This is a genomic window from Sphingobacterium sp. UBA1897 (genome assembly GCF_002337775.1).
Taxonomy (GTDB): domain Bacteria; phylum Bacteroidota; class Bacteroidia; order Sphingobacteriales; family Sphingobacteriaceae; genus Sphingobacterium; species Sphingobacterium siyangense.
The window spans coordinates 1-57,671 of record NZ_DDGR01000014.1 but is presented as its reverse complement, the minus strand read 5'-3'; the positions used below and the strand labels follow the sequence as shown (position 1 = coordinate 57,671).

Genomic DNA, 57,671 nt, shown 5'->3' with positions numbered 1-57,671 from the left:
ATATTTTGGGTCATATAATACATTTTAGGTTAAAAATTCATAGATAATTACTAAGTATAAATGTGATTGATTACTCTCCTTGTATAATGACCTCCTTCCCATTTAGTTGATAGTTTATGTCGTTAGTTTTCTTCAGTAATTCTAAGAGCTCCATCAATTTTTTATTTCTGGAAATCTGTCCCCAAAGTCTATTTTTTGAGATTGTACCGGTATAAACGACGTCCACATCATACCACCGCGAGATCTTCTTCATGACCGATTCGATGGGTTCGTTCTCGAAATAAAACAGATTATTTTTCCATGCAAGCGTAGACTCTAGATTGAACGATGTTTTAGAAAAACCTAAATTGTTAACTATCAATTGCTCATTAGGCTTTAAAAACATTTCCGACTCTGTGTTCACTTCCTTCACCTTTACACTTCCTTCGACGAGCGCTGTCCTCACTTCATTCTCGTCCGGATAGGCACAAACATTGAATTTAGTACCGTAGACTCTTACTTCTTGTTGATGTATTCCCTTTCCTACTGTTAATACAAATTGTTTAACCGGATCTTTTGCGACCTCAAAATAGCCTTCTCCTTCGAAAGAGACTTTTCGTTCATTGCCTGAAAATGAATTTGGAAAACTTAATTTGGATGCCGAGTTCATGTGGACGACAGTTCCGTCGGGAAGTCGGACGCTAAAGGTACCACCACGGGGTGTTTTTATGGCGTGCATCAGATTTGCGCTTTTTTGGTTAAGATTTTCTACATCCGCAAAATCCAGATGTAAAGTGCCCTCAGCCGAAGTATGTATCAAAATACGCCCTGCAGCTAGCTGTTTTTTGGAACTTAGATTAGCTAAATTAATGATCGATCCATCGGCCATCTCTAACACGGCGGTTTTAACCGCTGGATTCCGATCATACATTTTACGCTTTTCTTCATTTTTGGAATGCAGCTGATGGTCTGTGTTAAGCTTATTGGATTTTGACGTAATTGGGCGCTTATTTATTTCAACGTGAAAAAGAAATGGTGTCAAAACCATCAAAAACAAGGCTGCGATACTTATCCACCTACGATAGTCTATTTTCTTCACCTTGGAGCCATCGAGATTATAGATTGCTTCAAGAATTTGCTGTTGATTTTCAATCGGCATGTCAACAACATTTTTCGGTGTTTCGAAAGATTCGACAAGCGAACGCCCCAGCACATCATGTGCGTCCTTATCAGCAAAATAGGATTGCAGCTCGGCTCGCTCGTCCGACGTTTCTTGCTCATTTATACATTGGGCAAAAATATATTTGATTCGTTTTGCTTTTTCAGCGTCCATAAGATCTTATATTGGCAATAACATAAACATAATTTATGCTTGTTTATATATGACAGTCAGGAAAAAGCTTTGGGGGGGGACTTTTAAAAAAAACTACAAATATTTAAAAAATAGATGCAGTACGATGATCAGCGGCAGCTCTTTCATGTTTGCCAAACAATATGCACGTATATTTCTCATAGCCTGATCCAAATTCCATTTTACTGTTTCTGGCGATACATTCAAGAGCGAAGCGGCCTCATTACGCTTCATATGTTTTTCCTTTATCAACAAATAGGTTTCTTTTTGCTTTTTTGACAAGCGAGAAATAGCCTCATTCAGTAATGCTTGAAATTCCTTGTCCTGGACAAGATAGTCGGCTTCAGGATATACACGTAAGAGGGCAGATTTAGCTTCTTCATGCGCATATTTTTTATAGCTATCCTGTTTCTTTAGCAAATTTAGCGTAATATTTTTTGCCAGAATAAATAACCAGGCTTCAAAGTTATCGATAGCAGTCAACTGGTCTCTATTCAGCCATACTTTAACAAATGTATCCTGTACGATATCTTCAGCTATCCATTCATTACCAGCCACTCTTAGTGCCGTCGTATAGATATTTGGGCGGTAAATATCAAAAAGCTCCTGAAATGCATCATGATCTCCGTCGGCAACGCGTTGAAGTAAAGATATTAAAACCGATTTGATCATGCGAAATTCAATTAATTCGATCAAATATATAAAGGATTTTAATTTTTCGCTCATAGAGTGCTATATAATATTTGTATGCTTCTTAAAAGGATTTCATATGTTGGAGCCATTGGAATGAAAACGCTGGAACAAAAAAGTTTGCATAAAACAGTTGGGCATTAAAAATCGAGCGGAACCTTTTATTGCAAATAATCACAAATTTATCTAAGTTTGCCGTCACCTACTACGACTAACGTGAATCTTAAAAATGAGATCGAATCTAAATATATCCTACAGCGCCTACAGCAGGGTGACAGGCAGGTGTTCGACCTTGTTTTTAAATCCTATTGGGATCCCTTACTCATCTACCTGTCCAAACTGGTGAAAGACCAGACCGATGCAGAAGATCTCTTGCAGAATATTTTCGTCAACCTCTGGAACAAAACTCAATCTTCCGAAATACAGGATATCCACGGCTGGTTATATGGGGCTGCCCGCAAGAGCGCTCTTTTCTATCACCGGACACAAGGCAACCAAAAAAAGCTGATTGCGTCTATTTTGGAATATATCGACGTAACCGGATTTTCATTGAGCGACCAGCAGCAAGGTAAAGAGCTGCAGCAGATTATTGATCGTGAAATTGAACGGCTCCCAGCAAAAATGAAAGAGGTATTTCTATTGAGCCGAGAGGAACAACTTAGTTATAAGGAAATTGCAGAACGTCTGGACATCTCTGACCAAACGGTCAAAAAACAGATCAGCAACGCACTGAACATTCTGAGAAATAACCTCAAGAAACAGGGTCTTTATTCGCTTCTTCTCCTCCTTCTCATCGACTTAAAATAAATTTCATTATTTTTTACTGTTTATCTACCACCAAATACGTTTTGGTGCAACTATACTATAAACAATGGCGCTCATGGAACAGAAAAACATTGCGGAAATCTTATTGAAGTACGAACTCGGTATCAGTTCAGCGGAGGAAAACCAGCTGATAGAATCGTGGTACGAAGCGCAGCAAGCTGTGGAATGGGAACTGGATAGCGCCACAAAGGAAGATCGTAAAAATGCCATACTCCTTCAAATCCAACAGCAGCTTGATGCAAGGCCAGCCTCGCGTAGGTCATTGTACAAAAGGGCCGCTTGGATTAGTGCTGCAGCTGCTGTCCTACTGATTGCTTTTGCTTTACTCTTTATCCCGCGTGGACAGTCCCATCGCGATACCCTAGCGGCGATAGATCAATTCAAACCCGGACAAGAAAAGGCCATCCTGAAATTGGAAGACGGATCAAGCATCGCACTCAACGGGGGCAAATCGGGTGTTAAGATCGTCAACGGTACGGCTGTCTATTTAGATGGATCGCCTGTTAGCGACACGGAATTGCAATCACGCGAACTGATCGTTGAAGTTCCCAAAGGTGGTCAATATCAGGTCAACCTGCCCGATGGGAGTAAAGTATGGCTGAATGCTGCTTCGACACTCACCTATCCAATGCAATTTTCTGCCGCCAAGCGGGAAGTCACTTTAACAGGAGAAGCCTATTTTGAAGTAAGCAAAAATCCACATAAACCCTTTATCGTAAAATCCAGAAATCAAGAAGTCAAGGTATTGGGCACCATATTCAACATCAACAGTTATGACAACCGCGAGTTTGTGGAAACTACGCTGCTTGAAGGTTCGGTCGATGTAAATCAACGCCTGCTTGTACCCGGACAGCGATCGCTCATCTCCAAGACATCGATCCAGATTCTACCGGCCAATATCGAAGCAGCGACGGCCTGGAAGAAAGGATATTTCCTATTTGACAACGAACGGCTCGATGCCATTTTGGCTACACTTTCGAGATGGTACAATGTAGATTTTGAATACGAAGACTCTGCTACAAAACAGCTTGTCTTTTGGGGATCTATCGACAAAAATCAATCATTGACCAAAACGCTTACCTTTTTGGAAAGCACCGGTCAATTAAACTTTAACTATCGTGACGGCAAAATAGTTGTCCACAAAAATAAATAACGAAGCCTTTTTAATACAGAAATCTAAACACATTAACCTAAATCACAGACCCGATGAATCGTCTAAAAAACTTGCTATTGGTCACGTCGCTTCTTGCTGGTAGCACAGTCGTTGGTCAACAGCTCAATTATCAGGGCAAACCAACACTCAAAGAACTTTTTTCAACCATCCGACAACAGACAGGCTATAACATCATTGCTTCCGGCAATCAGATAGACCTTAATACCGTCGTTAAAGTTCAGGCAAAGGATAAAGCCTTGCGTGATGTTCTTGAAGAAGCCTTTAAGGATTTACCGTTCACTTTTAAGATCGTTGGAAAAGAGATCACCATTCTTCCGCGGGAGAAAAGCGGCCAACAGCATCAAAAACAACCTGCCAAACAGCTTTTTGTGGACGGCACTGTACGGGACAAATCCGGTCCCGTAGAATTGGTAACCGTTTACAACAAAAGCAACGACAAAGTCACTTTCACCAATGATAAAGGCGCTTTTAAAATCGAGCGGACCAGCCATACGGATACCTTAGTATTCAGTTCCGTTGGTTACGAAGAAAGGCAGCTTGCTGTGTCAACGAGCCAAAACACCGTTACCATGCAACTGTTGCAGACGCAGAACCTGCTCGATGAAGTCAGCGTACTGTCGTATGGGCAAGAGGTATCCAAACGGCTCAATACGGGCTCTACTTCTAGTGTCACTGCAGCCACCATTGAGAAAACACCGACAGCAGATCCACTCATTGCGCTCCAAAATCGGGTTCCCGGTATGATGATCAATACCCTCAACGGGTTACCGGGCATACAGACCCAAGTGCAGATACGGGGTATTAATACCGTTAATCAGGATGGTGAAGCGCGACAACCCTTGTACATTGTTGATGGTATTCCTTTTAATAGCAATTCACTCGCCTATATCGGTGCGAATGGCCTCACCTCCTCCTATTTGGGTGAAAGCCCTTTTAAAAGTATCGACCCAAGCACGATTGCCAGCATTGAAGTACTTAAAGATGCAGATGCTACCGCCATCTATGGCGCCCGGGGTGCCAATGGTGTGATCCTGATCACGACCAAACGCGGTAAGGCAGGTCGCCCCACCATCAGTGCTGATTATTACCATAGTTTTGGTTCTATCGCTAACTATGTAAAAATGCTCAATACCGCCCAATATCTGGAGATGCGGCGTGAAGCTGCAAAAAACGATGGTGTCGAACTTACGCCCAATGACTACCCTGACCTGCTGAAATGGAGCCAAACTGAAGATCACAACTGGCAAAAAGAATATTTTGGCAATGTCGCCCATACATCCAATGCTGAATTATCGCTATCGGGTGGATCATCAGGTTTCAACTACCTCCTTGGCGGTGGATTTAGGCGTGAAAATACCGTATATCAAAAGAAAAATGGTCTTTCCGTCGGTAACTTCCGAAGTAACCTCGACTACAACAGTAACGACGGCAAATTTAAAGCTTCCCTTTCGGCGAGCTATGCAACGGATAAAAACGAAGTCATTCCACTATCGTTTACCAACTTTCAGATCCTGCCTCCAAATTTCTCCCTTTACGATGCTGATGGAGAATTGAATTGGACTATAGATAACCCCATTGCTGCGCTGGAGCGTACGCTTGAAAATAAAACTAAAAATTTAATCAGCAATATTGCACTGAGTTATGAGTTGTTACCTAATCTCGTGGCCAAAATCAATACCGGTTATACGCGCATGAAAATGGACCAGCTCGCCATCAATCCACGGAGATCATTCCGGCCGTCCGAAAACATCTTGGGCAACAACAGTTTTACTAAGGCCAGCGCCGCTACCTTCAATTTTGAGCCTCAACTGAATTATGATCTGATCGTGGGGCGCAGTTCATTTCGTGCCCTTATCGGGGGTACTTATATCCATCGCGGTAATTCAGCAATTACCACAAGTGGAAACGGCTATACAGACGACAGTCAGATTAGAGACATCCATGCCGCACCAATTATCAACATCGAGCCCAAGGACACTCAGTATCGTTTTCTTTCGGGATTTGCTCGTATGGGATGGACATTTGACCAAAAATATGTCATCAATGCAACCGTCAGACGTGACGGCTCTTCCCGTTTTGGTCCAGGGAAAAAATATGGTAACTTTTGGTCTGTCGGTGCAGCCTGGATCCTCAGCGAAGAGAGCTGGCTAAAGGATAATCAGTTTGGCTTGAGTTTTGCCAAATTGCGCGGCAGCTATGGTCTGACGGGTAATGATAATATTGGCGACTACTCCTATTTCGTCAATTATGAACGGATATTCGACAATTACCAAGGGCAGGGCTACCTTCCCAAGAACCCATTCAATGCAAATTATCAGTGGGAAGTCAACAAAAAACTTGACCTTGCTGCTGAAATGGGCTTCTTGAAAGACCGCATCATCTTTGAAGCAAACTATTACCGCAATCGGTCGGGCAATCAATTAGTTGGCTATGGATTACCTACACAGGTGGGTTTTAGTTCGGTCAATCAAAACCTGGATGCCAATGTACAGAATAGCGGCTGGGAATTTAGCCTCCAGACCACGCCGATCAATACATTGGCTTTCACCTGGAAAACAAACTTTACGATGAGTATCAACCGCAACAAGCTCTTGTCTTATCCCAATCTTGCAAGTTCTTCCAATAGCCTTACTTATCAGATCGGTAAACCATTAAATCTGATCTGGGGGTATGAATATCTTGGAATCAACGCTGCAGATGGGCAACCGCAATTCCGCGATATGAATGGCGACGGTTTTATCAGTTTTCCAGATGACTATGTCCCTTTGGCAAACAATATTCCGACATTCTTTGGTGGTCTGGGCAACTCGTTCAATTATAAAAACTTTGATCTAGACGTGTTTTTCAGTTTCAAAAAGAACACACATATTTATAATTATCCCTTTACGAGTGCCGGAAGCGTCATCAATGCCCCCGCAATTGTCTTGGACAGATGGCAACATCCGGGTGAAGAAGCTAAATTTCCGGCCTATACCACCAACTCCAGCACCATGTCCAATTACAATTCATCCGGTGCCAATTTTGTGGACGGGTCGTACATCCGTTTAAGCAATATTACTTTGAGCTATTCGGTACCCGGCAAGATTCTCGAGAAGCTAAAACTTAAAAACCTGCGCGCTTATGCTACTGGGGCCAATCTACTGACGATCACCAGCTACAAGGGTACAGATCCAGAGACCGGCGTGGATATGCCGATGCTTCGCGCATTTACGCTAGGGATACGGACTTCATTTTAAACCATTTAGACTACGGATATGAAAACCAACTATATCAAATTATTCAGCCTCCTTTTACCTGTTGCTGTCGTTGCAAGCAGTTGCAACAAGCTGCTGGAGGTGACACCAAAATATATCTACACGACGGACCAAATTTATGCGAATGACACCATGGCCGACAGTGTGGTGGTCGGGATGTATGGCCGATTTGCTGCTTATCAAAATGATCTTTCACTGAACACGGGATTATCTTCTGACGAGTTGATACCCGGTGTCAATAGCTTCAACCCAGGCTATAGTTTTATGTACAGCTACAACCTCAATCCCTTTTCGGCGCAGACGAATGACTTTTGGGGAAATCTATATTCCATCATTGGGGTTAGTAATGCAATCATTGAAGGCGTTGGGCAATCCAAGGGCATGACGCAAGCGGGCAAGGATGAAGCCATCGGTCAGGCCAAATTTATGCGTGCCCTCAATTACTATTTTTTGGTCAACCTCTATGGCGATGTGCCTTTGGTGCTGACGACCAATTACCCGGAAGAACGTCTCAAACCGCGCGCAGCGGTAGCGGCAGTGTATACGCAGATCATTCAGGATCTGGAAGATGCCAGCCAGCTTTTAGGCTCGGATTATCCGGGCGAGCGCGTGAAGGCCAATAAGTGGGCTGCATTGGCACTGTTGTCGCGCGTATACCTATTTACCAAAGACTGGACAAAAGCTGAGCAGGCCGCCAGTCGGGTGATCGGGCAGTCGCAATTGTTTCAACTGGGACATTTTGATCGCGCCGACGGGGGAGAGCCAATGGATATCTTCACCAAAAACAATCCCGAACAGATTTTACAGCTATGGAACATCATGGGTGCGTCGATTGGGGTGGGGATAAAGGGAGAGTTTGCCAGCTTTGGCATAACTGAAGATGCAACAGGTCTATTGCCAGCCTTTGAGGAGAACGATAAACGAAAAGAAAACTTCGTCCGTTTTGAAGAAACAGTAAACGGCTATCAGATCAACAAATACCGTTCGGACGGCGAAGCAGGATCTGCAAACAATGAGTATACGTCGGTGTTGCGCCTAGGCGAACAATACCTCAACCGTGCCGAGGCACGTCTGGAGCTTGGTCTCTCAACCGCTGTTGATGATATCAATATCTTACGCAGGCGCGCGGGAATTTCGGATTTATCCAGTGGATTATCCAAATCAGAGGCGAGAGCAGCTATCGTGCAGGAGCGCCGTATCGAACTCTGTTTCGAATGGGGCGACCGTTGGTTTACTCTCAAACGCTTGGGACTAGCCGATAATGTGATGAAAAAAGCAAAACCGACCACCTGGAAGGCGTTTGCCCAGCTCTACCCTTTGCCCACCGTTGAACTTCAAAATAACAGGCAATTAATGCAAAACCCGGGATATAACAACTAAACACGATATACAATGAAAGTTACGCTATTAGCTTTTGCCTTTCTTTATTCCATATGCTTCGTCAAGGCGCAGGAAAAAGCAACCTACCAGCTTCAGGGAACGCTTGCGGGCGTACCAAAAAATAAACAGGGAAAACTGTTTCTGCAACGCTTTGGCTCCGATCTCCCACTTGATTCTGCCCGGCTGGAACAAGGCCATTTTCGCTTTACAGGTACTTCCGAAGGACCTGAAATTGCGAATCTATTTTACATGAATGCTACAGGGGAACGATCAGAAACACTTGATTTCTATCTCCACCCTGGCAAGATAACGATTCGGGCCAAACTCGGTCAGCTCAACCAGGCAGATATTGCCGGTTCCACATTGAATACCGAGGCCAGAAGCTTTGACAAAACGCATCAGACGATATTGGACAGCATCAGTACACTAATGGGCACCTATTTCGAGGCAGAGAACGCTTTTTCCCAAGATAGTTTTCGCATGGATTCGCCGGCACGGGCTACCATCAACACGATTGACGCGAGCCTCAACAAATGGTCTGCGGCACTACAGACAGCTCAGGTCAACTATGTGCAGCAGCATAGCGATCGTGTATTGAGCCTTTTTAAACTACAGTCACTGCTAAAAGATTCCAGCAATCAGCAACTGGTATCGGAGCTGTTTGGCAAGTTAACGCCTGCCCTTCAAGATTCGCCGTTGGGCCAGGAGGTCCAAGAGCAGCTTGCCAATCTTAAAAATCTAAAGATTGGTGATATCGCACCAGCGTTTGCATTGACCGATACTACCGGTCATCAGGTGAAGCTGTCCGACTTTCGGGGCAAATATGTACTCGTTGATTTCTGGGCCAGTTGGTGTGTACCCTGCCGCGTAGAAAACGAGCATGTGCAAAAAGCCTATAATGCTTTTAAGGCAAATGGATTTGAAGTATTGGGTGTCTCCACAGATTTCGCGCTCAGCAGCTGGAAAAAAGCCGTGTCGGACGATGGCATGACCTGGACCAATTTAGTTGATCCGGATGGTCAGGTGAGCGCAGCGTACCATATCAAAAGTATCCCCTCCAATTACCTCTTGGATCCCACTGGGAAAATCATCGGCATCAACCTACGCGGCGACGCCCTTTATGAAACACTAAAAAACATATTCTAATTCGCAATTTTATCACAATTATATGCATTTAAAAAGACTGCTCTACCTTTCGCTGTTAGGTTTTAGTCCGGTGCTTGCCCATAGCAGTGGCACCCCCGGAGCGACGGAAATCGTATGGACAAAACACGAAGCCGATACCACCGATTTACCTTTTGACAAAAGCGTCCGTTATGGTAAACTGGCCAATGGACTCACCTACTATATCCGTAAGAATACCGAACCCCAAGAACGTGTTTATATGTATCTGGTCAACAAGGTAGGATCTATCCTGGAGAACGAAAAGCAACGTGGGCTGGCTCATTTTCTGGAGCATATGGCCTTCAACGGCACGACGCATTATCCCGACAACAGCCTGGTTGACTACCTGCAAAAAAATGGAATCAGCTTTGGAGCCGATATCAATGCGTATACCAGCTTCAACGAAACCGTGTACCAACTGCAGCTGCCCTCCAATGATGGCAAACTTGTTGGCAATGGCTTTCAGATTCTTCAGGACTGGGCACAGGGCATCAGTTTAACACATCGAGAAATCGACAAAGAGCGCGGCGTGATTTTGGAAGAAAAACGTGCCGGCAAGAGCTTGGGCGAGCGCATCCAGGACAAGACTTTACCTGTCGCGCTCAATCACTCCCTGTATGCACAGCGAATTCCAATTGGTACCGAGGAAGTCATTCAGCATTTCCCTTATGAGGAAATTGAACATTTTTATAAAAGCTGGTACCGCCCCAACCTGCAAGCCGTTATTGTCGTCGGTGATATTGATGTTGACCAGACCGAGCAAACGCTGAAAAAACAGTTTTCGTCGCTCAAAAATCCTTTGCAGCCAACAGCGCGAAAAACATACAACATTCCACTGCAGGGCAAGAACCAATTTATGGTGGTGACAGATCCGGAAATTACAGCAACCTCCATTGCGATTAGCATCAAACACCCCGAACGTAAATTACGAAACCTCGCCGACTATAAGCACAACCTGATCAAGACCTTGTTTAACACCATGATGGCAGGGCGATATAGTCCGTTATTTCGGCTATCCAATCCGCCATTCTTGAGCGGCGGGGCATCACTAAATGGCTTTATGGGCGGACTGGATGTATTCCAGATTCAGCTCACCGCCAAACCCGGCCGTCTGAAAGAAGGATTTGATGCAGTATGGCGCGAGCTGCTGCGAGCCAAAGAATATGGATTTACAGCCACGGAGCTGCAGCGCGCTAAAGATACCTATATGAGCGGAATGGAAAATATGCTGCAAGAAAAAGACAAAATTGCATCCGAACAGTACGTGCAGGAATATATCCAGCATTTTCTGAACGATGTAGCATCTCCGGGCATCGATCATGAAATGAAATTGACGCGCGAAATGCTTCCGGCGGTCAGCCTTTCGGATATCCAGCAGCTCTTGCAACAGTATCTAACCGATAGCAACCGCGACATCATTATTTCAGCTCCTGAAGCCGATCAGGCAAATCTGCCGAAAGAGGCCGATATCAACAGTTGGATCGCTACGTTGTCCAAAGAGAAGCAGACTGCATTCTCGGAGGAAGCCAACGACCTGCCACTGCTCAAACAGGAAGTACAGCCCGGTACAATTGTTAAAGAAGAAAAAGACAGCAGGTTAGGAACCACGACTTTGACGTTGAGCAACGACGTCCGGGTAGTCTTAAAACCGACCAACTACCAAAACAATCAGATCACCTTTCAGGGATATTCCTACGGTGGAACATCGCTTTACGATGACCAAGATTTTCAGAGCGCGACGAATGCCATTGGCCTTATTGCTGCCAGCGGACTGGGCAACTATACTGCCGACCAATTTGAAAAATCATTAGCCGGACGAACGGCCTCGGCTTCCCCCTTTATTAGTGAGACTGCCCAGGGCGTGAGCGGCTACGCCAATAACAAAGATCTGGAACTTGCCCTGCAGATGATGTATGGATATTTTACAGAACCGCGTCTGGACACGACCATTGTTGCCGGTATCCTGGCCAATGCCAAAGACGGACTGAAAGACCGCGATAAAAATGGCGACGCTGTATTCCAAGACTCGGTGATGGCCATCCTTTCGGGCAATAACATCCGACGGACAGGCCTAACACTGGCTAAAATCAATCAGATCAATCCTCAGCGTGCTTTGGACATCTACAAAGAACGTTTTGCCAATGCTTCGGGATACAATTTTACTTTTGTGGGCAGCTTTGATATTGAAAAAATAAAGCCCTTGCTTGCCAAGTATATTGGTGGACTACCGAGCATCTCGTCGAAAGCACCCGCTTACCGTAATTTAAACATACACATACCTGCCGGGAAGATCGAGAAAAAGCTGGCGCTGAGCAAAGAAGACAAAGCAATGGTCTATCTTGTTCTTTCGGGCCCGTATGACTATAGTGAGGCTAATAACATGGCTTTGCAGGCCTTTCGGGAAGTACTGGACATCCGCTTGTTGGAAAGATTGCGTGAGGAAGAGGGCGGTGTGTATTCGCCATCGATACAAATGGACTATAGTAAGCTGCCTGATGCACGATATACGCTTACTGTAGCTTTCAGCTGTTCGGTGGCCAATGCGGACAAACTCGCGAAGTATTCGCTTGAGGAAATTGAGAAATTAAAAACAGCAGGGCCTTCTGTTGCCAATCTCGACAAATTCAAAGCGAATGACAAGCTAAACTACGAATCCGCGCTGAAAACAAATGATTTCTGGTCGAACTACCTGTACAGCAATCTGTATAATGGCGATGATATGTACCGTATTTTTGAACGTGCATCGTTACGCGATCAGCTGACCCCAGCGCTAGTTAAAGCTGTTTCCAAACGCTATATCAGTGACCAAAACGTCATCAAGATCGTTCAGCTTCCGGAATTAAAAAAATAAATGGACGCCGGCAATTGATATCCGCCTGTTGTCAAAAGCCGTAAATAGTAGAAAGCCGTAAAGAAATATATTCTTTGCGGCTTTCTTGTTTACTGACCAAACCTCCTGATTGACCGAAAAAGGAAATTGTCTATCACTGGAATTTATGTTTGCCCATCTATGATTGCGAGCAACATCATGTTTTAAAAAAAGCTTCGAAATTTCCAAGCCAGTGCAAATGCCACTAACAGCAATCCGATGAGCCAAAGATTGGGGACTACCCATGCACTCCATTTTTCTGTGCTTTGCTGCTGCAGCGTTTTTACACGGCTAGCGCTGCTGTTTGTAGAAGCCTCCTGTTTATTACTGACCTTTACCTGAGATTCCAGCATGGCAAACTGCCCCTTTTGACCGATCAAACCACTATCGGGGTGAAAGCGAAAACTGCTATCCGTCAAAAAAAGCCAATGCCGCGATTGGCTGTCTCTCTGTCCGCTGTACCAAATATCGAGTTGCTGCTTGTATTTTGACTGCGTTTGTTCTTCCCGCAGAGCTTCTTTCCGCTCGCTTTGATAAAGTTTACAGGAACAGAATAAAAAGAAGACTATAGAAAAAAATAACCGTTTGTACATATACGTCTCCATATCCCCTCCCCTCAGTCCAGCCAATTTGAAAAAGCATAAATGCTAGCCAAAGGACGCCGCTTGCACAACACACGATTGTCCACATTCCCTTCCACAGTCACGATCCAATTGTCCTCCTTTTTTCGCACAATCCCTACATGGTTGATACGCTGAAGCCTGGCGCTATAGATCGCGAAAAGATCTGCCTGCCGCACGCTTCCCTGCCTGATCTGCTGGGCCCTATATCGCCGGGCGATCGGAAACAGTGCAGGACTCCAGGCATTGCGCGGGACAGAAAGCCCCACTCTGCCATAACACCAGGAGACAAAAGCCGCACACCAGGCATGGCCCTTGCCAAATCCGGTATACACTAGGTATTCCTCTACCCGCCTGCCATCGTTATTACCTGTGGCTTCCTGCACGCCGATCTCCTGTACAGCGATATCGATAATGCGTTCACGTACGCCCGCTCTAGCGCAGCATTTCACTGATGGGGAATCCCCATATCCTGCATTAGGAGCAGAATATCCGAGCTCAGCATAACTGTCTAACTGCTCCTTATTGGCTATAGCAGCATTGCCAGCACCACCAAGAAAGAGAACAGCGACAGAAAGAAAACCGAAAAATAGATAATGCATTGTTGCCATGAGGTCAATTGATTAAAGTGAACACTAAATTCCTGCCGGAAAAACTTAAAGGGCTGCCATAGCATTTCCTGAAGCCAAAAGCAGCAATATATAGCGGCCAAGCCAGCGAGTATAGCAAAGAGCAGGATGGAGAGGATACCAAGATCCAATACCCCAGCTGTCGGATCAATTGCCTGCAGCAAAAGCCCTGCTGAAATAAAAAATATAAGAAGACAGGCCAGTACAATGCTTAGCACCTGCCTACCTGTTAAAGGCCAATAGATATCCTCGATATCGGAGACCAATTGTTTTTGTATTGATTCCATATTACTTTTTAAAAATTAATTAATCTGATAAGTACCCAAGTACTGGCTCCGTGCATACTTTAAACCATCTCTATCGCTGCAGAGGATATACAACAAGAGTTCTTTCCCAAGCAAAGATTTAGGTATATCTAGGAAAGCTTGCTTCTCACTTCGTAAGGCTAGATCCTGACTTCGTATCGCCACACCTTCTTTCACCTGATAAGCGATCAGTTTGACATGATCATCCCAGGCACAAAAGGACGAAGAACTATCGTAGCTGACCAGTATCCGCCCAGTTTCCTCAACTATAGCTGAGACCAACACCCCAGGTAATGTACCGTCGCTGAGCCATACTTTTTCGGGATCCACATAAGGCCCATCTTCCTCTTCAGCAATGGCCATGTTAAGCACATGTGAAAGGGCGAGGTTAAAGGGATATACGAGTCTTTTTTTTCGTTTGGCTAGAAATTTATATCCATCAGCCAGAATCGATTTCAGCGGTGACAAAAATCTCATTGCCAGCGCAAAACGTTTCTGCTGGTGAAGTTGGGCAGAAGACCGTTTCTTATTTGATTTTTTCTTCATAATAGAGAAAAATAGAGGGGAATATCATCCATAGCGGACGATATTCCCAATGAATAACTAAATGAGCTGTATCATCCCCAAATAACTACTTTTGGATACGCGCTTTTTCTTGCGGTCGGCCATAAAAATCCAAAAATGCGCCGAGCCACCGAGCAGATGTGCAGGCACTACAAAAGTCGTCGTACCTAACTGGCGGGTTGGCACGATAGAGGGTGCCAAAAACTCGCCCTGCTCGGGATCATACCCGATGATGTACACACCGTCATCATCTGCTGAGCCGTAGATGTCATTGTTGTTTGAATCCCAGGTGACCGTCATCTCTTCATCGGCAAAAGACGCACCTTGGGGCGGCCCCAGAAAAAAAGCTCCGTCGGCAATTCGGATTTTGCTATAGTCCAGTGTAAAGCCAGGATAAGTACCCTGGATAGCCAGAGGCAGATTATACTGAAAAGCAGCGTTGAGCGGGGTCAGCCGATCGGCTTTTTTCTGTCCGAATCCAACCTGGAGGTACGAATTAATGGGCATTAAAAAACGCATCAGCAATTTAAACTTTGCCTGCGTGATCAGCTGCTCCTGACTAGCTGGTTTATTACTTTTTTTATAAAGCCCTTTGAGGTAGTTGATACTCTTCCAGCTCGAGCCTATCACGGAGCCGGTCTTACCGCTTATACCTCCGTTTATTCCATTTACTATTGTTCCCATTTTTCTATTTTTTAAAAATTAAACCCTTGTCAGTGGCTAAGACATACCGGTATTTAAGCCTGACACCACAAACGTAAAAACTTAAAAAACAAAAACATACTGCAACAAAAAGACTGGCAGAGCATTGGCAGGGGCAGTTCGGTAATTAGGCAGGGAGCTGGCAGGACAGCCCCCATATACCATCCTTTTTTATACACTTTCACCTGACCAACACCCAAGCAAGTCCCGGTGCTGCTCGGGCTTTCCAGCAGTTTTCATGCGGTCCGCTTCGGGTCACACCCGAACAGATCCCGATGGCCACCCGAAGAAAACCCAAGCAACGGTCGAACACAGGCAGGCGAAAGGTTGAAGATGGGTAGGTGTTGGTCAGGTATTGCTCCGAAAGACAAAATAAAAAAAGGTCCTCCGAAAACGAAAGACCCCCAATCTATAATCTCTATGCTTCTACATTTACAGATTCCAGTACGCACGCTTAAAACGTTCTACATTCGTCTGTAAAAAAAGGCGTTTGCCATTTTCCTTTCGTACCATTCCGAGCATCCCCTTATGCTGGTATCGGTATAAGGTCCTCTCGCTGATACCCACAAATTCCTGTACTTGGGAGGCATCCCACCAGACCGTATCGCCGTCATCGGCGATTTCATTCTTGATTTGCATTTTTTGCAATTTGCTATAGAGCATATGTAAGGCAAACAATATTGCGCCATCATTTGCTTTATGGGTACTTTTTCGTGTTCTATTCAAAATTATCTTCATAAAATCAGTTTTAACTCTTACATCGTATTCTTTTTGTTTTTTTGATCTCTTGCGATACCATGTATTTGAAACTTACCACTAATGGAATTCTGTTCAATCCACTCATCAAAATATTGATATTTCCCCTTTTCACCACGGTTTATCTCTATCTCAGGAAGGAATACATGGTGAGCAGTTACACCTACAACATACTTGAGGGAAACCGCTACACTGCGATGTACCTGTGCAAAACTCGCCTTGGGTAACAGGGCGAGCATATTACCGAACGATTCGTTGACTTCAACGAAAGTTTTATCATTCATCCATATTCTGGTCTGATTATTTTTTGCTTCAATATAACAGATCTCATCATAGTTCAGCCTCTTTTTTACAGCCCCCCGTTCCCCATAGAAAAAGCACTTATTATCATCATTCAAGTTATTTAAGCCATAATGCTGAATTCTCTTTTTTGCTCTGTCCATAGCTTTATAAAAGCGTTCCTGTTCGAAGGGCTTGAGAAAATAATCGGTTACCTCATAGTGAAACATTTTGTCGCCTACTTCTCTATTCGTGCTGCAAACAATCACCTGAAGATTAGCAATACCCGTGTTGCCACGCTTGAGACTTTCCAGCTGTCCCAAAATATCTAGTCCCCCAACGATAGGCATCTCAATATCAAGAAATAGAATATCCAATTTTAAGCGACGCAAGGCCACCAAGGCTTCCTTGGGATTGGTCGTCGCATACACACATTCAACACCATCTGTCAAGTCTACGTATCTTTTAAGATCATCTACAACATCCGGATCGTCATCCACAATCCCCACACAGATTTTTTGGAGCCGTCCCTCCTGTTTTAATATTTTTTTTATTGTATCCATGTTAAAAATTTATATCCAAGTTCAAGTAAAATATGCCGTCAGCCATTTGTTTTATCAAGGAAAATTTTTCACCGTATTCCAGACGGAGCAATTTTGTCAATTGTTCTAAACCAGTGCCTCCTTCTTCGAAGATCCAGGCAGACTGTGAGGAGACCTTATTCGTACAGCTTATTGATACCCTTTCAGTATCACTAAATACATAAATAATACTTTCAAAAGAGCTGTCACTAAAATCGCCGTGTTTGACCATGTTTTTATACAGGCTCAAGAGCATCAGGGGAATAGTCGGGTGACTCCAGTCCTGAATATCCGACTGCAGATGAATGTGATGCTCACCATACAGCCGCATCAGCTGCCGCAGATAAAAGAGCTCATCTTCCAATTTTCCCGATATACTTTGTCCAAAGTTCATCTTTCGCATGGCATAAGCTTCCAGACCAAAGAAAAGATTAATCCGGGCTAATGCACTAGTTTTTTTTTGTGCCAAACGAGTGAAGCTCTGCGTTAGATTGCCCATAAAATGAACGGCCCAGTTACGAAAAAACTTGGCTTTCAGACTTTCTAGGGATTGCTTCCTTTTCAATCCCAAATGTCTGAAAAGCCCCACACTGAAATTGTAAATGATCTCTATAGCCAGAATTAAAATGCCCTTAAGAACAAAAGTCATATAGAAAGTAAATACATCAATTCCAAAGTCTACCGCCCTGAACAATTTGGGGTTCTTGAGTACTTTCCGGCTCAGCTCTGTCGGAAATTCATATAGTAGCAGAAAAATTGCCAAAGCTGTCAGCAGAAAATACCCAATTACACTCCCCATCCGCTGCATGGTAAAACGCTTAAATAACACCCGTCTCAACCAAGCCCGATTGGTATAGCTAATGCCCAACATTAAAGGGGCCATTACTATGATAACAAATACATGCCACCAGCCGAATTTATAGATATTGACTAGGCTAATCAAAGCAAAATAGCATCCCCAGAAAATAAGGTGAAAACTCGTCGATAATGGTTTAAGAATCCTGTCCTTGCTCATAATTGGTTTAGGTAATAAGAAAAAAAAAATCTTTATTTTAACAAATAAATTATTTTAAGAGACAATTTATCAAATAAAGAAGATTTACACAACCTTAGCCCAAAAAAAATACGTTTAAACGTTCAACCATATTTTTCTGAACTTTTGACAGGCTATTTCAAATTCCTTGATTCCAATAACCACCGAACGGCGAGTCGCCAGATCAAAGAGCATTCTTTCCTCCCCCACAACAATCGGAAGCCAACAGCTTTGTAAAGGCATCTGCTCTTGTTTTATCAGCAGCTCATGATCAAAGATTGCTGGCAAGCATTCCCATTGAATCAGTTCTTTCGAAGCAAGGTCCCCTACAAGATCAAGGATATGCTGCAGTGCCGGTTGGTAGTCGGATTTACTGTTCACATATCGTCCGTCCTCTCCACAGCGAAGCGTTATCTGCCCATCTACAATTGTCATGATGGCAGTTCTAATCGGTATTCTTGTCCAATAGCTCAGGATAGCAATCCCTTCCCGTAAAAGCAGCTCCGATCCATGCAGTCTGACTGGTACCCATCCCTTTGAGGCGGGACCAGCACTAAGCTGCCCATCGATAAAAAAGATCAGGGCGTAGTTCTTCCGCAGTGCTTCCCTGAGCTTTAAGAGCGGATTGCCCTGATCAGCACGAATGAAGATTAATTCGTCCTCGGTAGCTTCCCGGCCAAAGGAGAGCCGGAACTGCTTCCTGTAAATCTGTCCCTGTGCTTCAAAAACATCCGAACGCAATAATATGGCCAGTTTATGCCCGAGCAGCATCAACACCCTTGCGATCAGGCCATATGGACCAATATGCAAGCATGCCCAGATGCGAGGTCCCAGATCATTGCTAGGCCAAGCTTTGATCAGCTGCGCTAATAAATTGTCATCTACCTGATAATGCTGCTGATTGGACCATTCCTGATGTATTCGCAGGAAATGGATTAGGCCCCCTGCATGCGTAATCAATTGCCAGTGGTATAAGAGTGCTACAGCTTTGAGCGATCTATGCCAGCTGTGGCTACTCAGAGCTAATGTATCTGTCATTAAATCGGGGTCATTCCCCATACTTTGAGGTATATTGTTCATACGAGTTCGACTAATTGGTTATCAAAAAAGGGTGTCCGGATCACCCATCAGGTTACTACTAATACTTAGAAGTAGTAGATATCACATTTTTCCTCTTCGGTGTCGCTCAAGAGCTGAGCTGTTTCCGCATGGGAAAACGTGCAAAGCGCCTGGTTAGCCAAAAGCTGCAATTCTATAAAGAGCTGTTCCATATTGATTTCATCTTTTTTGTATTCGTCCAGCACCAAACTTGCCCCGTTTGGTCGCTTTGCTTTCGGGCCAGGAAAGCGGGGTGATCACAGTGGCGAATTTGGCAGAAATCCAAGACATCAACTTCATTTTTGGGTACATAGGTTTTGGATTAGGGTGAAATGCCATTTTTTTACTCCGTTAAAATTCACCCTACTCCTAAACCTGTTCGCCATCTCCCCAGACCTATGCACACTTTTTTTTGGTAACCTGATCATCTTTTAGTAGAATTCATTTTTTGACGGATTAAAAACAGAAAATCAAGCAGTTAAACCAGCCTTCATTATCTAAAGTTGCTTTTTATGGAAAGAAGTTATGACTTTGTCCTTCCACAGGAATATGAGCCTGTTACCTCTCCGCCACAGCGTCCGGTTTATCCTATTCGCAATGCCCAGGTACAGCATTGGCAATCGGTACATAACTGCATCTGCGAGCAGACTTTTGATGGCCGCTATGGCTATCTCTATTATTATGAATTTTGGATGGAACATGAAGAAAACATCCCCATATATACCTCCATGGGCGACCTACATCTTACTTACCCTTTGCTGAGTGAGTCCCCCTTAAGACAAAGCCATTACACACAGAATTTTGTTACGGAATTTGTCGAAGGGCGGGGCGCTTATCTTTATCTTGCCAAAGGCGAATACCGACTTACTGTCCCCAAGGGTCATCATATACTGGTGGGCTTTATTTTGGATGCGGGGCTCTTTCGGCCGCCCGCCAATCGGCATTTTAGTTTTTTGGAGCATCTGGTACAGGCAAAGAAAAATCAGTCAGCTCTGTCGGGCAGGAGCGTTACCTTTCATGTTGGTGATGTCACCATACGGCAACTACAATTGCTTTTCAGCAAGATCAACCCAAATATCCTGGACAATGAACATATGATCTTAAAGCAGCTGATCTTTCTGATCCAGCTAAGCCGGTTTAAGATAAGCGAGGATGGCAAGGAAAAATTGATCGACCAGGCACGTAATTTATTGCAAATGATGGTGCTGCACCAAGGGGCTCAGGTTCGGTTATCGGATATAGCCCAAGTATTGTCGAAATCTAGAGATTATATCAACGAAGAACATAAAAAAAAGTATAAGTGCACATTTCATGATTATCGGAATCAGCTGCTATTGCATCATATTGCTTCCACTATCGTGGGCAATGAGAAATTGGCTACTACGGCCGAAGAGTGTGGATTTAGCAGTGTTATTGAACTCAACAAATTTATCAAAAACCAGACAGGACTTACTCCGGGATCTTTTAAGCAACAGCAGGAAAATGCAAGCAATGCCCCCTTATCTGCACAAGAACCGCCTTCCTAACCAATCCTGTTTTCTGCCAATCGATCGCTTGTTTTCTGCTTAACGCTCGCCCTTTTATCGCTGTAATTTAGCATTGTAAAACTTAGTAAACGGTTAACAAAAAAGACTATGGAACAAAACGGAAAATATATACAGTATGATGGGGCCGCAGCAGCGAATACAGTTCAAAACGTGAGGTCACGTAACTGGTTAGGGCGCAAATTCACTGGGGTGGTTTCGTACATCAGGAAGCATCCCCAGGAGTTTGTCTTGCAGGTATTGACTTTTGCTTTGCTCTGCCTCTGGATCTATGTCGGATCGAAAAAGGTATTCACCTACACCGAATTTCGCGCATCCATGATCAGACAGCCTTTTGCCGATCAATATGGCATTGTACTGTCGTATATCCTGCCAGCCGTGGAATTAGCCACAGGCATCCTCTTTATTTTTGAAGGGACAAAAAGATTGGGATTTTGGGCAACGCTTATACTGATGCTTATTTTTTCAAGCTATGTGATTCTTGCCCTACGCGATACCTGGGGCAGTATACCCTGTGATTGTATTCTTGAATTTCCGATCAGCTGGAAAGCACATCTTTGGGTCAATGGCCTGATCTCGATTGCATGTACTATAGGCCTACTGCTTGATAGAAAGATAAGGATTTCGCATCAGAGGAAATTGATGACGAGGTTAGGTTCATAAAGAAATTAGCAATAGCTGTTACAGCGGAAGCTGAACCCTAGGCTGGTTCGGCAGAAGGGCGCGTCTGCCAAAAGACTAAGGGCTTCTCGTCCTAGATCGGTCGTAATAGTCTATCGAAAAGGGAAAACACAATTATAAATTATAGAAATACGCTAAACGTATGAAAAAAATGAAATTTAATGCAAAAGCCGCAGTAGCTGTGGCCGTTGCAATGGCATCCTTTATTGGATTTAATAGTTTTAAAAATGCTGAGAAAAAAGCAGATGGTCTGTACTGGTATCATCGAGATGCTGCAGGAAGTTACACCTTTATCGGACAAAGCCCGTCGCAGCCATCTAGTCCGGATTGTCAAGCTCCAGTTACAGATACCGAAATCTGTATGAAAGGCCTCAGTACAAACCCCAGTGCTTCTACTGTGAATGATGGTACATCAGCCGTTCAAACAATTGAGCGCGAACCGTTGGACAATCAATAAACAAGTTGCACAAAACAAAAGGCTCCGATTCTAATTGGAGCCTTTTGCATTTATCTTGGATTTTGAGCCATATCTGGATTATAACCCATGATCAAACTTGGTATTAGAAAAGCATAGCGCTTATCATTTGGCTCCAGCGTGTAGGTTTCATTACCCAATACCCGATGGAATGCCAATGTCTCCCCTTCCGTATTATACCGTCGTAGATCCGTCCACCTCAAACCTCTAAAAATCAACTCTCGTCTGCGTTCCTCGCGCACAAATTTTATTAAGGCAACCTGATCCGATGCAACCGACGCGGGAACTTTGTACAGATCCGAACTCGCCGAGAATCGATTTCTTCTTAGTTTCTCAATTGTCTCAACAGCATCTTGCGTCTTTCCCAGCTTTGCCAGACACTCTGCTTTAATCAGATAAACCTCATCTGTCGCCAGCCCAACAAAAAAAGCCGTGCTGGCATAAAAACTTCCTTTGTACCGAAAACCACTGGGCGTTGCCGTTCTAAAAAATACCCCTTTCCGCAGATCTTCCTTCACGTAGCTTTGATATAAGTTGGAATCTATTTTAGCGATAAAAATACTCAGCGGACTTGTGATGCCTGAGCGGGTTACAAATGTACTTTTAAACAGCACTTCCGTATCCATGATCCCCGATCCTTGAAAAGGGTAATTAGCCGATGCTGATAGTTTATTATAGTCTAGCAATCCATCAACGATAGCCAAGCTGGCATTTGCCGCATTCAAAGCTTTGTCATAATCACGCATGGAAAGATATACCCTAGCTAGTAATGCATGGCACGCTGCCTTGGAAGGCCGCTCTTTGTAAGCAGAGGTTGCAGGTAGTGACTCAACAGCATCCATTAGATCTTTGGTTATCTGCATATACGTTTCCGTAATTGTGCTTCGGCTTATTTTTTCCGAAACATCGGCATTCAACCGAAGTGGAATACCATATTGCTCCCTATCACTCATACCAAAAGGGTAAGAAAATACCTGCGCCAATTGGTAAAATGCGTGTGCCCGATAGAAGAGAGCCGCTGCACGGATTCCCTTCCATCTTGTCATATCGTAACTTCCTGCCTTCATTTGCGATAGACCATCCAGCACAATATTGGCCATAAAAACACAGTTGTAACCTCGATCCCAGTCGTTGAGATTATCGCCTGAATTGGCATCTTTTGACCAGGTATAAAAATCGCGATAGAGACTTGTCAGACGATTTTGATACAGATCAGCCGTCAGGTAATAATCATCCGAACCTATCTCCCCGAGTTCGGGCACCAATCCCAAACCATTAGGAACACCATTCATATCAAAATCATTGTCCAGTATAGCCTGAAAATCTTCGAGCGAGGTTGGGACGACCAAACTCTGATCGGGTTTGGCATCCAAAAAATCCGTCTTCGAACATCCGTAAAATAGGATTGTAGAAAGTAAAAAAAGTATGCTAAAATTTCTCATCATCGCTGCATCTTAAAATGTAAAACTTAGACCAAAAACAAAAGTCGGCTGTGCTTTAGGCACATTATTGTAATTGGGGTCGACACCCACCCTATTCCCTAGCCATGCCCAATTCGGGCTTTGCACCTGAGCAAACACACGTGCATTTTGTAGTCCCCAGCGATGCAAGGATTCAGGGTTAAATCCGTAGTACAGCAAGATATCTTCCACACGGATATTGTCTGATTTTTGAACCAATACATCCGAGTATTTATAAAACTGATCGCGGTCTGAATTTCTCGTTAAATCGAGCGAGGGAATAGCTGTCTTCAATTCATCCCCTGCCGTCTGCCATCTTTTGGCATAATCGGCATGGCCGCTAAACCCAGCCAACAAAGTTGAACTAAGGAACGATGAGGTACGGAAGTAACCGCCAAATTTGAAACTGAGATTGACCGAAAGACCTACATTTTTATAAGTCCATTCATTGCGCAAAGAACCATACCAAGGCGATTGCATCGGACCGTTATATACCATATCCTCTATGCGTGTATTGTTCAGTATACTTTTATAATCTTCTGATACCTCGCCGTTAGCGATTCCCTGTGGATTACCATTTGTAGGATCCAAACCCTTCCACGGATAACTGAAAACTGCATATAAGGGCTTTCCTTCCAAGGGGCTAATTCCTGAGCTGCCTAAATACGGCATCGGTGATACGCTCTTGGGCATTAGGTATTTTTTCACCTTACTATTGCTATAACTCAGATTTAGGAATGTATTCCAGGTCAGAGCAGCATTCATATTTTTTGATTGAAGGGTTAAGTCTACCCCATTACCGTCCATCGAAGCGACATTGCCGAAGAAAGATGTGATGCCCAAGGTAGGATCCATAGGAGCCTGTGAGAGGAGGTCACGACCATTTTTTAGGTAGTAATCCAATGAGCCCGATAAGCGTTTTTCAAAAACCGAGAAGTCGGCACCAAAATTAGCTGTATTGATCTTTTCCCAGCGCAGGCTTTTGTTTGGCGGTGAGTTGAGCGTGGCAGCAGGCAGTCCCGAAATGGTATAGGAAATATATTGTATGGTCGTCATCGCGGTAGCCATTCGGGATATATTCCCATTGACACCGTAGGAAGCCCTTAGCGCCAGCCTATCCAATAGTCCCGTTTCCCAGCGAAGACCTGCAGACCAGAAAGGTGTACCCTTGGCATTCGTTTCCACACCAAATAGATTAGCCTCATCTTTGCGTACGCTACCCGAAATAAAAAGCCGATCCTTATAAGAGACCACCGTATTTGCAAACCAGGACAAGAAGTTATCTGTCTGCTTGTTTACACCCGACACTGCGGGAACTTTAGCCAATGCCCCATTGCTCAACAAGGTGAAATTCGTTATGTAATCTACGTCCCTCGCTACAGACATACGATCATCAACATAGCCATAATAACGACCATATTTGCCCTGTTCGATTTTCGACCGGATTTCATAACCAGCCATCGCATCCATGCGGATATGATCATCGATTTTTTTGGTATAGTCAACTTGTATACGTCCCTGATGCGACTGCAGCGTGCTTTCGTTGAAATCCAATATTCCACCTTCGGGAATAGCACTCGTCCAGTTGCCATTCTTTTTGTAAGCATATTGGTTGGAAAGCCTTCTCACTAGATATGATCCGCTATTGTAGTGATTGTCGTTGCCGTCAGAACCGATCTGATATTGATATCTTAGGCTAACGGAGAGATCTGTGATTGGTTTGACGACAAGTGCTATGTTATTTGTTAGATTATAACCAGCCGTTTTATTGGCGACAGTATTGAGATCACGCACAGAATTAAAAGACCAATCTTTTAAATTTCCTCCTCCCACCGTATCCAAATAGGCTTTGGGATAGTTCAGATAAACATTCTGAGGACTGCCATCCGCATCGACCAATGAAGCATATGGATATATTTCACTATTGTCCATAATCAGATAACCCGGATTGGCATTTGCTTTTTGCCTCGTGTACGTATATTGCAAATTGTGCGATAGCTCGATAATTGGCGAAAGCCGAAATGTATTGTTGTTTCTTATGGTCAGTCTATCATCCGAAGTACCACGTAAATTCGACAGTTCCTTAAAATAACCTACCGAAGTCATATGAGACACCTGCTTTGACCTGCCCGAGATCGCCAGATGATATTGTTGGCGAAAGCTTGGTCTATACAAGTACTGTGCGATATCTTTTCTTGCATCATTACTTTTCATTTGCTCAATCTGGGCATCAATTGTCGCATCATCGGGATTGCTTCTTTTCTTAAACAGTAACTCTACCACAGGTGTGATCGGTGTCAGGTAATAAGGTCCATTCAATAAGTTGTCGTAGGCACCTTGCGCAAACCGCAGCTTTTCAAATTCGATCATATCGGCTGACTTGATCCATTTTAAATTGTTCAGATCAGGTCGATTCTGTAGGGCAAAGTCAGACTTAAAATCAATTCTCAATTTATCGCTCAGTCCCTGTTTGGTTTTAATGACGATCACGCCATTTCCAGCACGAGCACCCCAGATACTCGCCGATGCCGCATCCTTTAAAATTGACACCGAGACCACGTCACTGGGGTTGATCTGACTGATATCCCCCTCGTAAGGAAAATCATCTACAACAATGAGCGGCTTTGCTTCTGCAGAAATTGTGCTCCGCCCACGGATCAAAAAAGCGTCAGTTTCCGCAGCATCTCCTTTATTGAATTGGATACCCGGAGAAAGCCCCTCAATACGTGACAGGATATTTGTACCAGCCGTCCTATTGAGCATCTTTTCAGAGATCACATCGACAGATCCTGTGATCTGATCCTTTCGTAGGCGCTGAAATCCTGTATGCACCACTTCCACATCTTCGAGCATGACGACCTTACTTACTAAACGTACAATTCCGTCCTTGGGCCAATCCTTTGCAGTCATTGTTTGGGGGGCATAGCCCAAAATCATAATCCGTATGGAGTCTTTCGGATTTGCTGCAATCGAAAATTTTCCTTCAGCGTCTGTCGATGTAGCGATATTGGATGCTAAATTTCTGACTGTGGTGTGCTGCAGCGCCTGCCCCTTATCATTTGTCACAAGTCCATTTAATATTTTCTGCGCAAAGGCCTGTGAAACCAAGCCAAGCACTGTTACTATACAGTATACTATTCTTTTCATCGTGCAGATTCATTTTTAGGGTCAACAACAAGCATTTCCAAAGATTCAACGGCATGGGTAAGTGTCAGGCCATTTCGCTTTAAGAATGCAGCTAAACGAGTTTGATCCTTGGCAAGCGGGGCAATAGGTTCATTGGCATAGATGCTCGTCTCTAAAGGCAACTCTGTCATATAGATGGGCATATCTACCTTCCATTTAAAGTTGGCATTTAACAGTGCGATGAAGGATTTCAGATCAATCCTATATTTTAATTTTTCAAGCTTCGCCGCAGGACTGATTCCCGGCTTTACGATCTTTATCACCTGCATATCGCGAATTTCCTTATGCACCTGGCAGTTAAAGGAAGCTTGCAAATCATCCAGAAACCAGACTTTCATTTGGTCATCGGAAGTAATTTCGGGAGCGATCAGTTGATAGCAGCCCTGTTTGCTGATGATGCTGTTATTTGCCCATTTTACCGTATTGGCTGATATTCTATTGAGTGGCATATTGGTCGCATAGGCAAGCATACTCAGGACCCATGCGTTATTATAATATAACAACTTCTGGCCGTTGGTCTTCATGACGCCATTGCTCCCGCTGATACCCTTTAAATAGCCCGTCATAACAGACTTTTTATAGATAGGGATATTTGCACGCTTGGCAAATTCATCCAGTGGCATGGTCAGGCTAAAGTCCATAAATTCGGCTTTGACTTCCATTTGGGGTAGATATCCATCGAGTGCAAGTGCAATATTTTTTTCATTAGCATCTACCGCTGCACCGATATGGACGACTTTATTGTCCATGATCCATACCTGATGCGGAATACTACGATGCGGAAAATACTGAAGCAGTTGCGGATCCGAATACACGCTAAACGGATGAAAGTTGAGTTTTGCCATCTGCCGCTGCAGCAAGTCAAGATTCTCATAGGTAACAGGCAAAAGGACGAACTTATCGGCGTACTTCTGTTCAATCACCTGAAGTTTTTTGATTGAGGCGATACAAGGTGCACACCAAGTTGCCCAAAAGTCGATTATAATAAGCTTCTTTGTTTGCAAATCTTTCAACTGAATATGCTCTCTTTGCTGCGGATCATACATGACAGGCAATACTGTATTCCATAGTTTATCCGGAATAGGGTCACCAATATTTAATGGATGAATGCTTGTATCTTTCTGAATATCAATTGACAGGGATAAGGATTGAGCGGATAGCTTTAATGTCGCTAATAAGGCATATAAGATCACAAGTACTGTAATCTTTAGTATTTGAATATAGAGCAGTGCACTGCTATTGGATTGTAATTTTAACTTTTTCATGATACTAGGAATTGGTGTTGGATGGGGATACCCGAAGGAAGAAATCGGAGATTTCCTTGGTTGCCTTTAACTCTTCTTTACTTGTTTCGAAAACTTCCGAAAGAGATAGTGGAACCAAATCCAAATTGCTTAAATGTGCCTTTAGATAAGCAACAAGAGCTCTCAATACGTCTAGTGAGAATCCAGAGAGCGCCTCTGATTTTACTTTTGATTGAAGTTCAATAAGATTGTCTCTAATTAGACCAATTGGATATTGCTTCCAAAAAGCTTCAATGTCTTTTAGCGGGTAATAATCAGATTGGTGAACTTCATAAAGCGTTCTTTCGAAAAACAGAATGTCTGTGCATTGGGATTTCATATTTTAAGTTTTGAATCTGACCTGAATGCATAGCAGTTCCTGTCCGAAAGAAATCAGCTATTTTTCAGGCCGTGGGCCACAGTTAAAATTTTATTAATAGAGAAGCTAGAGGTGTGTGAATGGAATTTTACAAGGCATCAATATTGGCGAAACATCCTCCATAGCTGGTGAAGTCAGAATAATCTGAAGAGTTCGATTAATTATTCCGGATTTCGGATAATGTTCTTAAATAATTGCTTTCTCATCATTGCTCAGTTTATAATCATTAGCGATTGAGCAATGTAATCTATATGAAAGATATATCCATCAAAAAAAGGGGTGGATCTTACTTCATTCTCCACTGAAGGCCCTAGGAAGCCCCTAAACGAGAAAAAGAGCAAGCCCACCCCTCCTTCTGCTACAAAGGTAGAGATTGGGCTTTGAACTCCTCCTCTTGCGTTTAGTGAAAATTTCCTAGGTTTTCAGGGGCAAGATTCAGCATCAAAAGCCATATAATACTTGAATAATCCACTCTGAGGAATTATTCGTTAAACAAACATACGTAATATTTCGATTTTTACAAAATTTACGTATAGTTTTTTAACAATAGTATTACAGATATGTATTGTAAAATGGGGAATGAAAAAGATCAATCGTTTCTCACTATATGTTACTAATGCTGTAGCTCTCAGGCGATGCATTGCTGGAAAATCTCCATATGCACTTTCAATTGATCTGGAAAGAAATCCTAATTATGTTGGAAATATTGAAGACCCTAATAGGCCCGACCAATACAACAGCGCTGACTACCCGTCAATCGCTAAAGAGACAGAATGTAACCTAGAAGACATAATACCACCAGATGATTGGGAAGTAAGTAATACGCATGAAAAAGTGGATAAAGAAGTTGTTTCACTTTCTGATACTGATTTCGTAGAAAAAGTGTTGGTAGGAATAAGTACTTCCAGACATGTGGCGAAACTTAAAAGTTTAGAAGGGCTATACCAACATCTTTCTCCTAAAAACAGTAAAGAAAAGGAAGTTATAAAAAGTGTTTGGGAAAAGTTTACTAAAACAAACGATTAAAAACTTGATAAAAAGTAACTTTTAAATTACCTTTAAAAAATGAGAATAAGAGAGGTAATTGCTTTTAAAATTATTTTCAAGACTTTTGAATCACCCCAAAAGGTACAGGACAAAATTTGTAAAATAATTGGAGCAATAGAAACTCTCGAACGGACACTCAGTAACTATTTAAAACATTTAACTGGAACCGACGGATTATATGAAGCTAGGATTCAGCTTGGATCCAATATATGGCGTGTATTTTGAATCAGATCAAAAAAGCATTAAATATCATGGCTGAATATTGCGAACACAAAGGTAGAGAAGATGGAAACTAAGAATTGGAAAAATATTAAAGATGATACTTACGGAAAAGTAGGCACACAAAGAAGAGATGAATTAGATAGAGATTTTGAATCTTTTAAAATTGGGTTGCTCCTTAAAAAAGCACGCGAAGGAAGAAATATTACCCAATCCGAGCTCGCAGAACTCATCGATAAAAAGCGTGAATATATTTCGAAAATTGAAAATAACGGAAGTAACATTACGCTAAAAACATTGTTTGATGTTGTTGAAAAGGGATTGGGGGGCAAAGTCAAAATATCATTTGAGTTCTAATCTCATCAATTTTTATACCCTTGATTGAAATTATTCAGAGGCCATCTATCCGGAATGCGGAAAAGCCAGACGTAATTATGTCCAGAATGGACTATGTAATCATCTGCCAAGTGATCGAACGATTGAATGAAATAGACATGCGCGATGATGAACTTTCCTTTCTCCTAGGCAAACCCAATAATTACGTCTTTAGTTTCATTATAAAACCAAGCGACAAAAATCGCTTCAATGAAGATCAGTTAGATCTTCTCCCCTTTCTTCTCGATTGCCCCTTTTCAAAAATTATAGTTAATGGGACCAAAGCAGGTAATATTCAATTGTACCATACCAAAGCTATTGACGAAGATGGTTATAAAGGATTTTCTCATATCAAATATTCCAAAAAAGGAGAAGGCACGCGCATCATTTGGAAAAAGAAAAATGCGCCCAAAGGTAGCACCCGAAAAACTAACAAACCGCTGCTCGAGCTTCTCAAATTCTGGATTGAACAAGGCTACTTTGACCAACAAGTTAGTGCTCTGGAAATTTTCAAAAGGCTTAAATTGGAATCGGCTATTGGGTTCCGTGTTAGCGATATTGAAAAATGTATCAAAATTCTATGCGGCAGTCGACAAGCTATGCTGCAGAAAGATTCTATTGATGGGGTGCTGAGGTATTGGCGAGAAAAAGCAAAAGACTCTTAATCTTTGGGTCCTGAGTTCGAGCCTCAGCGGGGTCACGTTCAAAAAAGCCATTTTACGTAGGTAGGATGGATTTTTTTATTGTCTGCCCCTTCATTTACAGCCTCTTAACTTGATCTAAAGCATTCTGCTAGTTAATATTTCTGTTAATTAATTCTATATGCTAAATTACATTATTTAGGCTATAATTGGTATGAAAGTTATAGTTTTGGCGCATTTTTGGCGCACTTTTCAGAGTGATTTCATTGGTTAAGGACATGATATTTTAAGGTTTAAACCCAGTAGTTATTGTGTCTTAATCCATTATAATTTTTACTGTTATAGATTTTAATGTTGTCTTATTTAAGTTCTAATCTACTATTTTAAATGGTTTCGGTTTTTATTATCCAACTATACTAAATATTCAGTCAGAATACTATATTTCAATTTTGGAATGAATTAGAGTTCTTTTGCATTTTAAATTAAATAAAAAATTCTAATTTAATGTTATAATTAGTCACCTCAAATCGCCAAGATATATGTTAACCGAAATAAATTTAAAAAACGTAGCTAGCTATAAAGAGACTGCTAGTTTAAAAACCGATGGAAAAATTAATCTAATTTATGGCCTAAATGGAACGGGGAAAAGTACTTTTTCAACCTATTTTCAAAATATATCAGATCTAAAATATAAAGACTGTTCAATTCAAGGTTTGGACGATAGCAAGGAAATTCTGGTATATAACCAATCATTTATACACCAAAATTTTTATGAACCTGAAAACTTAAACGGTATTTTTACACTCTCTAAAGAAAATAAGGAGGCGGAAATAAAAATTCTTAGTGCTCAATCCGAGGTAGATCAATTAAACATCAAGTTGAAATCTAGAAATGAAGAACGTATAGTTGAATCTACCAATCTTTATAAAAAGCAAGAAGAAATTAAAAACTTACTGTGGAAAGTTAAAACGGACTATAGCGGGGGTGATAGGGTATTAGAATTTTGTTTAGATGGTTACAAAGGTTCAAAGGATAACCTTTCTGCTCATCTTATTTCCTTGGCATGCCCCTCTGAGAAACCTAATAAAACAATTGATGATCTTAAAGACATATCAACCTCTATATCTGGAGAAAATGCTACGAAATATACAGAATTGAATTCCATTAATATTGATCTAAATAACATTGAGTTGTCGAATTTATTTAGTAAACAAATTGTTGGAAATTCAAATAGTTCAGTATCGTATTTAATAAATAGGCTCAACAATTCAGACTGGGTTAAGGAGGGACTCTCTTATTTATCAGACTTAGATTTAGTAAAAGAAATAGACTGTCCGTTTTGTCAACAGCCGACCTTAACACATAAATTAATTGAAGATATAAAGAGCTATTTTGATGTTTCATATGAAGAGGATCTAAATAGATTAACATCTTTTAGATATAGATATAATGAAGTAATACAGGAGCTTCCTAATAAATCGCTTTTTGAATCAAATCCTAAATTGGAACCCTTTAGAAAAGATTTTGAAATCGCTTATGAAAATCTAAAAAAAGTGCTTTTAGATAATGAAAAGATTATTTCAGAGAAGATAAAGACCCCAAGTGTATCGTTACAACTCATAGAATCATCCAAATTTGTGTTGGAATTAAATCTAGTGATAGAAAAGGCTAACGAGTCAATTATACAACATAATTCAAATCTAGATCAAGAAGCGGCAGTGCGGGCGAAAATTAAAAAGGATTTTTGGTCTTTAATGCGATGGAATTACGACCAAAGTATTAAAGCTTTTGTTACAGAGAAAGATAGGATTACTAAGAAATTAGATAGTATAATGGAAGTAATTGTACAAATTGAAGGATTACTTAAAATACAATTTGAAATTATTCAGGAGCAACAAGGAAGAACAATAAATGTTGATGAAGCTATCAAAAATATTAATGATGGACTATTGGATTTAGGTATTTCCGAGTTTAATATTCAAAAGCATTCGAAAAATCTTTATAAAATTGTTAGAGGAGAGGAAGTTGAGAAAGTATTCCGATCATTAAGTGAAGGTGAAAAAATGATTATTAGTTTTCTTTATTTTATTGAGTTATGTAGAGGTAGAAAAGGAGCTGACGATCTTGGACTCAAGAAGATAATAATAATTGATGATCCAATTTCCAGTCTATCCCATATTTATGTATTTAATGTCGGAAGACTTATAAAGAAAGAGTTTTTTCCAAAGAAAAAAAAGAATAAGGATCAAATAGATTGGCTATATAATTATGAACAAGTATTTATTCTAACACATAGCCTATATTTCTTTTATGAAATAACCGAAACTAAACATGAAGACAGAAAAGAAACCCAAAAGTTATTCCGTCTTGCAAAGTCTGATCAAGGTAGTTTATTTAAAACAATGAAATATGAAGAAATCCAAAATGATTACCAAGCATATTGGTATGTAATAAAGGATGAAAGCCAGCACCCCGCTTTGATTGCAAACTGTATGAGAAACATAATTGAGTATTTTTTTAACTTTGTAGAGAAAAAAGACTTAAATAATTTCTTTAATCAAGAACCGCTTAATAGTAATAGATTTCAGGCTTTTTATAGGTTCATAAATCGCGAATCTCATTCCCTTGGACAAAATATATTTGATTATAAGGAGTTCAACTATAAAGACTTCAAAGATGCGTTTATAGCATTATTTGACTTAGCAGGTTATGATGCTCATTGTAAGAAAATGATGAATTAGAAAAAATAATATCTGTTATCAAGCTTGCTATAAATTTAATTTGACTTTACAATGGAAATTGAACATCAAGAAAAGGAAGAATGGTTGAAAATAAGAAAAAAGCTCAACCAACAGTATGTGTATGACGCTAATTGGGAATACGGTATTGGCATATTTCGTAAACGGCTTCATCGCAAATTTTTCAATCCAATTCAATTAATAATTGATCAAAATGAAATAAAAGGTGAAGGGTTTACAATAGTAACGGTACAGTGCTCTCTTATAGAAATGTTTGCTGCGTTTAAGGCTGGTAAAATTTTTAATCATAGCAAAAACGCCGCGTCTCCAAAATATGAGTATAAACATAGTTTGAAGATGTTCACGAGCTTACTTAATGAGAATGCGATATTCGAAAATCATTTTTGGGAAGTCGATAAGAATGGAAGTAAAAATATTGACAGTCCATTTAATGCTTCAGATTTTTATAAAAATGTTCGTTGTGGGTTGGTGCATGAAGCACGAACAAAGGGACATTGGTTTATTAATGCTGTTAAGCTTAGTGGAAAAGCTTCTGTAAAGACAGAGAAGATTTTTCTAAAAAAAGATTCTCGAGGAAATATCAAGATTTTTAGAACGATTCTTCATTATAGGCTTTTGATTTTATTTGACCAATATTGTAACGATCTCAAAGCTCAAAATGCTGCGGGAGAAAAATATCGAAGATATTTTGCGAGAAAAATGGATCATTTATTTGATATTCAAACAGATACTTCCTATGAGTGGTGGATTGATAGATAAATAATTAGGTGATTTTTTATTGCTCGCCTTCCTGCGAGTTGAACGAAGGTCGTTGAAGAAAAGTGCATCAGGACGATTCAACGATATCTATGAAATAGATGAAGCTTCTTGGCGGTATTTTTGAAAATGAGGTTGTGGCCTGGACTTATCAAAAATAGTGACAAGAGCGAAGCCTGAGAGAACAGCAGGCGAGCCAGACTCTAAAAGCGGTTGGATTTTGAATGTGCATGCAATGCTTATTCAAAAGACAAAAGAGTTTTTATGAAGTGGAGGGATTTATAAAACATTAAGTATGACAAACAGCGAAGCTATAAATATGAAAATTTATGAAATAAGGTTTCATATTTATCAAGTTTGGCGTATCTTAATGGCAGAAATTCCGAAACGGAATGCCATATAACCTATCAAGTTTTTTTATGCAAATAGAATGGAGTAATTTTTTAAAAATGATTCAAGATGAAGTTAATTCATTAAAATCAGCTGGGTGTTCAAATATATCATTTAGAGGTCACGCTAATAAAGATTGGAATTTAAGTCCAACTTTATTTGTCCAAAAGGAAATTAGAAATATTAGTGACCGTGAAATTATTGATATAGAAAATAATATTTATTTTGATTTCATCACTAATGCAGGACCATTAATTCCTTCGACTTTGAAAGATTGGGAGATTCTCTTTCTCATGAGACACCACGGAATTCCCACACGAATACTCGATTGGACTGAAAATTTTGCGACCGCATTATTTTTTGCTCTTCATGGTACAGGAAATACTCCAACCATATGGATGTTCTCTCCACATGAGTTAAATCGAATTGCTTATATAAATGACGAAATACCAAATCCTATTAATGATTTAAATTTTACATATTGTGAGGCTTATATAGAAAAAAGAGTCAATCCATACCCCAATCCTATTTGCATAATTCCTGCAAGAACTGGTGGTAGATTATTCGCTCAAAAGGGCCTCTTTACTTTACATGGAAGTGATATGACTCCGTTAAATAAAAACGAAAAAATTAAACATTGTTTTAAGAAGTTTGAAATACCAGTAAATTGTATTCAAGAGGCTAAAGATTTTTTAGAACTTTGTGGCGTAAATAATTATTCGATATTTCCAGATTTAGACGGTTTGTCTAAACATCTGAATAATATTTTTTTTGAAGAATAAAAATAAATAATTGGGACTGTCCCACTAAGTGTGTAAATAAAAACTACGGAGTTCGGTTATGTTCCTTATAACTGGACTCTGTTTTCAAATAAAGTTAAGAACTGATTTAGGATAATAGCCCAGTTACGAATGGGCATTGTCCATTTTCTAGAGATTTCTCTCAAAGCTAAATATACAGATTTCAGTACGGCATCATCGCTGGGAAATGACAGTTTTTTCTTTGTGTATTTACGGATCTTCCCATTCATGTTTTCGATGATATTGGTTGTATAGATTATTCTTCGGATCTCAAGAGGAAAGTCGTAAAAGACGGTCAGTTCGTCCCAGTTCTCCTTCCATGATCTTACAGCATAAGGATACTTGGATTCCCATCTATCGGCAAAATCAGCCAGTGCGGCTTGTGCAGCCTGTTTATTGGGAGCATCATAGATAGGCTTCATATCCGCTGTAAAGGCCTTTTTATCCTTCCATACAACATATCTGCAGGCATTTCGGATCTGGTGGACAACACAGACCTGGGTGCTGCACTGGATATTACAAGAACCCATTACTCCGAAATACCCACTTTTAAAGTATATAGCAAAAGTAAGCTGGCTTGTGTCGCAATTTGAGGAAAAGAAGGAGTATGTAAGCGGTAGTGCGGAGATACCGAAAAGTCGGGGTTGGATATTACGGTTTGATTTGTGCCAGTCATTTCGGTCGGATGGGTTCTTCATCAATTTTGGTGAATTAGGCTGATTTAGCAAGAACCATTTTTCTTAATAACTCAAAGCCTGCCTTCCCATACATTTTCCTTTTGATGTTTTTTATTCGGTTTACCTGGCCTTCAACTTGACCATTGCTTATGGATGTTATGACAGCATTATTAACTGCCTGATAGTCCTTTATGAGGTTTTTAGCAAAGTTTTTCAAACCACATTCTGATTTTATCGCCTCATCAATCCAATTTTTTAACAGACCGTCCTGTTTGCTCTGAAACAATCGCTTAAAACCCTTTACCTGCTGCTCCAATTGTTTTATCTGCGGAAATTTATCAAACAGTAATTTCAAAAATTCCTTGTCATCATTTCCCTTAATTTGCTCTAATTCCATATAGAGCATCAAGGAGAGCCTCGCCGGTGACCAGGTTTTTGCTACTATGGGAGTTACTGTTTTGGTTCTAGTGAATGGCTGCATTTGATAAACTTCGTTCATCTTGTGGCAGAACTGTGTGTATTTTCCGTTGAAACCCATCTCTACAATTGTTTCATGCAGTTCGCGGTATGTTTTACCTCGGTTCTCTTCCATCAAGAGAAAGTTAATAAAAGCGTCCAGGTTGGTTGAACTTCTGGATTGCCTTTTTGTAAGTGAGTCCATTAAAACGTATCTTCTAACAGTGTCACGCGCGAGCTTCGTAATTCTGGCAATCTGTCTTAGCGTAATACCGTTTCCGTGTAGCTCTTTAACTTTGTCAAAAAGATACTTTCTAGCGACACTAATATTAGCCGTCGAAATGTTCGGCTCTACGATTTCTAATACTCTCTTAGCTGGCTGCTCAGTCTCAGCTGATGTAGATCGTTCGCTTTTGGGATCATTGTAAAGCTTAAATATCTCCCTTAGTTCTTTTCCTTTTGATTGAAAAATCCTTTTGGTTGCTTCTCCAAGGTTCAACAGTAAGTGAAAGCGATCTGCAACCTGGTTGGCTTGAGGGGCGCCCGCTTTTATGCCCAAAGCATATGGTCCATATCGATCCCTGGAAACTGTTTTTATTTCCGGATGCTTTTTTAGCCATTCGGCGAGGGTGCCCGATTCACGATCGGGCAGCAGGTCGATAACTTCTTTTCTTTTTAAATCAACAATAACGGTTCCGTAGGTCCTTCCTTTTTTGAAAGCCCAGTCATCTACGCCAATTACACCAGATGTTAATGAATTAGGTTGTATATTGACTCTTTTGATCACCCGTAAAATAGTGGACGGGCTGACAGGTAGTCCAACATAACCGCTTATTGATGCGCCTTTATTTCCGCCCAGTTCAAGTGCCATTTTAAAAAGAAGATCATTAGAGCGCATAAGTCTTCTATAATAAGGCTTGATTTCACAGTGGAAGCGTTCAGTAAAAATCTTTCTTGGGCAGGCTATATTGTCACAGAAATACTTTCTAGCACGCAGCTTGACTTTCGTTATATGACCGGAAATAGGAAGATCCAAAAGAGTCCTAAAATACCTACTGTGGATCCTAATACTCTTCTTTTTGCAAATAGGACAAACTGAATATTTTTGATAAGCACATGTATTAATACAAAGTTCTCCTGGAGAGGAATATATTGTGTGAGCTTTTAGCTGTAAATTAGAAGGAAGGATAAAATGTGGAATCATGACATAAAAGTATAATAATAAATTACACATTATTATCCATATATTTGTTTGTTTTCAAAAAGAAATATCGTGGGAAAATCAGTCTTAAAAATTCAAAGATCAGAGGCAGGAGAAATAAAAAAATTATTAAATACAAATGATGCTTACGTTGTCGGCGTAAGACTGTATTTGGTATATCTGGTTGCCTTGGGACATTCAAGCAGACGGCTATCGGAACTCCACAGTATCAGTTTCAAGCAGATAACAAATTGGGTGCACCGATTTGAAAAGGAAGGTATAGAAGGATTAAAAGATAAGAAAGGACGAGGGAGGCGTAGCGGGTTGTCGGAAGAACAGCTGGAAAGAATCAAAGAGCTGGTAATAAAAGAAACGCCATTGAATCATGGATATCAATCAGAAAAGTGGACCGGACCTCTTTTGATACAGTGGATTAAAAGAGAATATGGTTTAGTATATCAAAAGGCGCAAATTTATAACTTGCTAGCCAAGGTTGGAATTATCTTTGAAAAGAAACTTGGCCTAATATCTAAAGTGTAATTATTTGTTATACTTTCACCAAAATTGATGAAGATCCCATTACTCCGAAATACCCAGGGGTTTGTCTTTATGCTCCTAAGGGAGTCGTAAAGTTGGCTGAATACTGAAAAGTGTAAAGGCTGGAACTAGAAACTATTATTGTAAATTTTAACTTTTTAGGACATCAATAAGTATCCTCTTACTTTAAAATTAGTAATTCAAGTCTGAATATGCACCTACCTTTAAATGCTCCAATTTTTTGAGGAGAGGTCACTATTTCTTTTCAATTATTTGAAGGCTCACGATTTTATAAAAGAGTTGATATCTACTGGTTATCAATTTATATTCAGAAATGTTGTATTCAGTCATAGCTTTATATAGGTCTATTGAAGAACTTTTACCTACCTTATAACGCTCATTTAGAGCCTCATAATTAATTTTATTAGCTTCATATGACGCCTGAATTGCCTTTAGTTCTTCCTGTGCTGCCTGATACTCAATAATAGCCTGTGTGTGTATTTGTCTTCTTTCAACAATTTTTTTCTCCTTTTCATATAACAAAGATTTCGCTGCTAATTTTTCTGAGTATATTGTATTTTTTGTCCTGAAACCATCAAAAATTGGCATTGTCAATGAAAGATTACCATACAGAGTCCTGTTTTGATTCAACTGGTCCCAAAAAGTTATTACTTTACCGGTATGAATATTTTGACGCTGGGAAGAATAATTTGTACCATAACTTCCATTAAATACCAAAGTTGGAAAGTAATTTGTTCGTGCCAGTTTTATTTTTAAGTTTTGCAGATCTAGCTGTCGATCGATACTTTTAACATAAAGATCACTGCGCTGGTCAAAGGAAGTTATTAAAGGTATTTGCTCAAGTTCTTTAGGTAGAAACAATTGAATATCTTCTGACTCACTTATATCTAATATCTGTTTTATCTTTAACATAGAAAGCTCATAAGCATTTTTAGTTGTTACCGTATTTAGATTATCATTAGCAAATTTTGCTTTCGCCTGAGCCAAATCAATTAATGTTCTTTTACCTACATCCATCAGAGTTTCCTCTTGTTTAACTTGTTCTGCTGACAATAACCGCTGGCTCTTTGATGCTTGCCAAAGATCATGGTTGATAAGAGTTTGTGTGAATACTGCCAATAGCTGGAGTTCCAGCTCCTGTAGCAGCTTCTCTGTCTCGATTTCTGCAATACCCCAATTAGCTCTTTCTACATCCAAAGCCAACAGTTTCTGTCCGCCTTGAAATAACACGACCGTAGTTCCCAAATTACCCGTTGCATAATTAGACCATTGGTTTCCTGTGATCAGTTTTCCTGAAACTGGATCAAAAACCAACCCCATCGTATGTTGATTGTTTGCAGTGAAAGTGAGGTTTGGATACAGGTTTCCACGCGCAATATTAACATTATTGATAGCTATTTTTTCCTTTAAAAAACTCTGTTTTAAACTCATATTATTTGTATACAAAAGATCTTTAGCACTTACCCAATCTATTTGTCGCTGTGAAAACACAAGTTTAGGTATCACAACTAATAGATTTATAAAAACAATTTTTATTAATCTCATCTTGAATGACCTATATATTTAAGGTTATCAAAAAAACGTTCGATCAGTCGGCGATCTTTTGTAACAATTTCGACAGTCCCTTTCGCTTCGAATTTAAAGCCTAGCGTTGTACCATAATTGGTTTTCAATCCATCAGGAAATACTAACGTTACCAAATAGGATTCCATTGCTGAGCCATTTTCAAGATTCACTGTGCTGGATACAAGACCAATATTCTTTACTACAGCTTCAATGTAACCGTATTCCAGATATGGATAGTCTGCCATCTTAACTATGGCTTTCTGACCAACTTTGACCTTACCAGCGCCTTGAATAGGTAACATAACTTTCCCTAGAGCTACATTTTGTTTTGGAACTATTGAAAAAATAGCCTCTCCTGCTTCTACAAACTGATTGTTATTCCAAAATTTCAAAAACTGAGCTTCCCCTTCGATAGGAGACACCATGAGATATTGTTTCTCCCAAATATTCATCTTATCGATAAGATTGTTATAAGCTGTCAGTAAATCTAAATCCAGCTGTAATTCTTTTTCTGTTTTTGTTATTCTATTTTGTTGGATTGAGTTTTCGGTCGTACTAATCTGCTCTCGAACAGAACCAGAATTACGAGCCGAGCTTTTCATCTGATCCTCAGCAGTCAAATGACTGGCAAGAGACTGTTCATATTCTGCTTCGCTAATAAGGCGTTTGGCGAGTAAAATTGAATCGCGTTGCAATAATTTATCCGACAATTTCAAATTTCTTTGACTAAGATTCTCCTTATCTCGCAAAGTGGTCAGTGCAACTTCTTGCTCTTTTAGTATCCGAGATAAAGATTGTTCTTGTTTTTCATACAACTGATGATCTTGATAATCTGACAGTTGTTTAAGTGCCGATAAAAAGGTGGTATATGGAATAGTAAGATCTCCAAGGTTGATATTTTTTGGGAGTTTATTATAAATAATTCGTGAATTGATCACGGGGAATCTAATGGAATCAATTTGGGTCTTGATATATTTTACTTTGTTAGGATCAGCGGAATTATCTACCCAGGCAAGCAGATGATCTACTTTCACTTTGTCTTGTGATTTAATATTATTCAGCCGTAAACGCCCTCTTTGTGCTGAAACGATCTTTAGAGGGGATTTCTCAGCAGATACCGTCACCTCACCAGTGACGATATCAGGATATTTTACTACGAATCCAAAGAAAATCAATAACGCGACGATCAAACAAACTAAAAATGTAACATTTCGCGCAAATGTAGTAGGCATACGCTCAATGATATCTCGAACTTCTTCGGTTCTTTCCTCTCTTATTATGTTTGGTTCATGCATATACTTGGTCTTTAATTTGTTAAAGTTGTCATCTCCGTTTGACTATCCACCAGTTCGAAATATCTCCCCTTTCTTTCCATCAAGCTTTCGTGATCACCTACCTCGGCGACATATCCATCTTTCATAACAATAATTTGGCTGGCCTTGCGGATTGTGCTCAGTCTATGTGCAACCACAATCACTGTCTTCCCATTGAACACCTCATCAAGTGCAGTCGTTATTTTCCTTTCATTAATAGTATCGAGGGCATTGGTAGCTTCATCAAAAAATAATATGTCAGGATTTTTATATAATGCTCTAGCGATCAAAACACGCTGTTTTTGCCCACCGCTCAGCCCTCTTCCATTTTCGCCCATCTGAGTATAATATCCTAATGGAAGTTGCTCAATCTCTTGTATAACATTTGCTGCTGTTACAGCTTTCTTAAGTCTTTCATTGTCGGGACTTTCGTCATCTAGAATGATATTATTTAAAATGGTGTCATTAAAAATCTTTCCATCCTGCATTACAGCGCCGCAGCGGTCACGCCATTGACGTAAACTAATGTTATTGATATTCATATTTCCGATAAGAATATCACCATAACTAGGTGAATACAATCTTAAGAGCAATTTTAACAAGGTTGATTTCCCAGATCCGCTATCTCCTACAATTGCTGTCACTTTACCTCCGGGAATATGCAGAGATATATTCTTAAGAATAAGAGGAGATACTGGTGTGTACTGAAAGGAGACATTCTTAACATGGATATCATGACTTCCAGCTAGTTCCATATTATTTTTACCGGTATCTTCATCTTCGTCTCTTAACATCTGAACCTCATTTAACCGAAGAAAACTGATTTGAGCAGATTGAAATGATACCATGAACATAATAAATTGCTGGACGGGACCATTCAACATACCAATAATAAATTGTGTAGAAATCATGATACCAAAGGTTATTTCACCAGATATTACAGCTTTTGCACAAAAAAAAGTGATCAATAAGTTTTTGACACTGTCAATGAAATTAGCACCTAGGTTTTGTACATTATTAATTCCTAGCATTCGAAGATTAACTTTAAATAAGCGCGCCTGTATTCCCTCCCATTTCCACCTTTTTGCTTGTTCATAGTTATTTATTTTAATGTCCTGTATACTTCCGATAGTCTCTACCCAATAACTTTGATTTTTGGCGGTCAATTCAAAATAATCCCAGTCTAATTTTCTTCGAAGTCTCAGAAACAACATAACCCATAAGATATACAGAATACTACCACTAATAAAAATATAAAAGATCGTGGAGTTGTAAATCAATAATACTATGCTAAAAATAGCAAACGTTAAACTCGAGAAAAGAAGATTTAAAGAATTGTTCATAATAAAACTTCGGATCCGCTCATGGTCGTTAGCACGTTGTAAAATATCGCCCAACATTTTATTCTCAAAGAAAGAAACAGGAAGTTTCATTAACTTGATTAAATAATCTGAAATTAAAGCAATATTGATCCGAGAAGATATATGTTGTAATATCCAATCTCTTACCGCTGAACTTAAGGTAATACTGACAATCAATGCTAAGTTTGCCACTAAAACTATATTTATAAAACTGACGTCCTTTGTCTGAATACCAACATCAATTACAGCTTTTGATATAAAAGGTAATACAGCCTGCATTGCAGTAATGAGGAGCATTGTTATCGCTAGGTAGTAAAAGCTGTTTTTATAGGGTAAGAAATATCCAGTTATATTTTCAATCAGCCTGCCACGCTCAGCCTTTTCTCCCACCTGTCTCTGTTTAAAATCTGCTTGAGGTTCGAGAACAAGGACAATACCAGAGTTTCTATTTTCATTTTTTTTAATCCATTTTTCTTGAAACTCACTCATAGCGCATTTTAAGTGACCTTTAGCAGGATCGGCGATGTAGAATAAAACTTCCCCGTTTCCCTTTTTTTTAATATTATAAATTACTACAAAATGTTTGTCTTCCCAATGAACGATAACTGGAAGAGGAACTTTCGTTACTAAAGCATCTATTGGACAACGAACGGCAAGAGATCTTATACCGATTGTTTCAGATGCGTGGGAAATTCCTGCTAGCGAAACCCCTTCCCTCGTATTACCACAAAGGTCCCGGAGATATGGAAGAGAATAATATTTGCCATAGTATTTTGCAATCATCTTAAGACAGGCGGGACCACAATCCATCTGATCAAGTTGCCTGTCCATAGGAAATTGGATAATTTTCATTCTTGTTATAATAAATAGGTTTTAACGAGTGTGGTTAATTCAACTTACTAACGACTCCAATTTTGTTTTTCCAATCGCTTAATACTCTGTTGAACTTTCTATTAGCTTTTAGTGGCAGCTATAGTCACCTGTTCCATCATACTACAAAATTAAAGCACATGCAATTAGAAGTATCAATGAAACCTTAGTTAAAGAATAATGATTTTTATTTTTCAGTATATTCATTGACAATTCATCTAGCTTTTTTTGATCGATCTTTTAATGATATTTTTAAAAATTATCACCTTGTTTATTATAGCCTTTGTTTCAATCCTAAATCATCAAATTAATTAAGACTGAAAAACAAATAGTCATCCGAAGTTGATTAAAAAGGTATAAATTACTGCTGCATAGAGAACAACTCTAAATTGTTTCTATCCTCAAGGAACGCCCGTATTTGAGGTGGTTAATTTTCCGAAAATCTACGATTTGGCTTTCTATTTGATGAAATAAAAATAAATATGTAATATTCGATCAGTCCAAAGAAAGCGCATTTAGATATTTAGAAGGGACAATTGTCACTTTTCCATTCTTATGTAACTGGATAAAAAATTTAATATTGCTTCTTCCATTTACACCAGAATCATAAATACCAGAAGACCATTTATTTTCCTTATTTCCAAATACTCGTAGGGCCGCTTCAGAAAATGAAGATTTTTTGCCCACAATCAATTTTAAGTCATTAAGAGTCATCGGAGATGTTCCTTTTTCTGAGATACCTTGTAGTACGATTATTGAATCAAGCACAACCGTATTTTTAGAATTTTGTACTTCATCCCCAATTTGTTTTTCAATATCCTCATAATTCCCATTATATCGCGCTGCCCATCCTGTAAATATTAGTGATTTCTCCCCAGAATTAAGACGGTAAGATTGGACTACACTATCGGGAAATATCTTTGAAGTAAATACCCAGTGTGTTGGAAAATTTTGTTTTTCCATTCCATATAGCTTGGACACCGATAACCTTGGAAATGTAAAATTAAGCTTTCCATATTTATTTTGAAGATCCAAAACATCACCTTTGAACGCCATATCATAAAAAGTTCCCTTAGATGATCTATCATTAATTCTGATGACTGAGGGCTTACCTTCTTCAAACCACACAACAACAGATTCTATATCAGAATGGTTTTCAAATAATTTTTTATTGGTATTATCAAGACAGGTAGTACTGAAGGCAACAATAGAAGAGGCCACTCCTTCTTTATATTTAAATGTTTGAGCACAAACTTCCAGTGTAGGACCAAAACATAGTATGATTAGTAATACAAATATTTTCATAAATAAATAATAATTCAATATTTTCATAAGTCAACATTTGGAAAATACACATTTATTGTATCTATCAAAACTAGGAACTATCTATTCAAGAAAAACAGATTTTGTTTAAAACATTAATTTATTTTACTCCTACCTTTGATTTCTACGTTAATTTGTTTTTAATCTATAAAATTTTTCACCAGCAGCAGTATGGTACCGATCAAATAAAACTGAATAGTCTTGATTCTCTTCAAAATTGAACCCTCCTGCTTTCCAACTATACTGTCCGTTCGAATTTCTAACAGCTGCATGGACAGGACTAGTCATTGTACTATTATTATAAAAAACAACTATTGAAGATTCACTTTCGTAACATTCTTCATAAAACATATTTATATATTGATTAAACTGCAATGCTTCATCTTCAGGCGTTCCATGATTATCAGCAAACCAATATTCATCCAGTCCCGCGGCATACCCAAAACAATTATATTTTTCTTTAGGAGTTGGAACCCGAAAACCTCCCATATTAGTATCATAAACCTGATCGACCTTATACAATTTAAACTGATAACCACCTGCTGTTAAGAGGTATTCATCCATCATCAAAGTTGCATCATAACCTGCACCGTTATTATAGGTATGATAACCCGTCGCATAAGCAATAATATGACCGCTGGAATCTTTTAACCAGGGATCAATGCCACTATATCCATAGAAAGGAGGGGCATAAATGACCCACCCGCCGCTATTTAGATTTACCCATGGATTGAAATTAAAATAAGAACCATACATATTCTGGTAACTCATAGAATAATTCCCAGGTATAATTGACGGTCCATAACCTGCATTATAATGGTAGTTCCCATCACTATCTATCGTCATCTTAAACCCCAAAGACTGAAAATACACAATATAATCATCAACTGTCCCTCCTCTTCCTCCGTTAATTTCTGAAAGTAGCTCCAGTCTCTCAAAAGGTGAATGCTCTAAAGACAATTCTTTCTCAAGCTCTTCAAAAGATAATTTTTTATCGGTCTTCATATTGATTAGTTATGGTTATTTAATTAAAAATAATAAATATTTAAATAACCTTGCATATAATTGAAAAAAAAATTATGTTAGTAATATTAAATTCGCTACAGTTCATGTAAAATAAACTAAACCAATATTAATATGCGACTTACACATCACTTAAACTAAATTTTATGAGGGGATTCTCCGTTATAATGCCTACTTACAATCAATCGAGTTTTATTCTAAGAGCTATAAAAAGCCTTGAAAAACAAACATTTAAAACCTGGGAATTAATTATTATTGACGATGGATCAACTGATGAAACAGATAGATATATTAAAGATTTGGTAAATACCAGTAAACACAGAATAAAACATATTAAAAATGAAGAAAACAAAGGGATAGGTTATTCAATAAATCAAGGTATTGCGGCTGCATCTTTCGAATACATCGCCTATCTTCCTTCCGACGATTTTCTTTATGAATCTCATCTTAGTGAGCTTTTTAATGCACTGGAAAAATCAGAAGACATTATTCTTGCATTCAATGGAATGCAATATGAATCAAATAATTCTCTTACAGTCACTCACGATTTTGAGACAAAGACCACAAGAAGTAACTATTGTCTTCAACTAGTTCAGGTAGCACATAAAAAAACCGATGACAAATGGGTGGAGAGATCCGAATGGGTCTCTGAAAATCTCTTTTATTCATTTTGGCAAAAATTAACATACAGGGGAACATTTTATCCAACACATAAAATAACATGCTATTGGACATCCCATCCATTTCAAAGACATAAGATTATGTCGGAACAATACGGAGGAAACTTAAATTATTATAGAAACTTTTATGGGGTTAAAACACCTTTAAAAATAAAAGCTTCTGACGATAAATTTGTTGACGAAGTAAAAATGTATGAAAAATTTGTTAAGCCCGCCACAATTAGTATTCGTGAATCTAGATCTCTAAAAATACTAATTGTGGGTGAGCTCGGATATAATCCAGAAAGAATTTTTTCATTTGAAACGGAAGGGCATCAATTGTTCGGGCTTTGGTTAAATAGACCACCATATTCTCATATCAATGTAGGCCCTATCCCTTTCGGGGGCATTGAACATATTAATTTAGAAGACTATAAAAATCAGATAGCTAGAATAAAACCCGATATAATATATGCTTTATTGAATTTCTGTGCTGTTGATCTTGCATATGAAGTTATGTTAAACTTTCCAGACATTCCTTTTATCTGGCATTATAAAGAAAGTCCGCAGGTTGCTATAGCTGCAGGGACTTGGAACAAACTTATTCACCTATATACCCATGCGGATGGTAGAATATATATCAATGAAGAATGTAAGGAATGGTATGAACAATTTTTGCCAGAAGAGTCTTCTAGGAAGAATAATAACTTCATTTTAGACGGAGATTTACCTCATCAAAAATTCTTTACAGACGAATTTTCACCTAAATTATCCGAAACATTAGGCGGAGTGCACACTGTAGTTGCAGGCAGAATGATAGGTATTAATATGAATGATATGCATGCACTAGCGGCTAGTAATATTCATTTACATTTATATACAGAAAGTTATCATCAAAAAAATAGAGATCTTGTAAATCAGCTTAAAACTAGGTTCCCTGATCATTTTCATATCCATTCCCATTGCCGAAATTCAGAATGGGTGTCAGAATTTTCAAAATATGATGCAGGTTGGTTACATCTTTTTAGAAGTAACAATTACGGAAATATTGAACTAGCAGGCTGGGATGATTTAAATATTCCAGCGAGAATTTCCGTGCTAGCTGCGGCTGGGCTCCCCGTTATTCAGAGGGATAACAGGGAACATATTGTTTCTATTCAATCTATTGCTAAAAAAATTGATTTTGGAGTATTTTATAAGGATTACAATGAGTTAGCAGAGAAACTCAATGATAAAGCAAATATCAAACGTCTAACCGACAATATCATTAGAGAAAGAAACTATTTCAACTTCGATTACCATCTACCCCTCTTAGTTAGTTTTTTTAACCATATCATTACCGCCAAAAAGAATGAGAGATAATTTTAAATACATGAAAGAACTGTTAGCGATCAGCAACACCATTTTGCTCTACCATCCAACAGTTACATCATTAAGTTTCCTAGAAGGCAGATTAGGAATCACTACTTTATTTTATAAATTCTCAGAGTTGACTGGACAAGAGCAATATAAGCTAATTGCTAATGAAACCATTCGTGAACTATTTGTAAAATTCAAAACAAAAAAAATTGCTATTTTCAATCTGTTCGAAATCGGATTAGGAATCTCGATTCTAATCAAAAAGGGTTATATTCAAGAAGATTTCAACTCTCTTTTAAAAGAAATCGACAAATTACTCTCGAATTTAAAACCAGAGATTGCTAAAAATATTAAAGACAATTCAAAACTCGCCTGGGCAGGAGTGTACATTTTGAATAATACTGGGAATTCGGACTATGAGAGACAACGTTTAATAAATAAGGCCCTTGGTATTTATGAAAGTATCGATTCATATAGTCATTTTTCCACAATTGAGATAATTGCTCTGTTTTACTTTTTTCTAACAATTTTAAAGGATCAAATCTACACAAATAGATCATCTCTACTATTGAAGAAAATAGATAAAGAGTTGTTTTCATATCATACTGTCAAATTAGATTATGATTATCAAATTTTGTTCAGTTTCTTTGAAACGAAAAAAGATTCACCTATACTTTATTTACCACATCTCTCGAATGGTTTGAAAAATAATCCCTCTGAATGTAACAATAATGAAAAATGTATAAAGGAAAGTCTTCATTCTTTTTTATTTGGATCAACGTTGTGGACGCAAAGTTTGGAACCTGACTTTCCAACAATGGTAATGCAAAAACAATTCAGAATTACCGATAACCATTTCTCTCTCAATAATGGTTTCGCAGGATTAGGCCTAGCTATCTTATGTCATGAAAAATATTTGATTGCCAATAACAAAATACCCCATTAATTTTATATCTCTCCAAAATGAGCAAAAAATATGATTATCTAATAATAGGAGCGGGACTTTTTGGATCTATTTGTGCATATGAATTACAAAAAAGAGGATTTAGCTGTCTTATCATTGAAAAACGAGATCACGTTGGAGGCAATATGTACTGTGAAAACGTAAATGGTATAAACATACATATGTATGGTGCTCATATTTTCCATACAAATGACGAAAAGATATGGAAATACATTAACAAATTTGTTTCATTTAACAATTATAGACATTCCGTTATCGCAAATTATAAAAATGAGATTTACAACCTTCCATTCAATATGAATACATTTTCAAAACTTTGGAATGCTGTTTGCCCAAATGACGCTCGTAATATTATAGAATCACAGAAAATTCCGAGTAGCTCTAAAATTAAAAATCTTGAAGAGCATGCTTTAGAAACAGTTGGTCAAGATATATATGAAAAGCTCATAAAAGGTTATACAATGAAGCAATGGGGCAGATTACCTTCTGATCTGCCCGCTTCAATATTAAAAAGAATCCCTTTAAAATTCACTTTTGACAATGATTATTTTAGTGATACTTTCCAAGGGATACCTAATGGAGGATACAATAAATTATTTGATCAACTTCTCACCAATGTGGAAGTAAAACTATCAACAGACTTTTTCGAGGAAAAAGTCCAATTAATGGCTTTAGCAAAAAAGATTATCTATACTGGACCGATCGATGCGTTTTATAATTTCGAATATGGCCACTTAGATTATAGAAGCCTGGAGTTCAAGCATAATATTTTAGATTGCAACAACTATCAAGGAGCACCCGTTGTAAACTATACTGATATTGATGTTCCATATACACGAATTATTGAACATAAGCACTTTGAATTTTCTAATACTCCATCAACAGTTATCACTTATGAATTTCCTAAAGCATTTGAAAAAAATAGCGAACCTTATTACCCTATAAATGATGAAAAAAATAATAGATTATATAGACAATATCAACAAAAGGCGAAAGAGGACAAAAACATAATTTTTGGAGGACGATTAGCGGAATACAAATATTATGATATGCATCAAATTATTGCTTCAGCACTTGCTAAAATCAAAGACGAGACCTCAATCTGATTTGCTTCATCTTATGTTTTCGACTGATATAGCCTTGCAGTTTGTCTTGTCTTGAAAAAAACTTTACAGATTTAACCATTTGATTTGTATTTCGATGGCCGTACGGCACCTTATAATAACAATAAAAAGTCTTTGGAGCTATATATTTCTATTCTGAAGGGCTGGGTGTTGAAGAAAAGAATCTACAAGTACTAATAGATTGCCGAGAGAAATTCGAAAGAAATATTGATGTGAAGTTCAAAATTTGGACTTCGCATCTTTTTATTATATACGATTTAGATTCCTTGATAAATTTTATTATCTTTAAGTAAAGCCTAAAATCGGCACCTATTTTGATTATATAACCTTATATTTGCAAAAATTTTTGAGTACAGCATAATGGCAGCATTGGAACAAATAAAGAGCTTGATTCGCTCATTTGGCGAAGGAGACGAAAGTCGTTTCTATGCTACTGCTATGCAAATAGCTGCCGCCGAAGCGCGCCAAGGCCATACAGCCTTAGCCGAAGAGCTCAAAAAAATGATCGACAAAGCTAAACTCTCTAAAAGTAAAGAGTCTGTTCTGATCAAAAAGCTTCCTGTCAATAGTGCTCAAAAAGAATTAGACGATTTACTGGAATTAGTGCGCCCTGAGGTAAAACTCAAAGACATGGTACTCTCAATGAATGTACGAAATTCTATCCAGCGTGTACTCGATGAGCAACGTAAAATAGACATTCTTGAAAGTCATGGTCTAAGTGCTCGTAGAAAGCTTCTTTTTACTGGTGCTCCAGGCTGTGGTAAGACAATGAGTGCTCACGTACTAGCGAGTGAACTGGGCCTCCCCCTATTCATCATCAGGCTCGATGGATTGATTAGTCGATATATGGGTGAATCCATTGCCAAACTTCGTCTAGTATTTGACGCAATGCGTGATTTTAGAGCTGTCTATCTTTTTGATGAGTTTGATAGCATTGGTACCTCACGCTCTGCTGGAAATGAAGTTGGCGAAATAAAACGTGTACTCAATAGCTTCTTGCTACAGATTGAAAAAGATGATTCAAGAAGTTTGATAATCGCTGCAACTAATCTACCTGAATCTTTGGATGTGGCGCTATTCAGACGCTTTGATGATATCATACAGTTTCCTCTACCTACGGAGGAAGATATTCACCAATTATTTGATTTAGAATTCACTGGGTTTGACCTCCCCTCTACTATAGATCTAAGAAAAGTTACTCATAAAGCCATCGGATTAAGCTTTGCAGACATTCACCGTATTGTAAGTGATGTATGGAAAGATTATCTAGTTTATGGTGATAAAAATGTGAGTGAAGAAAAAATACTACATTATGTAGAAGGAAGGAAAAGACCTTTTTAAGGGACTTATTCTTTTTTCAATATGCCAGAAAATAACCTACCCCATCTAGAAATAGATGGAAATTTTTATGATGCCAAAAATTACACCTCTACTATTCGAGGAGGACATACAGTTTTAGCTCGTAGCGAAATTAATCGTCAACAACACGGAAACTCCGTTGAAGTCAGATTTAATGAAGCTTTAGTCGATTTTCGCGAAGGGAAACAACCTCAAGATTTCGTTTATCTTGTTTTTAAATCTGCTTTAGGATTTGAGCTGGATATTGATAAGTTTGACGATAAATCTAATTTTCGTATTGCATTCACGCGAATTTGTAAAGAAACCGACGAATTTGGAAATCTCATCGAGTATCAAGAAGCGGGGATTTATTTAGACAAAAAATCTATTAAAGCCTTTTTAACTAAAATAGATAATTTCATAAAAAAAGATACTTGGCAGAGTATCAGAAAAGGAGACCCAAAACCCCAAAACAATTCTCTCATCGCCAACATAGATGACATCAGAGCAGCCACATTAAAGGCTTTTTGGCAAGAGCCAGAAATTGACTTTCCTGACCTGGATATAGATGTTTGGTGGGAAGTCTGGCTTGATTACGACGGCAATAAAGAGCATATTAACCATTGCAAATCCTTAATGGAACAAAACGGCTTACAAATTGGTCGGCAGTGGAGCTATTTCCCAGAACACGCGGTCGGTTATATCAAAGGATCTGCTCGACAAATGGAAAGTCTTCTGTATTTGGAATGCCTAAGTGAATTACGCAAACCCCGAGATCTAGCAGACTTTTTCACTCACGCAGAGCGATTAGACCAAGATAACTTGATCAATGATCTTTTACCAAGGGTAACAAACAATGCACACGAACACGGTGTATCGATCTGTCTATTAGACACAGGGGTCAATCACGGTAATCCTTTACTCGCTCCCCATATTAAACAGCGAAATCTTTTAACAGTTTTCCCTGATGGACATGTTGCAGATAGAACAAATATTATAGGTGGTCACGGAACGCCAATGGCCGGTTTAGCACTTTACGGAGATTTAGCAGATATACTAGGAACTAATCATCCTGTAAATATTTCGCATGAATTTGAGAGTGTAAGGATTATCGACCATACTAATCCACATTATCCTCAAAATTATGGATTCGTAACCACTGAGGCTCTTTCCACAGCGGAGGTTATGAATCCCTTTCATAAACGAGCTATTTGCATGGCTGTTTCTACAGATCATTATCAACATTTTGGGACACCTTCACTATGGTCTGCAACAATTGATAATCTCTCGTATGGATCAGAAGAGATAAATGATAAAAACCTATTTATCGTTTCATCTGGAAACTTATTGGACGAAGTTCGAAGCGGCTACCCACTTGTGAATGATGACCATAGTATAAATGACCCTGGGCAGGCATTTAATGCCTTAACTGTGGGTGCTTATACACTGAAAGATAGCATAGATTTAACTATCCATCCTCAATCGGAATTGCTTGCGAATCGTGGAGCAATGTCTCCTTGTAACACAACCTCAGTCAATTGGGCAAATGAATGGCCTAGAAAACCAGATATTGTGATGGAGGGTGGTAATCAAGCATTGCAATATGGTGGAGTGTTACGTCCTGATTCGCTGCAGCTGTTAAGCACATCACGTGGCACCACGCTGAAATGGTTAACATCATTTGGAGATACAAGTGCAGCGACAGCCTTAGCTAGTCGATTTGCTGCACAATTGTATATTGCCTATCCTAATTTTAGACCGGAAACAATAAGAGCTCTCATTGTCCATTCCGCGGACTGGACCCCCGGCATGTTAAATAATAGAAACATAAGCCAATTATCAGCTGCCGAAAAAATGAAGCTATTACAAACAGTAGGTTATGGTGTACCGAATCTCACTAGAGCAATTAAAAGTGCTTCTAATTCACTCACATTAATTTGCGAGGCAGAGCTGAAACCTTATAAGTTAAAGGGTTCGGATATCAAAACTGATAAATTCCATTTTTACGACCTACCATGGCCAAAGGACGCACTTCTAGACTTATTCGATACCCCAGTTAAAATGACGGTCACCCTTTCTTATTTTATAGAACCCAATCCAGGAAATAAGAGATATGCAAAAGCAAATAATTACGTGTCGCATGCATTAAGATTTAAAATGATTGATGTAAATGAGAGCATAAAGGCCTTCAAAAAAAGAATAAGCGCAGATGAAAGAGATGACGATTACCAAAAAGAAGGACAAGAGAGAAATTGGAGCCTTGGAGAAAAACTTCGAAATAAAGGTTCTGTCCACAAAGACATTTGGGAAGGTACAGCCGCAGACCTTGCAACCCGAAATGTTATTGCAATACACCCTACAACGTGCTGGTGGAAAACCCGCAAAAAACTAAAACGCTATGAAAATATAGTTCGGTATAGTCTAATCATTAGTATTGCCTCCCCAAATAATGATATTGATATCTATACTCCTGTAAAAAATATGATCGAAGCTAAAGTAGCTATTCCTGTTGAAATTAAAATTTAACCATGTTGAGGTAAGTGGATGGTTAAAAACATCAGGATCTGAAACCAGATACATAAATCAGGGGATTCGAAGTAAAAGAATCAAGAGCTCAACTATCAACATATAGATAAAGTAAAATAACATGATGTATATTAGCCAAATCCGAAATAAAAAACCTTTGGACGACCGCGAACATTATCCGTATAGTATCCCGTCATTGTCAACACTGGATGAACTAAAATTTCGGAATCCTGTGACCTTCATCGTCGGAGAAAATGGTATCGGAAAATCAACACTAATAGAAGCTATAGCCATAAACGCAGGTTTCAATCCTGAAGGTGGAAGCCGCAATTTTAATTTTAGCACCATGGATTCCCACTCTGCTTTATTCGAAGACATCCAAGTAATACGAACGGCATATCGCAACAGAGATGGCTATTTTCTCAGGGCTGAAAGTTTTTATAATGTAGCCACGGCAGTAGATCAATATGAGGTTCAGAAATTCTATGGTGGATCGCTACATGAACGTTCTCACGGTGAAAGCTTTCTATCTTTATTACATCATCGGCTAAACGGCAACGGACTCTATATTTTTGATGAGCCAGAATCAGCACTGTCTATCATAAGCCAGCTAAACATGCTGAGCAGAATAAGAGAGCTTGTAGAACTGAGATCCCAATTCATTATCGCAACACACTCCCCCATCCTAATGGCCTATCCCGAAGCTGACATCTACCGGGTATCTGAAAATGGAATAAAGCTGATTGCGTATCAGGATACTGAACAATACAAATTGATGAAGTATTTTATGAATAACCACGAACGGATGTTATCCGAATTGGGCTTCGATTTTTAAATCAAAAAAATGGAAAACATAAATAAATGCAAAGAACTTATTGGGAAAATATATGTGTTATATATCAAAAGTAAAGTTGCACTAGCTGAAGCACATTTAACAAGAAGCACGAAACTCTATTTTGAAAAGTTCAACACCAAAAATGATCCCGAAATTAACATCGAAATATTAGATTATTTGGTCACCAGAGAATCGCCTGTTTACGCAGAGCTTTCAAGAAAATGTTGGGTCCTATTTGTCCTCGAAATAACCAAAATCTTATCAAAATCCAAAGGAGAAAAATTTGGGATTGGAAAGCTGTACAATAAACTAGTACACAAAGAATTCAAAGAAGATATTTCTCTTGATTGCTTTAGCGAGATTTTAAAGATGATCGAAGATAATGATCAAGATTCAACACTTAGTAAGCTAAAATTGCTACGTGATAAATTTTACGCTCATACAGACAACGAAATCAATATTATAACACAAGACTTATTTCCTACCTACAATGAAGTTTGGGAATTAATGGATGCCATAGAACGATTTTTAGTAGCAATCTACTCAGAATACGATGCTGGTATAGATTTACGAATTGATAGATTTCTCAATAAGTATGCAAGAGAATTTGAAAAGACTTATAAATATTTTCAAACTACAATGGATATCGCAGATATCTACCGTTTAGAAAGGCATTTCAGTAAATTGGAAATTGAGAGTTTTAGAAAAAAATAGTATTGGTATATAAAAATTGTATATTTTCCAAATTAATTAACAAGTCTAATTGTTACGGGATACCATAAAATATGCTTCTCATCTAACTGTATTTTAGATAAAAACATTTTTTATATGGAAACAATTAAAGCAATCAAACCGGGGCCAAAGCCAAACAAACCTGATGGCACGCCCGACAAAAGACGACGGGTTACTCCGGAAACGAAACCCAAACATCCGGATCTGAAACCGCATAAGCACAAACCCGGGGATTCTAAGTAAAGGAATAAGGGCTTCAGCTATACTTTTTAGCTGAAGCCCTTATCTGTACGTCGCAATTTTAATAAATTTCCAAACTGTACAATAGTGCAGATTCCTTTGACTATGGCATTAGAGGTTCTATTCCAAAGTAAAATCTATAATTTCTCGTTTCTATACTACAACCATTTGTAATCACACATTGTAGAACAAGCCAACCACCTGATCCTTTAGAACTGACTTGCACATAGTCCCCACTTGCTGTCCAAGATACGATCGGGCTCCCAGCCGATTTAGAAACTAAAGACCATGAATAACTCGTTTGACCTGCCGATTCATAATTATTAAGGTTCATACTACCTTCGTACTTGACATTACCAGTCCCTTGCAGCACTTTAAATGTTTCATAATCATAGGCCTCTAAATGATCTAAGTTTTCAAATCCTATTACCGTGCTGCCCCCTACCATTATATTTTTGTCATAAATTCTTCCATCTATAGTTGATCTCAATTTGACAGTACCATTTGCTGTACCGATTCGAGTCACTTTCCATTGATTGTTGCCCAATGCCGTAAGTGTTGCAACGTTGGAAGCATTTTCAAGTGTTACTGTACCCGGGTTGACAATAGTATAAATATCTTCGGCACATGTCTGCGCTGGACCGGTAATAATAGAAGTAAAATATACATCCATTTTAGACATTTCACCCCATTCGGAACAATTCGATGCTTTTCCTGCCACCATGATCGACCTCAGCTGCGTATCATTTATGTTTAAATTAATTGTAGGTGCTGTTGTGATGGTTTGAATCCCGGTATTCGTCGTCCACAAAAATGAAGCGGCAGGAAAATTCGCATTGACAATATTGGCTGTATAAGTTTTAGTTCCGATAAAATTACCAGGGATTTCCTTATCGCCACTTATATTATAACGGGATGCGGTTTTAACTTTAACGTTCAAATCTAAATAGGTTGAGCCACCTGGTATCCCGCCAGTTCCAGAGATTTCGTACTGAACACGGAGTCTCCATTTACCTTCATCGGTTATATTTCTATTCCATCTAACAACTACAGTATTTGTATTCTGGCTTACAATGGTACCATCAACCACAGACCATAGATAATGGCCAGTATACGAAACTCCGCTGAATGAATATTGATAGTTAACTTCTGGACAAGGATTCGCTTCACCAGATATGACCTGCCCCATCAGTTTATCAGAAAAAAGGGCAAATAAGAATAATATTATAAGATTTATTTTAGTTTTCATTTTTCAATTAATTTAGGTGACCACTCTTCAAATTCTCCATCTTTTACATTTTTAGAAAAGATTTTATGCATATAAATCTTCCCATGCTCTCCCAATGTAATCTCCTGACTACTATAAGATCTTTTACCTGATTCCGCATCTGCATCCAAAATCACAGCGATTAAATACTTTCCGGGACGATAATCTTGCAATTGAATTCCTGAGCTTTTAGTGATATTCTCTGTTTTCACTTCGGTATTTGTTTTCGTATCCAGTGCTATCCCTTCAAGTGCCCGATCTACATCTTTTATGGCAAGTGTCTTATCATCACTAGGCCACATAATAATTGTCGCTTCAACCGGCGATACATAAAATTTTTGCCAAGGATTATATTTAATTGCACTGGTCCGAACGTGAACGACAGACATCTTTTCAGGGATTCCCATAAATGGATTTTGAGGTTGTTGATATAAACTATCTAAACCAATGCTTTCTTCCTCAATAAAGGGCTCATCTACCCTTTTTGAACAACCTGATAAGATTGAAATTAAAATTGGGAGTAATAAAAATTTACTTTTCATGTTATTTATTATTAATGATTAAACGCTTTTAACTTGTCACCAAAACAAAATATATTGATGATCACATGACATTCTATTTTTTTAAGAACCCTCTTTCTAACGCCAAGATTTCGCTTATAGACAGATTACATTTATCTGTCAAGCTGTTTTTAATTAAATTGTGTTTTGCCATATTTTCATTCTTTTAAGTATATAGCAAAAGTAGGCTGGCTTACGCCGCAATTTGAGGAAAAGAAGGGGTAAGTAAGCGGTAGTGAGGAGATACCGAAAAGTCGGGGTTGCCTTTCGCAAATCTGTATTATGTGTAGGAATGCATTGACCTACTACACCCAAAATGAGAGGGGTGAAGGCAGTCATTCTATGTTAACTAAAAAGGGCGCATTTATATCTTTAAATAAGCCCCACTTTGTCTAAATAATATTAATTGTTTTATTTAGCTTCACTTTGGTATAGAAGGAAAATTGTTAAATATGCTGCTCCCCTAAAACT

At 39.2% G+C, this 57,671-nt stretch carries 46 protein-coding genes and 1 tRNA gene; 23 read left to right on the top strand and 24 right to left on the bottom strand.

The window, feature by feature from the left end; translation table 11 throughout:
- Positions 1-70: 70 nt before the first annotated feature.
- Together B4N43_RS07955 and B4N43_RS07950 are read right to left on the bottom strand one after the other, a co-directional pair.
- Entirely contained in the window at positions 71-1,312 is a 1,242-nt protein-coding gene (locus B4N43_RS07955; RefSeq protein WP_286733994.1) for a FecR family protein, read from the bottom strand.
- A gap of 93 nt (positions 1,313-1,405) precedes the next feature.
- Positions 1,406-2,056: an RNA polymerase sigma factor gene (locus B4N43_RS07950; RefSeq protein ID WP_286733991.1), complete on the bottom strand. Its 651-nt coding sequence runs from the start codon at positions 2,054-2,056 to the stop codon at positions 1,406-1,408.
- Positions 2,057-2,236: 180 nt separating this feature from the next.
- Here B4N43_RS07950 and B4N43_RS07945 point away from each other — a divergent pair, with 180 nt between their 5' ends.
- The 6 genes from B4N43_RS07945 (at position 2,237) to B4N43_RS07920 (ending at position 12,668) form a co-directional block, all read left to right on the top strand.
- The gene (locus B4N43_RS07945) at positions 2,237-2,827 is read left to right on the top strand and encodes an RNA polymerase sigma factor (RefSeq protein WP_286733989.1); all 591 of its coding nucleotides are present in this window, start codon (positions 2,237-2,239) and stop codon (positions 2,825-2,827) included.
- A gap of 73 nt (positions 2,828-2,900) precedes the next feature.
- On the top strand, positions 2,901-3,998 hold the full coding sequence (locus B4N43_RS07940; RefSeq protein WP_286733988.1) for a FecR family protein: 1,098 nt from the start codon (positions 2,901-2,903) through the stop codon (positions 3,996-3,998).
- 53 nt (positions 3,999-4,051) lie between these two features.
- Positions 4,052-7,255, top strand: coding sequence for a SusC/RagA family TonB-linked outer membrane protein (locus B4N43_RS07935; protein ID WP_209575079.1), 3,204 nt, complete (start codon positions 4,052-4,054; stop codon positions 7,253-7,255).
- A gap of 174 nt (positions 7,256-7,429) precedes the next feature.
- Positions 7,430-8,653 carry a RagB/SusD family nutrient uptake outer membrane protein gene (locus B4N43_RS07930; RefSeq protein ID WP_286733983.1) on the top strand — a complete coding sequence of 408 codons (1,224 nt, stop codon included), beginning with the start codon at positions 7,430-7,432 and terminating at the stop codon, positions 8,651-8,653.
- Between the two features lie 12 nt (positions 8,654-8,665).
- The gene (locus B4N43_RS07925; protein WP_286733981.1) at positions 8,666-9,799 is read left to right on the top strand and encodes a TlpA disulfide reductase family protein; all 1,134 of its coding nucleotides are present in this window, start codon (positions 8,666-8,668) and stop codon (positions 9,797-9,799) included.
- 22 nt (positions 9,800-9,821) lie between these two features.
- Positions 9,822-12,668 carry a M16 family metallopeptidase gene (locus B4N43_RS07920; RefSeq protein WP_209575082.1) on the top strand — a complete coding sequence of 949 codons (2,847 nt, stop codon included), beginning with the start codon at positions 9,822-9,824 and terminating at the stop codon, positions 12,666-12,668.
- Positions 12,669-12,850: 182 nt separating this feature from the next.
- Here the strand turns inward: B4N43_RS07920 and B4N43_RS07915 are convergent, their stop codons facing one another.
- The 9 genes from B4N43_RS07915 to B4N43_RS07875 all read right to left on the bottom strand — a co-directional run bounded on the left by B4N43_RS07915 (position 12,851) and on the right by B4N43_RS07875 (position 19,235).
- Positions 12,851-13,291: a hypothetical protein gene (locus B4N43_RS07915; RefSeq protein WP_209575083.1), complete on the bottom strand. Its 441-nt coding sequence runs from the start codon at positions 13,289-13,291 to the stop codon at positions 12,851-12,853.
- An 11-nt stretch (positions 13,292-13,302) separates the two neighbouring features.
- A complete protein-coding gene (locus tag B4N43_RS07910; RefSeq protein WP_209575084.1) occupies positions 13,303-13,917 on the bottom strand; it encodes a CHAP domain-containing protein in 615 nt (204 codons plus the stop codon).
- Positions 13,836-14,222, bottom strand: a complete 387-nt coding sequence (locus B4N43_RS07905; protein ID WP_209575085.1) for a hypothetical protein — start codon at positions 14,220-14,222, stop codon at positions 13,836-13,838. The genes B4N43_RS07910 and B4N43_RS07905 overlap by 82 nt, the downstream gene beginning before the upstream one ends.
- A gap of 15 nt (positions 14,223-14,237) precedes the next feature.
- A complete protein-coding gene (locus tag B4N43_RS07900; RefSeq protein WP_209575087.1) occupies positions 14,238-14,786 on the bottom strand; it encodes a DUF6266 family protein in 549 nt (182 codons plus the stop codon).
- A gap of 57 nt (positions 14,787-14,843) precedes the next feature.
- Complete coding sequence (locus tag B4N43_RS07895; protein WP_209575089.1) at positions 14,844-15,488, bottom strand: DUF6266 family protein; 645 nt, start codon at positions 15,486-15,488, stop codon at positions 14,844-14,846.
- A gap of 450 nt (positions 15,489-15,938) precedes the next feature.
- Complete coding sequence (locus B4N43_RS07890; protein WP_209575091.1) at positions 15,939-16,244, bottom strand: MerR family transcriptional regulator; 306 nt, start codon at positions 16,242-16,244, stop codon at positions 15,939-15,941.
- A gap of 17 nt (positions 16,245-16,261) precedes the next feature.
- On the bottom strand, positions 16,262-17,104 hold the full coding sequence (locus tag B4N43_RS07885; RefSeq protein ID WP_209575093.1) for a LytR/AlgR family response regulator transcription factor: 843 nt from the start codon (positions 17,102-17,104) through the stop codon (positions 16,262-16,264).
- A gap of 1 nt (position 17,105) precedes the next feature.
- Positions 17,106-18,137, bottom strand: a complete 1,032-nt coding sequence (locus tag B4N43_RS07880; RefSeq protein WP_286733974.1) for a hypothetical protein — start codon at positions 18,135-18,137, stop codon at positions 17,106-17,108.
- A 114-nt stretch (positions 18,138-18,251) separates the two neighbouring features.
- Positions 18,252-19,235 (bottom strand): hypothetical protein, encoded by a 984-nt coding sequence (locus tag B4N43_RS07875; RefSeq protein WP_209575097.1) that lies wholly within the window; start codon positions 19,233-19,235, stop codon positions 18,252-18,254.
- A 530-nt stretch (positions 19,236-19,765) separates the two neighbouring features.
- Between B4N43_RS07875 and B4N43_RS07870 the strand changes: the two genes are divergently transcribed.
- The 3 genes from B4N43_RS07870 to B4N43_RS07860 all read left to right on the top strand — a co-directional run bounded on the left by B4N43_RS07870 (position 19,766) and on the right by B4N43_RS07860 (position 21,935).
- Positions 19,766-20,779 carry a helix-turn-helix domain-containing protein gene (locus B4N43_RS07870; protein WP_286733972.1) on the top strand — a complete coding sequence of 338 codons (1,014 nt, stop codon included), beginning with the start codon at positions 19,766-19,768 and terminating at the stop codon, positions 20,777-20,779.
- 108 nt (positions 20,780-20,887) lie between these two features.
- Positions 20,888-21,460 (top strand): MauE/DoxX family redox-associated membrane protein, encoded by a 573-nt coding sequence (locus B4N43_RS07865; protein ID WP_286733971.1) that lies wholly within the window; start codon positions 20,888-20,890, stop codon positions 21,458-21,460.
- A gap of 160 nt (positions 21,461-21,620) precedes the next feature.
- Positions 21,621-21,935: a hypothetical protein gene (locus B4N43_RS07860; RefSeq protein WP_286733969.1), complete on the top strand. Its 315-nt coding sequence runs from the start codon at positions 21,621-21,623 to the stop codon at positions 21,933-21,935.
- Between the two features lie 50 nt (positions 21,936-21,985).
- Here the strand turns inward: B4N43_RS07860 and B4N43_RS07855 are convergent, their stop codons facing one another.
- Genes B4N43_RS07855 through B4N43_RS07840 form a run of 4 tightly spaced genes read right to left on the bottom strand, consistent with a single transcriptional unit; the run spans position 21,986 to position 28,222 of the window.
- Complete coding sequence (locus B4N43_RS07855; protein ID WP_286733966.1) at positions 21,986-23,398, bottom strand: RagB/SusD family nutrient uptake outer membrane protein; 1,413 nt, start codon at positions 23,396-23,398, stop codon at positions 21,986-21,988.
- 9 nt (positions 23,399-23,407) lie between these two features.
- Complete coding sequence (locus tag B4N43_RS07850) at positions 23,408-26,560, bottom strand: SusC/RagA family TonB-linked outer membrane protein (RefSeq protein WP_286733963.1); 3,153 nt, start codon at positions 26,558-26,560, stop codon at positions 23,408-23,410.
- Complete coding sequence (locus tag B4N43_RS07845; protein ID WP_286733960.1) at positions 26,557-27,864, bottom strand: TlpA family protein disulfide reductase; 1,308 nt, start codon at positions 27,862-27,864, stop codon at positions 26,557-26,559. Before B4N43_RS07845 ends, B4N43_RS07850 begins: the two co-directional genes overlap by 4 nt.
- A 4-nt stretch (positions 27,865-27,868) precedes the next feature.
- A complete protein-coding gene (locus B4N43_RS07840; protein WP_286733959.1) occupies positions 27,869-28,222 on the bottom strand; it encodes a hypothetical protein in 354 nt (117 codons plus the stop codon).
- A 618-nt stretch (positions 28,223-28,840) separates the two neighbouring features.
- Between B4N43_RS07840 and B4N43_RS07835 the strand changes: the two genes are divergently transcribed.
- From B4N43_RS07835 to B4N43_RS07810, 6 genes are all read left to right on the top strand, one after another.
- Positions 28,841-29,287, top strand: a complete 447-nt coding sequence (locus B4N43_RS07835) for a hypothetical protein (protein WP_286733957.1) — start codon at positions 28,841-28,843, stop codon at positions 29,285-29,287.
- Between the two features lie 306 nt (positions 29,288-29,593).
- Positions 29,594-29,884, top strand: coding sequence for a helix-turn-helix domain-containing protein (locus B4N43_RS07830; protein WP_286733954.1), 291 nt, complete (start codon positions 29,594-29,596; stop codon positions 29,882-29,884).
- A 643-nt stretch (positions 29,885-30,527) separates the two neighbouring features.
- Positions 30,528-30,602: transfer RNA gene (locus B4N43_RS07825), tRNA-Lys, on the top strand.
- Between the two features lie 480 nt (positions 30,603-31,082).
- Entirely contained in the window at positions 31,083-33,284 is a 2,202-nt protein-coding gene (locus B4N43_RS07820; protein ID WP_286733953.1) for an AAA family ATPase, read from the top strand.
- Between the two features lie 51 nt (positions 33,285-33,335).
- Positions 33,336-34,061, top strand: a complete 726-nt coding sequence (locus B4N43_RS07815; protein WP_286733951.1) for a hypothetical protein — start codon at positions 33,336-33,338, stop codon at positions 34,059-34,061.
- Between the two features lie 416 nt (positions 34,062-34,477).
- Entirely contained in the window at positions 34,478-35,230 is a 753-nt protein-coding gene (locus tag B4N43_RS07810; protein WP_286733950.1) for an FRG domain-containing protein, read from the top strand.
- Positions 35,231-35,295: 65 nt separating this feature from the next.
- On the opposite strand, the gene B4N43_RS07805 is transcribed toward B4N43_RS07810, so the two are convergent.
- Positions 35,296-35,946, bottom strand: coding sequence for an IS256 family transposase (locus B4N43_RS07805; RefSeq protein ID WP_286733949.1), 651 nt, complete (start codon positions 35,944-35,946; stop codon positions 35,296-35,298).
- Positions 35,947-35,959: 13 nt separating this feature from the next.
- Positions 35,960-37,585, bottom strand: coding sequence for an ISL3 family transposase (locus tag B4N43_RS07800; protein ID WP_286733948.1), 1,626 nt, complete (start codon positions 37,583-37,585; stop codon positions 35,960-35,962).
- A gap of 69 nt (positions 37,586-37,654) precedes the next feature.
- On the opposite strand from B4N43_RS07800, the gene B4N43_RS07795 reads away from it, so the two are divergent.
- Positions 37,655-38,122 carry a helix-turn-helix domain-containing protein gene (locus tag B4N43_RS07795; RefSeq protein WP_159732720.1) on the top strand — a complete coding sequence of 156 codons (468 nt, stop codon included), beginning with the start codon at positions 37,655-37,657 and terminating at the stop codon, positions 38,120-38,122.
- A gap of 252 nt (positions 38,123-38,374) precedes the next feature.
- Here B4N43_RS07795 and B4N43_RS07790 read toward each other — a convergent pair whose 3' ends face one another.
- The 5 genes from B4N43_RS07790 to B4N43_RS07770 all read right to left on the bottom strand — a co-directional run bounded on the left by B4N43_RS07790 (position 38,375) and on the right by B4N43_RS07770 (position 45,578).
- Positions 38,375-39,685, bottom strand: a complete 1,311-nt coding sequence (locus tag B4N43_RS07790) for a TolC family protein (RefSeq protein ID WP_286733944.1) — start codon at positions 39,683-39,685, stop codon at positions 38,375-38,377.
- Complete coding sequence (locus B4N43_RS07785; protein ID WP_286733942.1) at positions 39,682-41,001, bottom strand: HlyD family efflux transporter periplasmic adaptor subunit; 1,320 nt, start codon at positions 40,999-41,001, stop codon at positions 39,682-39,684. Before B4N43_RS07785 ends, B4N43_RS07790 begins: the two co-directional genes overlap by 4 nt.
- 11 nt (positions 41,002-41,012) lie before the next feature.
- The gene (locus tag B4N43_RS07780) at positions 41,013-43,232 is read right to left on the bottom strand and encodes a peptidase domain-containing ABC transporter (RefSeq protein WP_286733941.1); all 2,220 of its coding nucleotides are present in this window, start codon (positions 43,230-43,232) and stop codon (positions 41,013-41,015) included.
- Positions 43,233-43,745: 513 nt separating this feature from the next.
- Positions 43,746-44,555 carry a hypothetical protein gene (locus B4N43_RS07775; RefSeq protein WP_286733940.1) on the bottom strand — a complete coding sequence of 270 codons (810 nt, stop codon included), beginning with the start codon at positions 44,553-44,555 and terminating at the stop codon, positions 43,746-43,748.
- Positions 44,556-44,702: 147 nt separating this feature from the next.
- Positions 44,703-45,578, bottom strand: coding sequence for a DUF7689 domain-containing protein (locus B4N43_RS07770; protein WP_286733938.1), 876 nt, complete (start codon positions 45,576-45,578; stop codon positions 44,703-44,705).
- Between the two features lie 164 nt (positions 45,579-45,742).
- On the opposite strand from B4N43_RS07770, the gene B4N43_RS07765 reads away from it, so the two are divergent.
- From B4N43_RS07765 to B4N43_RS07735, 7 genes are all read left to right on the top strand, one after another.
- Positions 45,743-47,617 carry a glycosyltransferase family 2 protein gene (locus tag B4N43_RS07765; RefSeq protein WP_286733936.1) on the top strand — a complete coding sequence of 625 codons (1,875 nt, stop codon included), beginning with the start codon at positions 45,743-45,745 and terminating at the stop codon, positions 47,615-47,617.
- 10 nt (positions 47,618-47,627) lie between these two features.
- The gene (locus tag B4N43_RS07760) at positions 47,628-48,560 is read left to right on the top strand and encodes a hypothetical protein (protein ID WP_286733934.1); all 933 of its coding nucleotides are present in this window, start codon (positions 47,628-47,630) and stop codon (positions 48,558-48,560) included.
- Between the two features lie 17 nt (positions 48,561-48,577).
- Complete coding sequence (glf, locus tag B4N43_RS07755) at positions 48,578-49,684, top strand: UDP-galactopyranose mutase (protein WP_286733931.1); 1,107 nt, start codon at positions 48,578-48,580, stop codon at positions 49,682-49,684.
- A 378-nt stretch (positions 49,685-50,062) separates the two neighbouring features.
- Positions 50,063-51,043 (top strand): AAA family ATPase, encoded by a 981-nt coding sequence (locus B4N43_RS07750; RefSeq protein WP_286733930.1) that lies wholly within the window; start codon positions 50,063-50,065, stop codon positions 51,041-51,043.
- Between the two features lie 21 nt (positions 51,044-51,064).
- The gene (locus B4N43_RS07745) at positions 51,065-53,566 is read left to right on the top strand and encodes a S8 family peptidase (protein WP_286733928.1); all 2,502 of its coding nucleotides are present in this window, start codon (positions 51,065-51,067) and stop codon (positions 53,564-53,566) included.
- A 121-nt stretch (positions 53,567-53,687) separates the two neighbouring features.
- Entirely contained in the window at positions 53,688-54,401 is a 714-nt protein-coding gene (locus B4N43_RS07740) for an AAA family ATPase (protein WP_286733927.1), read from the top strand.
- A 9-nt stretch (positions 54,402-54,410) separates the two neighbouring features.
- Positions 54,411-55,115, top strand: coding sequence for a hypothetical protein (locus tag B4N43_RS07735; protein ID WP_286733925.1), 705 nt, complete (start codon positions 54,411-54,413; stop codon positions 55,113-55,115).
- 361 nt (positions 55,116-55,476) lie between these two features.
- Here the strand turns inward: B4N43_RS07735 and B4N43_RS07730 are convergent, their stop codons facing one another.
- On the bottom strand, positions 55,477-56,622 hold the full coding sequence (locus B4N43_RS07730; RefSeq protein ID WP_286733924.1) for a hypothetical protein: 1,146 nt from the start codon (positions 56,620-56,622) through the stop codon (positions 55,477-55,479).
- A complete protein-coding gene (locus tag B4N43_RS07725; protein ID WP_286733923.1) occupies positions 56,619-57,182 on the bottom strand; it encodes a hypothetical protein in 564 nt (187 codons plus the stop codon). Before B4N43_RS07725 ends, B4N43_RS07730 begins: the two co-directional genes overlap by 4 nt.
- Positions 57,183-57,671: the final 489 nt, after the last annotated feature.

Excerpts from the sequence above, each read along its gene's own strand:
- B4N43_RS07785 (WP_286733942.1), bottom strand. The coding sequence starts at position 41,001 with ATGCATGAACCAAACATAATAAGAGAGGAAAGAACCGAAGAAGTTCGA.
- B4N43_RS07790 (WP_286733944.1), bottom strand. The coding sequence starts at position 39,685 with ATGAGATTAATAAAAATTGTTTTTATAAATCTATTAGTTGTGATACCT.
- B4N43_RS07750 (WP_286733930.1), top strand. The coding sequence starts at position 50,063 with ATGGCAGCATTGGAACAAATAAAGAGCTTGATTCGCTCATTTGGCGAA.
- B4N43_RS07760 (WP_286733934.1), top strand. The coding sequence starts at position 47,628 with ATGAAAGAACTGTTAGCGATCAGCAACACCATTTTGCTCTACCATCCA.
- B4N43_RS07840 (WP_286733959.1), bottom strand. The coding sequence starts at position 28,222 with ATGAAATCCCAATGCACAGACATTCTGTTTTTCGAAAGAACGCTTTAT.
- B4N43_RS07730 (WP_286733924.1), bottom strand. The coding sequence starts at position 56,622 with ATGAAAACTAAAATAAATCTTATAATATTATTCTTATTTGCCCTTTTT.
- B4N43_RS07955 (WP_286733994.1), bottom strand. The coding sequence starts at position 1,312 with ATGGACGCTGAAAAAGCAAAACGAATCAAATATATTTTTGCCCAATGT.
- B4N43_RS07930 (WP_286733983.1), top strand. The coding sequence starts at position 7,430 with ATGTATGGCCGATTTGCTGCTTATCAAAATGATCTTTCACTGAACACG.
- B4N43_RS07880 (WP_286733974.1), bottom strand. The coding sequence starts at position 18,137 with ATGAGCAAGGACAGGATTCTTAAACCATTATCGACGAGTTTTCACCTT.
- B4N43_RS07895 (WP_209575089.1), bottom strand. The coding sequence starts at position 15,488 with ATGGGAACAATAGTAAATGGAATAAACGGAGGTATAAGCGGTAAGACC.
- B4N43_RS07925 (WP_286733981.1), top strand. The coding sequence starts at position 8,666 with ATGAAAGTTACGCTATTAGCTTTTGCCTTTCTTTATTCCATATGCTTC.
- B4N43_RS07870 (WP_286733972.1), top strand. The coding sequence starts at position 19,766 with ATGGAAAGAAGTTATGACTTTGTCCTTCCACAGGAATATGAGCCTGTT.
- B4N43_RS07830 (WP_286733954.1), top strand. The coding sequence starts at position 29,594 with ATGGAAACTAAGAATTGGAAAAATATTAAAGATGATACTTACGGAAAA.
- B4N43_RS07885 (WP_209575093.1), bottom strand. The coding sequence starts at position 17,104 with ATGGATACAATAAAAAAAATATTAAAACAGGAGGGACGGCTCCAAAAA.
- B4N43_RS07725 (WP_286733923.1), bottom strand. The coding sequence starts at position 57,182 with ATGAAAAGTAAATTTTTATTACTCCCAATTTTAATTTCAATCTTATCA.
- B4N43_RS07915 (WP_209575083.1), bottom strand. The coding sequence starts at position 13,291 with ATGGAGACGTATATGTACAAACGGTTATTTTTTTCTATAGTCTTCTTT.
- B4N43_RS07770 (WP_286733938.1), bottom strand. The coding sequence starts at position 45,578 with ATGAAGACCGATAAAAAATTATCTTTTGAAGAGCTTGAGAAAGAATTG.
- B4N43_RS07875 (WP_209575097.1), bottom strand. The coding sequence starts at position 19,235 with ATGAACAATATACCTCAAAGTATGGGGAATGACCCCGATTTAATGACA.
- B4N43_RS07740 (WP_286733927.1), top strand. The coding sequence starts at position 53,688 with ATGATGTATATTAGCCAAATCCGAAATAAAAAACCTTTGGACGACCGC.
- B4N43_RS07745 (WP_286733928.1), top strand. The coding sequence starts at position 51,065 with ATGCCAGAAAATAACCTACCCCATCTAGAAATAGATGGAAATTTTTAT.
- B4N43_RS07910 (WP_209575084.1), bottom strand. The coding sequence starts at position 13,917 with ATGGCAACAATGCATTATCTATTTTTCGGTTTTCTTTCTGTCGCTGTT.
- B4N43_RS07780 (WP_286733941.1), bottom strand. The coding sequence starts at position 43,232 with ATGAAAATTATCCAATTTCCTATGGACAGGCAACTTGATCAGATGGAT.
- glf (WP_286733931.1), top strand. The coding sequence starts at position 48,578 with ATGAGCAAAAAATATGATTATCTAATAATAGGAGCGGGACTTTTTGGA.
- B4N43_RS07920 (WP_209575082.1), top strand. The coding sequence starts at position 9,822 with ATGCATTTAAAAAGACTGCTCTACCTTTCGCTGTTAGGTTTTAGTCCG.
- B4N43_RS07810 (WP_286733950.1), top strand. The coding sequence starts at position 34,478 with ATGCAAATAGAATGGAGTAATTTTTTAAAAATGATTCAAGATGAAGTT.
- B4N43_RS07890 (WP_209575091.1), bottom strand. The coding sequence starts at position 16,244 with ATGAAGATAATTTTGAATAGAACACGAAAAAGTACCCATAAAGCAAAT.
- B4N43_RS07855 (WP_286733966.1), bottom strand. The coding sequence starts at position 23,398 with ATGATGAGAAATTTTAGCATACTTTTTTTACTTTCTACAATCCTATTT.
- B4N43_RS07935 (WP_209575079.1), top strand. The coding sequence starts at position 4,052 with ATGAATCGTCTAAAAAACTTGCTATTGGTCACGTCGCTTCTTGCTGGT.
- B4N43_RS07820 (WP_286733953.1), top strand. The coding sequence starts at position 31,083 with ATGTTAACCGAAATAAATTTAAAAAACGTAGCTAGCTATAAAGAGACT.
- B4N43_RS07850 (WP_286733963.1), bottom strand. The coding sequence starts at position 26,560 with ATGAAAAGAATAGTATACTGTATAGTAACAGTGCTTGGCTTGGTTTCA.
- B4N43_RS07860 (WP_286733969.1), top strand. The coding sequence starts at position 21,621 with ATGAAAAAAATGAAATTTAATGCAAAAGCCGCAGTAGCTGTGGCCGTT.
- B4N43_RS07765 (WP_286733936.1), top strand. The coding sequence starts at position 45,743 with ATGAGGGGATTCTCCGTTATAATGCCTACTTACAATCAATCGAGTTTT.
- B4N43_RS07800 (WP_286733948.1), bottom strand. The coding sequence starts at position 37,585 with ATGATTCCACATTTTATCCTTCCTTCTAATTTACAGCTAAAAGCTCAC.
- B4N43_RS07900 (WP_209575087.1), bottom strand. The coding sequence starts at position 14,786 with ATGAAGAAAAAATCAAATAAGAAACGGTCTTCTGCCCAACTTCACCAG.
- B4N43_RS07835 (WP_286733957.1), top strand. The coding sequence starts at position 28,841 with ATGAAAAAGATCAATCGTTTCTCACTATATGTTACTAATGCTGTAGCT.
- B4N43_RS07815 (WP_286733951.1), top strand. The coding sequence starts at position 33,336 with ATGGAAATTGAACATCAAGAAAAGGAAGAATGGTTGAAAATAAGAAAA.
- B4N43_RS07845 (WP_286733960.1), bottom strand. The coding sequence starts at position 27,864 with ATGAAAAAGTTAAAATTACAATCCAATAGCAGTGCACTGCTCTATATT.
- B4N43_RS07775 (WP_286733940.1), bottom strand. The coding sequence starts at position 44,555 with ATGAAAATATTTGTATTACTAATCATACTATGTTTTGGTCCTACACTG.
- B4N43_RS07905 (WP_209575085.1), bottom strand. The coding sequence starts at position 14,222 with ATGGAATCAATACAAAAACAATTGGTCTCCGATATCGAGGATATCTAT.
- B4N43_RS07865 (WP_286733971.1), top strand. The coding sequence starts at position 20,888 with ATGGAACAAAACGGAAAATATATACAGTATGATGGGGCCGCAGCAGCG.
- B4N43_RS07940 (WP_286733988.1), top strand. The coding sequence starts at position 2,901 with ATGGAACAGAAAAACATTGCGGAAATCTTATTGAAGTACGAACTCGGT.
- B4N43_RS07805 (WP_286733949.1), bottom strand. The coding sequence starts at position 35,946 with ATGAAGAACCCATCCGACCGAAATGACTGGCACAAATCAAACCGTAAT.
- B4N43_RS07735 (WP_286733925.1), top strand. The coding sequence starts at position 54,411 with ATGGAAAACATAAATAAATGCAAAGAACTTATTGGGAAAATATATGTG.
- B4N43_RS07950 (WP_286733991.1), bottom strand. The coding sequence starts at position 2,056 with ATGAGCGAAAAATTAAAATCCTTTATATATTTGATCGAATTAATTGAA.